51 protein-coding genes and 1 tRNA gene (2 of these 52 running past the window's edge) are annotated in these 57,671 nt (G+C 40.5%); 30 read left to right on the forward strand and 22 right to left on the reverse strand.

Translation table 11 applies throughout. The features are described 5' to 3' along the window. A protein-coding gene (locus tag DN068_RS12065; RefSeq protein ID WP_123985326.1) for a hypothetical protein crosses the window boundary here: on the forward strand, positions 1–638 show its final stretch. It extends 1,351 nt beyond the left edge of the window; the window shows 638 of its 1,989 coding nt (coding positions 1,352–1,989); its start codon lies off the left edge, out of view; the stop codon is at positions 636–638. Positions 639–671: 33 nt separating this feature from the next. Beyond that, positions 672–1,010 carry a hypothetical protein gene (locus tag DN068_RS12070; RefSeq protein WP_110999185.1) on the forward strand — a complete coding sequence of 113 codons (339 nt, stop codon included), beginning with the start codon at positions 672–674 and terminating at the stop codon, positions 1,008–1,010. 700 nt (positions 1,011–1,710) lie between these two features. Here the strand turns inward: DN068_RS12070 and DN068_RS12075 are convergent. Together DN068_RS12075 and DN068_RS12080 are read right to left on the reverse strand one after the other, a co-directional pair. Then, complete coding sequence (locus DN068_RS12075; RefSeq protein WP_110999186.1) at positions 1,711–3,108, reverse strand: recombinase family protein; 1,398 nt, start codon at positions 3,106–3,108, stop codon at positions 1,711–1,713. Positions 3,109–3,111: 3 nt separating this feature from the next. Continuing rightward, on the reverse strand, positions 3,112–4,020 hold the full coding sequence (locus DN068_RS12080) for a ParB/RepB/Spo0J family partition protein (RefSeq protein WP_110999187.1): 909 nt from the start codon (positions 4,018–4,020) through the stop codon (positions 3,112–3,114). Between the two features lie 295 nt (positions 4,021–4,315). On the opposite strand from DN068_RS12080, the gene DN068_RS12085 reads away from it, so the two are divergent. Beyond that, positions 4,316–4,591 (forward strand): hypothetical protein, encoded by a 276-nt coding sequence (locus DN068_RS12085; RefSeq protein WP_110999188.1) that lies wholly within the window; start codon positions 4,316–4,318, stop codon positions 4,589–4,591. Between the two features lie 3 nt (positions 4,592–4,594). Continuing rightward, complete coding sequence (locus DN068_RS12090) at positions 4,595–4,855, forward strand: hypothetical protein (protein WP_110999189.1); 261 nt, start codon at positions 4,595–4,597, stop codon at positions 4,853–4,855. Positions 4,856–4,918: 63 nt separating this feature from the next. Here the strand turns inward: DN068_RS12090 and DN068_RS12095 are convergent, their stop codons facing one another. Further along, the gene (locus DN068_RS12095) at positions 4,919–5,224 is read right to left on the reverse strand and encodes a hypothetical protein (RefSeq protein ID WP_123985327.1); all 306 of its coding nucleotides are present in this window, start codon (positions 5,222–5,224) and stop codon (positions 4,919–4,921) included. Between the two features lie 154 nt (positions 5,225–5,378). On the opposite strand from DN068_RS12095, the gene DN068_RS12100 reads away from it, so the two are divergent. Next, on the forward strand, positions 5,379–5,969 hold the full coding sequence (locus tag DN068_RS12100; protein ID WP_110999191.1) for a hypothetical protein: 591 nt from the start codon (positions 5,379–5,381) through the stop codon (positions 5,967–5,969). A gap of 86 nt (positions 5,970–6,055) precedes the next feature. Here DN068_RS12100 and DN068_RS12105 read toward each other — a convergent pair whose 3' ends face one another. The 3 genes from DN068_RS12105 to DN068_RS12115 form a co-directional block, all read right to left on the reverse strand. After that, complete coding sequence (locus DN068_RS12105) at positions 6,056–7,759, reverse strand: DUF262 domain-containing protein (RefSeq protein WP_110999192.1); 1,704 nt, start codon at positions 7,757–7,759, stop codon at positions 6,056–6,058. 825 nt (positions 7,760–8,584) lie between these two features. Beyond that, entirely contained in the window at positions 8,585–9,727 is a 1,143-nt protein-coding gene (locus DN068_RS12110) for an outer membrane protein assembly factor BamD (RefSeq protein ID WP_110999193.1), read from the reverse strand. Positions 9,728–9,745: 18 nt separating this feature from the next. Beyond that, positions 9,746–11,347, reverse strand: a complete 1,602-nt coding sequence (locus tag DN068_RS12115) for a hypothetical protein (RefSeq protein ID WP_123985328.1) — start codon at positions 11,345–11,347, stop codon at positions 9,746–9,748. Between the two features lie 1,385 nt (positions 11,348–12,732). Here DN068_RS12115 and DN068_RS12120 point away from each other — a divergent pair. Further along, positions 12,733–13,203 carry a hypothetical protein gene (locus DN068_RS12120; RefSeq protein ID WP_110999195.1) on the forward strand — a complete coding sequence of 157 codons (471 nt, stop codon included), beginning with the start codon at positions 12,733–12,735 and terminating at the stop codon, positions 13,201–13,203. A 53-nt stretch (positions 13,204–13,256) separates the two neighbouring features. Next, positions 13,257–13,808: a hypothetical protein gene (locus DN068_RS12125; protein ID WP_110999196.1), complete on the forward strand. Its 552-nt coding sequence runs from the start codon at positions 13,257–13,259 to the stop codon at positions 13,806–13,808. Between the two features lie 1,099 nt (positions 13,809–14,907). Here the strand turns inward: DN068_RS12125 and DN068_RS12130 are convergent. Beyond that, positions 14,908–15,342, reverse strand: a complete 435-nt coding sequence (locus DN068_RS12130) for a DUF4265 domain-containing protein (RefSeq protein ID WP_110999197.1) — start codon at positions 15,340–15,342, stop codon at positions 14,908–14,910. 1,834 nt (positions 15,343–17,176) lie between these two features. Here DN068_RS12130 and DN068_RS12135 point away from each other — a divergent pair. From DN068_RS12135 to DN068_RS12185, 10 genes are all read left to right on the forward strand, one after another. Then, positions 17,177–18,325 (forward strand): hypothetical protein, encoded by a 1,149-nt coding sequence (locus DN068_RS12135; RefSeq protein ID WP_123985329.1) that lies wholly within the window; start codon positions 17,177–17,179, stop codon positions 18,323–18,325. Between the two features lie 168 nt (positions 18,326–18,493). After that, positions 18,494–20,485, forward strand: a complete 1,992-nt coding sequence (locus DN068_RS12140) for a phosphoribosyltransferase (protein ID WP_110999199.1) — start codon at positions 18,494–18,496, stop codon at positions 20,483–20,485. After that, a complete protein-coding gene (locus DN068_RS12145; protein ID WP_110999200.1) occupies positions 20,485–21,453 on the forward strand; it encodes a DNA-processing protein DprA in 969 nt (322 codons plus the stop codon). Before DN068_RS12140 ends, DN068_RS12145 begins: the two co-directional genes overlap by 1 nt. Before the next feature lie 4 nt (positions 21,454–21,457). After that, complete coding sequence (locus tag DN068_RS12150; RefSeq protein WP_110999201.1) at positions 21,458–21,976, forward strand: HAD family hydrolase; 519 nt, start codon at positions 21,458–21,460, stop codon at positions 21,974–21,976. Positions 21,977–22,232: 256 nt separating this feature from the next. Next, positions 22,233–22,592, forward strand: coding sequence for a hypothetical protein (locus tag DN068_RS12155; RefSeq protein WP_110999202.1), 360 nt, complete (start codon positions 22,233–22,235; stop codon positions 22,590–22,592). A gap of 275 nt (positions 22,593–22,867) precedes the next feature. After that, positions 22,868–23,005, forward strand: a complete 138-nt coding sequence (locus tag DN068_RS22140; protein ID WP_165836377.1) for a hypothetical protein — start codon at positions 22,868–22,870, stop codon at positions 23,003–23,005. Positions 23,006–24,068: 1,063 nt separating this feature from the next. After that, a complete protein-coding gene (locus tag DN068_RS12170; protein ID WP_110999205.1) occupies positions 24,069–26,603 on the forward strand; it encodes an ATP-binding protein in 2,535 nt (844 codons plus the stop codon). Next, complete coding sequence (locus tag DN068_RS12175; RefSeq protein WP_110999206.1) at positions 26,596–27,252, forward strand: response regulator; 657 nt, start codon at positions 26,596–26,598, stop codon at positions 27,250–27,252. The genes DN068_RS12170 and DN068_RS12175 overlap by 8 nt, the downstream gene beginning before the upstream one ends. Beyond that, positions 27,239–27,844 carry an HNH endonuclease gene (locus DN068_RS12180; RefSeq protein WP_110999207.1) on the forward strand — a complete coding sequence of 202 codons (606 nt, stop codon included), beginning with the start codon at positions 27,239–27,241 and terminating at the stop codon, positions 27,842–27,844. The genes DN068_RS12175 and DN068_RS12180 overlap by 14 nt, the downstream gene beginning before the upstream one ends. 29 nt (positions 27,845–27,873) lie before the next feature. Continuing rightward, the gene (locus tag DN068_RS12185; RefSeq protein ID WP_110999208.1) at positions 27,874–29,706 is read left to right on the forward strand and encodes an HsdM family class I SAM-dependent methyltransferase; all 1,833 of its coding nucleotides are present in this window, start codon (positions 27,874–27,876) and stop codon (positions 29,704–29,706) included. Between the two features lie 154 nt (positions 29,707–29,860). Here DN068_RS12185 and DN068_RS12190 read toward each other — a convergent pair whose 3' ends face one another. Beyond that, complete coding sequence (locus DN068_RS12190; RefSeq protein ID WP_110999209.1) at positions 29,861–30,127, reverse strand: hypothetical protein; 267 nt, start codon at positions 30,125–30,127, stop codon at positions 29,861–29,863. Between the two features lie 351 nt (positions 30,128–30,478). On the opposite strand from DN068_RS12190, the gene DN068_RS12195 reads away from it, so the two are divergent. After that, a complete protein-coding gene (locus tag DN068_RS12195) occupies positions 30,479–31,225 on the forward strand; it encodes a hypothetical protein (protein ID WP_110999210.1) in 747 nt (248 codons plus the stop codon). Next, the gene (locus DN068_RS12200; protein WP_110999211.1) at positions 31,210–32,625 is read left to right on the forward strand and encodes a S1 family peptidase; all 1,416 of its coding nucleotides are present in this window, start codon (positions 31,210–31,212) and stop codon (positions 32,623–32,625) included. Before DN068_RS12195 ends, DN068_RS12200 begins: the two co-directional genes overlap by 16 nt. A gap of 286 nt (positions 32,626–32,911) precedes the next feature. On the opposite strand, the gene DN068_RS12205 is transcribed toward DN068_RS12200, so the two are convergent. Both DN068_RS12205 and DN068_RS12210 read right to left on the reverse strand, forming a co-directional pair. Continuing rightward, positions 32,912–32,995 (reverse strand) — tRNA-Leu (locus DN068_RS12205). Between the two features lie 61 nt (positions 32,996–33,056). After that, positions 33,057–33,560, reverse strand: a complete 504-nt coding sequence (locus tag DN068_RS12210; protein ID WP_165836378.1) for an iron-sulfur cluster co-chaperone HscB C-terminal domain-containing protein — start codon at positions 33,558–33,560, stop codon at positions 33,057–33,059. Positions 33,561–33,902: 342 nt separating this feature from the next. Between DN068_RS12210 and DN068_RS12215 the strand changes: the two genes are divergently transcribed. Next, the gene (locus DN068_RS12215) at positions 33,903–35,108 is read left to right on the forward strand and encodes an NAD(P)-dependent oxidoreductase (RefSeq protein WP_110999213.1); all 1,206 of its coding nucleotides are present in this window, start codon (positions 33,903–33,905) and stop codon (positions 35,106–35,108) included. Between the two features lie 105 nt (positions 35,109–35,213). Here DN068_RS12215 and DN068_RS12220 read toward each other — a convergent pair whose 3' ends face one another. Next, entirely contained in the window at positions 35,214–36,671 is a 1,458-nt protein-coding gene (locus DN068_RS12220) for a Dyp-type peroxidase (protein WP_110999214.1), read from the reverse strand. 9 nt (positions 36,672–36,680) lie between these two features. After that, on the reverse strand, positions 36,681–38,030 hold the full coding sequence (locus tag DN068_RS12225; protein ID WP_110999215.1) for a hypothetical protein: 1,350 nt from the start codon (positions 38,028–38,030) through the stop codon (positions 36,681–36,683). Positions 38,031–38,188: 158 nt separating this feature from the next. Here DN068_RS12225 and DN068_RS12230 point away from each other — a divergent pair, with 158 nt between their 5' ends. The 3 genes from DN068_RS12230 (at position 38,189) to DN068_RS12240 (ending at position 44,863) form a co-directional block, all read left to right on the forward strand. Then, positions 38,189–43,309 (forward strand): adenylate/guanylate cyclase domain-containing protein, encoded by a 5,121-nt coding sequence (locus DN068_RS12230; RefSeq protein ID WP_110999216.1) that lies wholly within the window; start codon positions 38,189–38,191, stop codon positions 43,307–43,309. 121 nt (positions 43,310–43,430) lie between these two features. Further along, complete coding sequence (locus DN068_RS12235; RefSeq protein WP_165836379.1) at positions 43,431–43,982, forward strand: HD domain-containing protein; 552 nt, start codon at positions 43,431–43,433, stop codon at positions 43,980–43,982. Positions 43,983–43,990: 8 nt separating this feature from the next. Beyond that, the gene (locus DN068_RS12240) at positions 43,991–44,863 is read left to right on the forward strand and encodes a YitT family protein (RefSeq protein ID WP_110999218.1); all 873 of its coding nucleotides are present in this window, start codon (positions 43,991–43,993) and stop codon (positions 44,861–44,863) included. Positions 44,864–44,872: 9 nt separating this feature from the next. Here DN068_RS12240 and DN068_RS12245 read toward each other — a convergent pair whose 3' ends face one another. After that, entirely contained in the window at positions 44,873–45,148 is a 276-nt protein-coding gene (locus tag DN068_RS12245) for a hypothetical protein (protein WP_110999219.1), read from the reverse strand. A 178-nt stretch (positions 45,149–45,326) separates the two neighbouring features. On the opposite strand from DN068_RS12245, the gene DN068_RS12250 reads away from it, so the two are divergent. Next, the gene (locus tag DN068_RS12250) at positions 45,327–45,908 is read left to right on the forward strand and encodes a sugar O-acetyltransferase (protein WP_110999220.1); all 582 of its coding nucleotides are present in this window, start codon (positions 45,327–45,329) and stop codon (positions 45,906–45,908) included. Continuing rightward, on the forward strand, positions 45,909–47,015 hold the full coding sequence (locus DN068_RS12255; RefSeq protein WP_110999221.1) for a serine hydrolase domain-containing protein: 1,107 nt from the start codon (positions 45,909–45,911) through the stop codon (positions 47,013–47,015). Between the two features lie 27 nt (positions 47,016–47,042). On the opposite strand, the gene DN068_RS12260 is transcribed toward DN068_RS12255, so the two are convergent. The 3 genes from DN068_RS12260 to DN068_RS12270 all read right to left on the reverse strand — a co-directional run bounded on the left by DN068_RS12260 (position 47,043) and on the right by DN068_RS12270 (position 49,617). Then, on the reverse strand, positions 47,043–47,534 hold the full coding sequence (locus DN068_RS12260; protein WP_110999222.1) for a DUF4411 family protein: 492 nt from the start codon (positions 47,532–47,534) through the stop codon (positions 47,043–47,045). A 3-nt stretch (positions 47,535–47,537) separates the two neighbouring features. Beyond that, a complete protein-coding gene (locus DN068_RS12265; protein ID WP_110999223.1) occupies positions 47,538–48,671 on the reverse strand; it encodes an ImmA/IrrE family metallo-endopeptidase in 1,134 nt (377 codons plus the stop codon). 514 nt (positions 48,672–49,185) lie between these two features. Continuing rightward, a complete protein-coding gene (locus DN068_RS12270) occupies positions 49,186–49,617 on the reverse strand; it encodes a cupin domain-containing protein (RefSeq protein ID WP_110999224.1) in 432 nt (143 codons plus the stop codon). Between the two features lie 223 nt (positions 49,618–49,840). Between DN068_RS12270 and DN068_RS12275 the strand changes: the two genes are divergently transcribed. The 3 genes from DN068_RS12275 to DN068_RS12285 all read left to right on the forward strand — a co-directional run bounded on the left by DN068_RS12275 (position 49,841) and on the right by DN068_RS12285 (position 52,417). Continuing rightward, complete coding sequence (locus DN068_RS12275; protein WP_110999225.1) at positions 49,841–50,140, forward strand: hypothetical protein; 300 nt, start codon at positions 49,841–49,843, stop codon at positions 50,138–50,140. A gap of 468 nt (positions 50,141–50,608) precedes the next feature. After that, on the forward strand, positions 50,609–51,580 hold the full coding sequence (locus DN068_RS12280) for an aldo/keto reductase (RefSeq protein ID WP_110999226.1): 972 nt from the start codon (positions 50,609–50,611) through the stop codon (positions 51,578–51,580). Between the two features lie 24 nt (positions 51,581–51,604). Further along, positions 51,605–52,417, forward strand: a complete 813-nt coding sequence (locus tag DN068_RS12285; protein WP_110999227.1) for a helix-turn-helix domain-containing protein — start codon at positions 51,605–51,607, stop codon at positions 52,415–52,417. Positions 52,418–52,475: 58 nt separating this feature from the next. Here DN068_RS12285 and DN068_RS12290 read toward each other — a convergent pair whose 3' ends face one another. The 3 genes from DN068_RS12290 to DN068_RS12300 all read right to left on the reverse strand — a co-directional run bounded on the left by DN068_RS12290 (position 52,476) and on the right by DN068_RS12300 (position 54,222). Continuing rightward, entirely contained in the window at positions 52,476–52,928 is a 453-nt protein-coding gene (locus DN068_RS12290) for a DUF1569 domain-containing protein (RefSeq protein ID WP_110999228.1), read from the reverse strand. A gap of 110 nt (positions 52,929–53,038) precedes the next feature. After that, a complete protein-coding gene (locus DN068_RS12295) occupies positions 53,039–53,323 on the reverse strand; it encodes a hypothetical protein (RefSeq protein ID WP_110999229.1) in 285 nt (94 codons plus the stop codon). 395 nt (positions 53,324–53,718) lie between these two features. Further along, positions 53,719–54,222 carry a GNAT family N-acetyltransferase gene (locus DN068_RS12300; protein ID WP_110999230.1) on the reverse strand — a complete coding sequence of 168 codons (504 nt, stop codon included), beginning with the start codon at positions 54,220–54,222 and terminating at the stop codon, positions 53,719–53,721. A gap of 110 nt (positions 54,223–54,332) precedes the next feature. On the opposite strand from DN068_RS12300, the gene DN068_RS12305 reads away from it, so the two are divergent. Further along, entirely contained in the window at positions 54,333–54,767 is a 435-nt protein-coding gene (locus DN068_RS12305) for a DoxX family membrane protein (protein WP_110999231.1), read from the forward strand. Between the two features lie 310 nt (positions 54,768–55,077). Next, complete coding sequence (locus DN068_RS12315; RefSeq protein ID WP_110999233.1) at positions 55,078–55,503, forward strand: DUF1801 domain-containing protein; 426 nt, start codon at positions 55,078–55,080, stop codon at positions 55,501–55,503. Positions 55,504–55,536: 33 nt separating this feature from the next. Here the strand turns inward: DN068_RS12315 and DN068_RS12320 are convergent, their stop codons facing one another. From DN068_RS12320 to DN068_RS12330, 3 genes are all read right to left on the reverse strand, one after another. After that, complete coding sequence (locus DN068_RS12320) at positions 55,537–56,991, reverse strand: hypothetical protein (RefSeq protein WP_110999234.1); 1,455 nt, start codon at positions 56,989–56,991, stop codon at positions 55,537–55,539. A gap of 110 nt (positions 56,992–57,101) precedes the next feature. Next, complete coding sequence (locus DN068_RS12325; protein WP_110999235.1) at positions 57,102–57,572, reverse strand: DUF1772 domain-containing protein; 471 nt, start codon at positions 57,570–57,572, stop codon at positions 57,102–57,104. A 12-nt stretch (positions 57,573–57,584) separates the two neighbouring features. After that, on the reverse strand, positions 57,585–57,671 hold the final stretch of the coding sequence (locus DN068_RS12330; RefSeq protein ID WP_123985332.1) for a hypothetical protein. Its footprint extends 384 nt past the window's final position; only the last 87 of its 471 coding nucleotides appear in the window; its start codon lies beyond the right edge, outside the window; its stop codon occupies positions 57,585–57,587.

Raw genomic sequence — 57,671 nt, forward strand, 5'->3', positions numbered from 1 at the left:
TTCTGATTCGTCATTACTGGAAAGAGAAACAAGGTGAACTTCCTGAAGATGTCAAACGGTATCAATCGCGATGTGAGCAAGGAAAATTTTACGACGATTTTATGGGAGAGATCGAATTGCCAGAAGATATGAGATCGATGTTCAAACAGGATTTCTTTAGAAAGGTGTTCTTTTCAAAAGTCATTGAGAAAGGGAACGTGCTGAAGGATATGTTCATTCAGAAGTATCCGAGTTGTTGGGAAGCAATCACTGACGTGAAAGGTGGACTTTATTGTAAAGACTACGGCGAATTCGCAAGAATGCTGCAGGAAGTGGAGGCGCAAATCATTTATGATGTAGTCAACGTTGGTTTGTTGAATCAAGGGATCAAAGCGTTCAATATTTTCGATTCGATCTATGTCACACTCAAATGGGAATCTGAACGGGCGATTGGGCTGATAAACAAAATATTCCAGGCTTTTGATTTACATCCGACACTTAATGTCGAATATGGAGAGCACTTTGAAGAGAACGAACGAAAAGAAATTGAAAGGCATTCACAAGAGTTTGCGAAATGGGAAGAGCAGCGAAAGAAGGATTTGGCTTTCAAAGATATGATACGTAAATCTAATCCATACGGAGCGCTGACCCGATCGTGAAGCTGAATCCTGCAGTATTTATAAAATAAAACAATGACTACAGAATTAATTAAAGACATACTTGCGCAGTATCAATCAATGAGTCTTTATATCGTTAGTAACACAAGATTTGAAGTTGAGATCTTTAAATTCAAAGATGACGTAAAGTTGATTCCTTCGGGGTTTCTGACGGCAGAAGCAGCATACTTTCAGGTCGAAGCAGAAGGGATTGATGGAAACAGAATGATTTCCCGTGGTAGATTGACAAATTGGTTGCTAAAGAACACGGTTGATGTGACGATGTTGATGACAAAAAATATTGCGACTGTTTCCGCTGTTGTTGAGATCGATAAACAGACTTTCCTAAAACATAGCATTCCTTTCGAAGTTTGATGTTTGACATAAATGCCTTCCAACTCGGGAGGCATTCTTGTTTTATCGAAACGCTGATCAGATATCTGATTTGTGGAGTTTTGGAGTGTCAAATTCTTACCGAAAAAGAAAGATAAAGATAACAACAAGCCGGCGATGTAGTAGTCGATAATGAAGACGTAAATGATGAAATGAATTCTGGGGAATAAAAAAAATGTCTTGCTATTTCAGAACTCTTTGGTTCCATGCCTGCATCTTCGTTCGGACTGCTCAAATATGAGTCCATGATTGCGCTCCTTTTCTTTTAAGGGCGGGTTGAAACGGTGGTGTAGTGATTCCATAACAAAAGTTTAATTATTCTCTTTGTCTAAAATTTTAGACTTTTGTGACAAGCTTAGCGGGAAAGATAAAGAAGGGGAACCGGCCCACATCGTCCCGGATGGAAACGGCCAAAAGTCGGAATAAAATAGAGACGTTTTCAAGATTAACCTGAATAGCTGTAAAAAGTATGATCGTAATAAACGCGGACTTTATTTGCAGACGGAAAAATAAGTCAGATGAAGCAGGGCATCTTCCTTCAGCAGAGGACGAGGAAGTGAAAAACAGATACCTGCAATTACTGGAAAAGAAATTGGAAATAGACGACCACTATTATGCACCAAGGGGAAGTGCATGACCAGACTATCCAAGAGCGTGCCATACCCCACGAAAATAACTTTATCTAAACCTCAACAAACTGCCATTTGAATTTACCTCTTGGTTTAGATTGGATGAATTGCCTGATTAGAAATCTAATAGCCTCCTCAATCTTATCCCGTTCTATTTTAGCATTGCGATAAATAGTGCTGCTTTTAGAAAATATAAGGAAGTCTGTTGGTGTGAAGTCTTCTACAGAAAATAAAAGAAAATCATCAACCACTTTCTTTTTATCCAGGACAACACTTATTCCAAGCGCCTTGTCATATCTACGCGTCTTCTCCGAAATCAAAAAGCACCATTGGGAAAGGTATTCGTTTTCAATTTTAACACTAAAAATTATTGGCAGTTCTGATATTATTTCCTGGGCTTCAAATTCTGTTAATCCTTTACTCCTTAGCCATTTAGAAATGTCATTGCGAATGTTTTTTCTTGCCCTGTTGATGGCATTGATTCCTTTGCGCCAATTACTGGCAAACATCCAATACAGCCTTTCCTGTGCTTCCCCGAACATTTGCTCATCTATTATAGGCTCAAAAGCATTAGGGACAATCACCCATTCGGAACGGGGGTTTTTATGTGATTTCTGTTTCAGCCGTCCCCATGTCCTATTGTATATCCGGGTGCCGATATAGACCTCATCTGTGAGAATTTTTATAATCTTCGATTTGTCCCACTGGTTGCCATTAGCAGAAAGTATTCCACTTTGGTTGAGTAGCAAAGCAATAGTGGATATCGAGTACCTCTCCTGTACGAACAACTGAAATATTTCCTTGACTGTTTTTGTTGTCTCATCATTTTTGGGGGCAAAAGAGACCCGCTCATTCGCAATTTGCTTATGCTCTCCTGGGCTTAGCATACGGATGGGCTTTTTATTTACGTCCAATAATTGACGAGCCATCCCATAAACTGCTATTCCTCCGGCTGAGTAGCCTTGTTTTGACACTTTCACACATCCGTGAAATACTTTATCGCTTAATTGGCGGCTATATTCCGCCGCCATGTAACGCTGGATAGAGGTCTCTAAACTTGAGATAAGCTGATTTGCTACATCAGGAAACCCTTTGGAAACATAGATAACTTCCTTGCCACGCTTTTTACACAAAAAGACGTAGTGTCCGGCCTCGTCCTGGTCTTGAAATCGCCCCCAACGCGAGACGTCGTAAACCAACACATAGTCAAAATGTGGTGCTTCGGGATTTTCAATCCAATACGTGAAGAGGTTTTCAAATCCCGCGCGGGTAGCGAGCAACCCGCTTTTGCCTTCATCAACTTCTTCGTGTATTATTTCGATATTGTGGTCACGAGCAAATTTTTCAGTATGTTGCCGCTGGAGGGCTACGGAATTTTCCTGTTTGTCTTCTGCCGAATGTCGGTAATATGCTACTGCCTTTTTTGATATTTGTTGAGTGGTAATTAGCATCTCTTACATAAAGTTTTCTATAAGTTTATAGAGATCTTCAACCAAATTTTGCTCTTTTTTTGTCAGTTCAATATTTAGGTTTCTTTTCACGCTCAAATCTTTTATCAGGCTCCTAATTTGGAATGAAAATCCTGATAATTGCGTCATTTCACACAGTTCATCTACGGATATTTGAGGTTCAGTAAGGAACTTCAATAATTCCTCTTCATTCAAAGAAGCAATTGAAAAAACTTTAGCGAGGGAAATAAAATCACTCCTTTTATATAACAGATTATCATTGATTTTCTTGAAAAGAATTTTTACAATATCATCAACTTCAAACCGCTTTATTTTTCGCAATTTAGGCAGCAGTTGCATTAGGGAAATACGTTGGTATTCTTTCAGATTATGCTCTGACATTAATTCGAGATATTCCATCCGCATATTCCTCAAAGCCGTAAAATGAAACAAGGTTGTTTGCCTCATCCCAATTAAGTCAGCGACTTCTTTTTCACTCGCATTGTTATACTCTGTTCTTATTCTATGAATGGCATTTGCCTTTTCAATCGGTTTCCATTCCCTTCGGTTATTTTGCATCTCATATCTACGGGCCTCAAACTCACCGTCTTTCATTTTTGGATATATACGGCAGGGTACTTTTTTAAATTTCAGTTCCTTTGCGCAGGCAAACCTCCGATGCCCGTCCATAATCCTGTAACGTCCTTCCTCAATTTCGCATACTTTAATTGGATCCTCAATTCCGTAAGTTGAAATTGATTTCAATAGGCGGTTGTGATCGCCACCGGCTCTTAGCCCAAATGCCTTACGGGGCTGGTTCAAGTCACCTTCGATTGCGTCAAGCGGCAATTCTAAAAACCTAAATGGATGAGGTTTAATTGAATTAATCAGACTATTTTTCTCTTTCTCGCTCATGATGAATCAATTTCAGGGTTAACTCTGAGTATATGCCTGCTTTGAAAGGATGGAATATATATTAAATGTGAGCAATTGATTTAAACTGAATGTAAACTCTTAGTGGAAATACGAAAAAAACACAAACGGCATTCATTTCCAGAATCGCAACTTGTGTAAAAAACTATCTAAAATGCTACAAATTGGCCCTAACTGTTTAATAGTATTTTGTCAATTCAGCATAAGAATGCAAATGGGATAACTTATTCAAAAAGGCCAGTTGATATATCAATACATTTGCTTCCCTTGATTGATTATGGATACAAATGATTTGATAAAAAGCGCATTTCAAAATGCAGGTGGAATACTCGACGGCAGCAATTGGTATGTTCTCGAAGGCCATGTTGTATTAAACGAATTCCGGATTACAAAACTGGATGACTTTTACATCAATAACCTTGTTGCCTTCAAACATGGAGAGGACCACGGTTATGTAATGCTCGGTATATTTAATTCTATCGAAGCTGCCGAAGAGTATCAAATACACATAAGGACGATTGGAAGAGATGAAAAAGGAAATTTTATCAAATAGGATATGAACACAGACGATATCATAAATAATGCATTAAGTAACGGTGGAGGAATATTGAATGGTTCTGGCCTTTGGGTGCTTGAAGGCAATGTAAATAGGAATGAATTCCGAATCATCCCTTTGAAAGAAGCTTATATCGATGGCTTCATGGTCTTTAAATTTGGGATTGAGACCGGCAATATCATCCTTGGAGTTTTTGATAAACCTGAAGCTGCGGAGTATTATCGAGACTGGATCAGATCAGTAGTACGTAGCGAAGATTGATTTTTTTGAATTACCGTATAGTTTATAAAGAGCAGTGATCACTGCTCTTTATTTTTTTGCTGATTATTGTTTCTCTTCGTTTTTTGAAGCGATTAAATACACGTTGTCTGCAATGTTTTGGATGTTGTCGGCTGAGTTGATCACTAACTTGATCAATTGAGAAATTGCAAAGGTTCCTATTATAGACACAATTAAGAGTACCAAATAGCCGAGCATGAGGTATGCACCGGTGGGATTGGAGTCGAACATGTCCATCCAGGTCCTTAAGCCAACGAGCACTACAATCGCAGTAGAAAGCGTTTCAATGATCCCAATAGCAATAAAAATTGCCGATAGCGTTCTTAAGAATGGATAAGATTTGTCGCGCATGTTTGTGATGTTTTTAAAATAGTGTTTAATGGTTGAATTAATCTTAAAGTAGCAAAACGTTTTGAATTTTGCAATTGCAAGCATAATGCTAAACCCTTCCAATTTGTTCCCGTTGTCGTGATTTGCCGGTAAACTCGCTGGAAAGAAATCAGCAATGGAAAACAAATCAGAGATTATTCTCGCTTACCTCAAATCAAATCCAGGAGCGACCAAAGTTCAAATCAGCCAAGCCACAGCAATCAAAGGACTGGAGCTATTCAACCTGCTACGCATGTTGACACGTGAGCGAATCATTCAAGAAGACAGTTCTGGAAACGAGCCAGTTTATACTGTCTTTTCAGAAATGCCGGAACCAAAAGAAGAAACTCCAGAGGAAGTTGAACTGAAAAAGAGAATAAAAGCTGGCAGAGACGTATCTCAATATACTTTTAATGGCAGATCATACGGCAAAGGTCCTTTGGTTAGAGCGGTGGTTGCTCAGTATGTGTTGGATCATCCGGAGATCACTTACAAAGAACTGAAAGAAGTGTTTCCTGATGATCTTCTGAAACGATTCGGCATCTTTCAGGATCAAAAGACGGCGAAAGAAATTGCACCGAAAGGAAATCGGTATTTCACAAAACCTGAACAGGTCATCAAATTGAAGGACAGGGAAGTTGTGGTATGCAGTCAGTTTACTTTGGAAAACCTGCAACCGTTTTTGAAAGTGGCACGAGCATTGGGATATGAGATTGTAGAATCATGATCCCATTAATTTAGTATTGAAAAGAAGACTGCTTAAAATGGCAGTCTTCTTTATTAAGTTCCGTTTTTTGTACCAGTTTTGTATGGTTAGAATGTTTCCACAAGGAATTGGGTTATTTTCATTTTCCGGGCTGCAATCAAATCTTTAGTCCAAATAATATCGTCTTTTGTCATTTCCTGGATTTCTCTTTGCTGAGCTAAATGAGTGTATGAGTTGCGTTTTTCAACAAAAGGTTTATTGCCGACTGAACAGTTATGCGATTTCGAAAGCAGAAGATAATTGCCTAAGCAGTCAATGTATTGATCCTTGAATTCTTCGTCATATTCACAGTAGCCAGCGGCGAGTGGTTTGCCATCCGTAGGTGTTTGTGGTGCGATATGCTCTAATTCAGGCTTGACAATTTTGTCAAAGCGTGTAGCTGTGTAGCCGCGTTTGCCCTGCGACTCCAAATGATTTTCATATTTCCATAAGAGGTACTTTGCGATTCCATGGCTGATTGGACCTTGTATTGCGTTTTTAAATTCGTCGTTATTCCAATAACTCCACCACCATGACTGAGAACTAACATTCCTCATCCAGTTTATGTGCTTGATTATTGATTCCGCATCAGGATTGTTCGCTGTGAATTTTCGGAATGCTTCGTTAAGTCGAGAAGTAATTTCAGCTCTCGTTCCAATAAGCCTATTCCTTATGATAATTGATTCAAATTTGGAGCAAAGGAGGCAGATTTTATCGATTGATAAGCCAAACGTGTAAGCTTTAATGATAAATGGGATCGCGATGCCAATCCCGCCTAATTTAATAAGTGAATGAATTTCGATTCGCTCTTTTTCGTGTTTTGAAAAGAACGTCGTTAAATGCTCAAAGCTTGTTGCCAGGGAGTGTGTAAAGGATTTGATGAAAGATATCGGGTTTCCCGTCGACAACACTTCATTTATACGATCAACGGCGTCGGTTTCCCAAAGGGAATTGAAATGAACGCGTAGCGTATACACAAGGACATCGTCTTCATCTATATCATACTCAATGGATGATATAGACTTGTAAATTTTCTCAAAGCGATTCTTTATTTCCTCTATTAACGCGTCTTTGTCGTCTGTGGCAAAAAGATGCACATTGAACATAAATTGCGCTTTGATAATTTCGAGGTCTGTTGGTTTTTTTCCACGATTATTCTGAAAAATGAACATTTGAATCGCTTCAGATTCGTTCTGTACCGGGTGGGTTGTACAGGTAGCATTCTGTACTGTGTCCAACATCTTGATTAGGTATGCCTCGTCTTTTTCACTCAAATGCTTACTAAAAAAATCAAAAGCATCAGCAATTCTTTTTGCCGATTGGGTTTCGAGTGCGTTTTTATCCTTTTTTACCTGCTCGATCACATAATCTTTAAAGAATTGACGATCGTAATCAACGGTTTCAAAGCGGTATGTCGAATTGCGTTTGATGATATCTTCAAAGGCCTCTTGCTCAAGTTCTGTTAGTTGGCGGAATTGTTTTAAGCGAGTAAACAGCGCGGACAGGAAAATGACTATTGTGGTTAAGCGCTGTTGTCCATCAATTATGCCATACATGTTGCCACTCTGTTCTTCGAAAAGAAAATGTCCGAAATAGTAAGGCGACTTTGTTGCGCTTTTATTATAGGCATCAAGGTCTGATAGGAAAGTATTTACCTGCTTGTTTGAAGTGTCGTCACTTGAATCTGTGTCCCATGTGTACGCCCGCTGATAAGTTGGAACAAAAATCCGGTTGCCGGCCTGCATTTGCTTGATAGTAGTAGAAGCTTCCATTAATAAAAGTCGTTAAAAGTGTTTAAGGTAAATGATGCGACAAATTATGATTATTATTTTATTCTGCGTATTTGTGATAAGACGATTGCCTTGCAGATTCCATATGGTGGCTTATATTTATAGAGAAGTTCAGTGTGGGTCCTCACGCTATCAAGATCCCGAAAACATAAATATGAAAACGGACGTTAAGTTTAGTAGAATAAAAGATGTTATTACAGATAACCTTAAACGCGCCACCAAGGAAATAAAGGCGGCTAACGAAATTCTCTTTTGAATTACTTATTACGACTTGAACCTTTACTCCCTTTTCAGCTTTCTGTGTAAGCGCTCGAATGATATCTTCATCGGTAAGCCAAGCTACTGTAAGGTTGGAAAATTCAAGGACTTCCTGCGTTTCGGAGGACAGCTATTTGTTTCGCCGATGCCATTACCAGGCAAGAAGTAGTGAAGAGAACGTTGTCGTGTTTGGCCTGGATGATGATGATGCGGAAGATGTACGATTCCTAAAGCAATTTGTTGAGAAGCATAAATTCCTCTGTTTAAACGAGGGTTTGCCATCGTAGACATAAATAATTTGAAGGCATTTCAAACGATGGGCAAAGATATGTCCTTATTAATTTCGCAATCTGACGAAAGCGAGATACTTCTACGTGCCGAGTTCGAGGATGCGGTAAGGGACTCATTTGAACAATCGAAAAAGGCGAAAATCAGGTTGATCGAAATCTATAACGATATCGCTACAAGGGCGGTGAGTTTGTTCCAAATGTGTTCTCGTTGTCCGTCTAATTTACTTCTTCCAAAATCTAATCAATTCAAATCTTTTCGTTATCCATGCATTCGAAAAAGAATACTGCTGAATCCCCATACCCAATAATCCTGCAAAGATTTGCCGTGGAGTTTTCCATCTTGTCTAAAACACTTCAAAACGGTTTTACTATTCATATCAACATATACAACCCAAGCAGATGCTACGTCAGCCTCAACGTCTACACCTTCTGCAAAGAAAATAAGACCAAGGCCATTTTTGTTGCCAAAGTTGTATTTCCTAACTAAAGTATTAATTACGGATTCGTCCCATTTCTTTTTCACGGCTGATAAATAGTTTGGATTCTGTTGGTGCGAATTGGCTTTTTGGGTGGGTTCAAGAAAGTATTCAACATTTTTCGAATCTCTATGCAATGCCCAATGGAAGTTATGGTCAGCACCTTTGGCTACAAAAATGTGGTCGATAGTCACTTCTGAATTCCAAATTGGCACATAGGAATTTTGTATCATTTCATTAGTTATTTTAATTGTTTTTGAGCTGAAATCTTCGCCTGAAAATGTAGCTTGGGTAAAATCAATACCCAACATCGTAATTGGGATGTCCGTATTGTTGATATCGCCAATGTTGTATTCTTGTTTTCTCGAAGTGTTCGCATTATTACTGGACTCGCTTGTTCCGATGCCAACGTCCCAAACATATGGATTGCCTGTTAGTTTTGTATAGACTTTCTGAAGTTCACTGCTGTGCGAAGATTGGGGGTACTGATTTAGGAAAGATTCCATTTCGGTCAGATCGTTTGTTTTTTGAATTTGGGCAAAATCGTCATCGTATTTCTCTTGCTTTTCTTTCTCATCTATAGAGATGTTGACGATGTCGATATACTTATCCCGTGGATATGTTTCTTTATCGGTAACCGCAAAAAATTGTTTTAGTGACCCATTTAGGCTATCATGATATTTCCACGTTTTTTGTTCTAACTTATAAAGAGTATTGATTTTTAGATACAGGGTTTTCGAGTTTGGACCGCCAAGTCGACTTTCTGCTCCGGCTATTTTAGCTAATGCTTCTTCGTATTTGGAATCATTGTACATTGTCTCCGCTTTTGTGTAAAGTGCAATAGCTTCCATTTCTGCGTCTTGCCCGATGGAGAAAAGTGATGGCAAAATGAATGCCGTGGTTAAAATAAAAAATCGAGAGAACATAACTTTTGATATTTAGGTTTATTTATTCCAAAAATCCTTGGTAGGATCATCGTTTTGTTTATTTACGGAAAGCGTAAGAATTCTGATGGTCGCCCCAAGCTCCTTTAGTTGGTCAACAATTTCCGCTTGTTGCGCCTCGCAAATCGTTGTCTGTTCGAAATATCCCAGAAATTTAACCGTCTTGAAGTGTAGCTGCTTTCCGTAGTGTTCCGTGAGGTTGGAAACTAATGGCCAGGTGCCGTCTGAAAGTTGCTTTACTGCAAGAGGTTCGCTTACTGCCACTGTAAAGTTGGAAAATGAAATTTCGTCCCACCCTAATGCGTAGATATAGATTGTCGAATCCTTGAAATTTGAGAATGGTGATGGCACTGAAAATCCCGGAATTGCATTCATAAATGCTTTCCGCTCATTTACAGTTCTCTGTTCTAATTCTTGTTGTTCTGTTTGTTGTCTAATTTGTTCCGCAGCTGCCGCTTTCTCTGCCTGCCGCCGCCTAATCATATCTTCAATTCCCGATGCAATTACGGCGGTACCCGCCGCTATATTTAATGTGTTTTGTTCATAGGTTGTTGTGGCAATCGATGCTTGTTGTTGTAATCCAATTGCAATTTGATAGGAAATATTTTGTTCCTTATTTTGCAATAGTTCTCCCATTTCTTGGGAGGATGTCTTTAATTCAGTCGCTAAATTTGTTGAAACAGTTGATTGTGGGTTTGTGCTATTGTTGCGCATCCCAGATGAATTATTCTTGACAGTGGAAGGTTCATCCCAAAATTTTGAATGGGAATTCGAATCGTTGGGTTTTGCGAATGGAGAATGTTTTATTGTTTTCTCGAAGCCATCTGGGTCTATTTGAAGTTCATAATAATTACCAGCGTGTTCTGTACTTCCATGGCCGGTTTTTGATTGATTTTTTGGTGGAACTGGAGTCTTTGATGACTGAGGCGGAATTTGATAGTCACAAATTTGATCTTTTAAAACAAGTAATAAATCGAGACCTTGCTTGAGGCTCGGCGCCGTTTGATCAGAGGCGACGGCTGCAGCAAAGTTTTGATGCAAGCTATTTAGTCGAGTCACAAAATCGTTTAACGCATTTCCTGGTGCATTTTCCGATTTTAAAAATCTCCAGCATGCAACTGCAGCATCGTACTCATTGTTGAATGAATTGATAACGGGTGTTCTTTCGGCATTATGACACTCGTTATATATTTTTTCCAGCTCTGCTTGTCTTGCATATTTTACTCGCCTGCATATTTCTAAGAATTTTTCCCAAGATCCTGTTTCTTGATGCCAGTGTTGAACAGGGCAGCATGGAGGAGGGCCTCCGGCCTGACATTCACCTTCGTTGTTTTCAACCCATCCGCTTTGATATGAACAGGCTACTTTATGTAAGTATTTCCAATTGCTCTTGTCATCGTCTATGTATTCTTGGCGTTTTTTATCAATTCTTTTTCTACATTCATCGCTTATATTGACCCGTGTCCACAAAGGATTTCTTTCATTTCGCACCATTTCCCACGAAATATTACAATTAGGAAAGCAGTCCTTTTCTTGCGCCATCAGGCAAAAAGATTTGACAATTAGCATCGTTAAGAAAATACTTCTGAATGTAAACTTCATTGTAGGGGAAATGGATATACGAATTTAATATATTTTATTCAAATAATGTGTATCGTTAATGTTGACAGTTTTCATATGTTAATATTAATCAGGCTAAACCTCTTTTTTATTTTATTCTGTATGTTGGTGGCTCATCACCCTTCATCTGGCATTTCGTTACGCATCGAACGAGTGATTGGAAATTTCGATAAAATCGAATCTTTTCAATTTTTGCGACCGTCTGGTTTGGATCAAACGGATCTGCTGGTGGCAGCTGCCAACAATTGACTTTTGAATGGTCCTGGTAAAAGTTTCCATACGTGGTCGGGGCCCCCTTTTTAGATATTACTCAGTTTTCCGTACAGAAGGGAATGCAAGAAATAGGCAGGCAGCATTCAAAATTGTGAGTGAAAATTGATGAAAAACCTAAGGCAATCCCGCCACAAGTAGACGATGAGGATTACAGTATTGAATACAGTTATGCAATTTTTACAATATAAATCCATTAATAGAAATGTATCGTCAATTGATGTCATGTGTAGGGGTTCGAATTAGACACCTGGACAGTAAGTTCGTACCGCGGTAGAGCTATTTTCAGAATCAAATTTGATTCAAGCTTGCCGACATGTCCAACAGGATTTCAAAGTCTCAATTTGGATAGATTTGAAAGGACGGTAAGTTTGTACCAGGTTTGTTTATTCTTCAATTTGAATATCGTCGACAAGCCGGTTAGGTTGTTCAGAGTCAATTCTAATCTGTTCAATTCTTCCTTCTGACTCTTTCCGATTCTTTCTTCTGATTGTTCAATTTGTCCTTCTTCTAACCTTTCTAACTAAATTCTCTTAATAATTACCTGTTCATATGTACTAAGGTTTTCAGCTTCTCTTTATTGATTAATTCAAAGAGGTTCTATCGAGTTTATGCATATTAGTACTGAGGTTTTCAAAGATTATTTTGTTGTACTCGTTCTTTGGTAATATGCATATAAGTACTGAGGTTTTTGAAGAGATGAGATATGTCAATTGAACAGGTATCAGGCACTTTCCGAAACAAGTCATAACAGAGTTTTAGATACTCGAATTCTTGATAAAACTGGAAAAGAATATCAATGTCAAGCGGAACAAATCGGGATTGATATCGGAGATATAAACGACAAACGAATAAAACGGCAAAACGACATTGAATTCTTCGCTTGATATGGAATCAGTGTATCAATATTGAATCTCGCAAAGACGGTAAGAATGGTACTATGCTTATCTTCATTTCAAACTCTGCAAAGGACGGTAAGTTCGTAGTGGGCATTTTTTCCTTTCGGTGAATCGGCATTTCTCTCCCATTTTCACGTAAATTAATTTACAAAAAGTGTAAACTTTTATTTAAATTTACCTGTTCTATATAATGAATCGATGAAGATAGAAGATGTAAAATCAGGTAACAGGCATGATGCGGTGATTGTAGAGTTGGAAGCCAAAGACTATGAAATAATTAAAAAAAGCAAACGTTTCTATTTTACATGGAAACAGGAAGACGGCAAAGTTATATACAAATTATGCAGGAAAGGGGACGATACGATATTGGGATTGATGTCTCTGATTGATCATCCCGAAAATTTCGCGTTGGAGATTGGACATTTATGTGCTTCTAAAGAGAATGTCGGCAAGAACAAGCAGTATTCATTAATTACAGGGTGCCTTATTGCATATGCATGCAGGGAAGCTTTTAAGAAAGGATACGGTGGTTATGTTTATTTAAAGCCAAAAGATCAATTGAAGAAACACTATCACGAATTATATGGCATGGATTTTACAGGTATCTATATGGTAACAGAGGAACAGAATTCAGCAAGATTGATAAAGAAATATATTGAAGGTAAGTAGGGAGTCTTTATAATAAACAATTGAAGTAGCATTAGTAAAAAACTGGAAGTAGCATGAAACGTCAAACACAAAAAATAAAAGAACAGTCCGTCAATTCGGATTTAGATAAGTACACCAATAAAGAACTTGCCGAATCTTTTGTTTTCCCATCTAAGAAAAGCGCAAAACAAACGGAGGAGGAAAAGGAATTCTGGGAAAAAAGAAGAACTGCTTTTGAAAATAGAAGTTCTGCAAAAAAAATATATTCAAGGCTCTTGCAATTAAAATATCAGATCGAGGATTATATCAAAAGCGACGACTATGATGAAAGAACAACATTCGGTTATTTTCTAAAAGAGTATATCCATATCCTCGATAAAAAGAATAATCAATTTGCAAGTGAAATAGATATTACGCCGACGGAATTAAGTCAAATAATCAACAGTCATCGAAAGCCAAAAGAAAATATAATAATCCGACTTGAGATACATTCGAATGAGAACATTCCGGCAATTACATGGTACAGACTTTTAGAAAAGGAAAAAGAACACGAAATCATCACTGATAAGATCATGCGGAAAAGTGAAAAGGCGCATGTAAAAAGAATTGCAGAATTTTCGTTGTAACAATTTATCGATAAAGTGCCTTCCAGAGTGAGGGCATTTTTTTATAGGATCCGTCAATCTTTTCCAACTTTTCCGATCAGTGAGCATGGTATGTTTGTACCAGGTATTTCCAACTTACGGCAATTCCGCGGCAAGTTGATACCAGAAAACGGCCTCTTGCATACAGTTTGATTATTTTCGTAATATAAATCCACTATTGTATTTGAATTAAAAATAGTTTTCATGTCTGGGTTCTAATTAGACACCTGATTGAAGCTTGATACATCAAAGTTCTATTTTCAGAAACTATCACTATTGATACACATTGGCGAGTATATGTCGGCAAATTCAACGATCAATGTCTCAAATCTGAGAAATCTGCAAGGACGGTAATTTCGTTCCTTGTATTTTCTTTCTTCATTTCTTTCGTCGAAGATCTACTGAGCTGGTAGTTCATTCTAATCTATTCAATTCGTCTGTTCAATTCTTCCAGATCCTCTGTTATTCTCCATTTCTGATCTTTGAAGATTCAATGGTCAACCTATCTTTTTGCATTGAGATTTCTGTATTCTTTTGCTGATCTATTGGTTGTGATTCCTTTGTCATTTGTTCTTCCTAAAGATAAATCTGATGATCTCTCTATTAGTTTCTTCTGAATAATTACCTGCATATATGTACTAAGGTTTTCAGAGTCTCTTTATCGATATACTCTTCGGATTCTTTCTGATTTCTCTGTTGAGTTAAATCTAATAAGATCTGCTATGCATATTAGTACTGAGGTTTTCTGATTTGTTTCAGTTGATTCATTTAGGAGATTCTTTTCTTTACTTGTTAACGGGATAGTTCTTCGGTTGTATGCATATAAGTACTGAGGTTTTCTGAGAGGATGAAATATATCAATTGAGATAGGGATCAGGGTACTTTCTAAAACGATTCACAACGGAGTTTGGAGTATTCAAATTCTCAATCAAACATGAAAAGAATATCAATGCCAAGGATAAGTCAATCGGGGATGATGTCGGAGACGTAAACGACAAATCTTTCAGGCATTCTCAAAGTTATTTTATACGCACCACAAACCTTATGAATCTGTCGGCGAGAAAGTTAAAGTTGAATCGGATCAATGGGCCAGACAAGCTTCCTGATAATCCCATTTTTCGTTTTCAAAACCTTCGTCCAGGAACGGTTTTATCACTCCAAAATAGTCCACCGTTGCCGGAATATTTACCGCAATCAAGGATGGGATGTTGCTGATCTCCGATTGACACTGTAATTCCTCTAACGTTTTCATCGTTGTCCTAATAATCTCCTTGTCATAAAAAACGATTTGAATTGTACTGTTTCCAGATTCCGTTATCAAATCTTTCACGACTAAATTCCCATCTTCGATTGTTCCGCTTACGACATCTCCCAGTGAATAGTTTTTGACGTAAAAAGGGATATTGTCGATTTCATAATTATTGCCAACCGACTTTACCCACATACGTTCGGTCATAGTTTCACCGTCATTTAAATACGTGAAATGCATTTTTAAATAGCTATCGCTTTTTGACATAGATGCTTCAATTATGGTATCCTTTGACTGGATAGGCAAGTTATCATTTTATCACTATCTATTTATCCTGCTACCTCTTTCTAAATTCCTCGTTCTTGAATCTCTTCTGCCGGTTTTCTCTTTACTTCATTTTAGATCTTGCTTCTGAACGGGTTGGCCAAATGACCGGATGTTTGGTATGACAAGTGGCACTGTTGAATTACACCCGGCGGAGTTTTGGAGTATCGTCATCGTGGTGAAACGGGAAAAGAATATCAATGCCAAGGCACAGTCAACCGAGGACGATATAGGAGATATAAATGACAAATGAATAAAGCGACAAAACGACATCGAAATATTCCTGTGAAACCAATTTGGAAACAGGGGCGGTAAGTTCGTACCAGGCACTCATCTTCAGTTCAAACTTATGGGATCAAATGACCGGCTTGTTCCGATATTGGAAATGAAAACATCAAATCGGAAAGATCTGCAAGGACGGTAAGATCGTTCCTCAATCCAAAAGTCTGTTCTCTTTGAAAGAAATCTCCCGGCAAGTTCTTTACAAAGTTCTTGTTCTTTCGTATTCTCAATCCCGATTCTAAGGTTTCTGATTCTCTAATTTGCTCTTCTTCTGTAAAATTCTATCTAATCCTTGACTCTAAGTGAAGAGTGAATCTCCAATGATTGTAAGCATATAAGTACTGACGTTTTTCCAAGATCTGTTTATGAATATCCTTGAAAGACTTTTCTGATCTGAATTGATTCTTCTTTGATAAATCTTCTAAGATAGATCTTCAAGATTTCAACTGACTCTATGCATATAAGTACTGAGGTTTTCTTAGAAGCTATTTGTGATTCTTGTTTGATAAATCTTGAATGATTCTTCCAATAAATTTTAGAATGAATTTCTCAATAATTATTTGCATATAAGTACTAAGGTTCGGGGAAGAACGTTACTGACTTGTTGGCAAGGAAAGAAAGACGTAAGAACTTGTCGGCAACAAGATGAATGAATATGTCGGTGATAGGGACCTGACAAATGAAAGATATCAACGGCGGAGTTTCGGATATTCAAATTCTCGACGAAACAGAAAAATAGTATAAATGCATTACAAGAAATCAGAGGTTGGTGGTGAGAGAATAAACAGCCTTTAAGCTTGGCTGAAGTGATAACAATTGAATGGAAATATCGGCAGCATTGACCACCATTATTTTGGATTTGAACCTTGAATGAAAACTGATGAGAACTTACATCTATCTTGTCTCAAGTCTTAAGATTTGATCAAATTTCCAGGACGGTGACTTCGTACCATTGAAGATGGCCGGTTTGAAATCGAATTGACAGGAACTTACGTTTCATTTTACCACAAGTTGATTTGCCACAAATATCAATTTCTGCGAACATTTACAGGACGGTGACTTCGTACCTCAAGATTCATTTCTGATATGTAAGAGACAAATGAGATCTAAATGACCTATCACTATTGATATGAGATGGTAAGATGGTACCAAAGTAGGAGACATTCCAGTTTCTTTTCAAGAAGGTTATCAAATCTGTAAAGTCATTCCTGCTCAATTCCTCTTTCTTGATTAAAACTCCAGATCAATTTATTTTCAGATTGTATTTGTTTGTTCTTTCTACTTGCTGATTCTCTTTTGTGATTTATTCTTTTCGGATTCTAACAGCTCATTCAATTATTCTGGAGATTCTAACTTTTCTAAATAACTCTAAAGTTTGACTCTATCAATAATTACCTGCTTATATGTACTAAGGTTTTCCGATTCTCTATTTCTGATCGATTCTTGTCGGTTCTTTCTGTTCATTCAATAGTTCTTAGATAATTCTATCGGCGGTATGCATATTAGTACTGAGGTTTTCGGAGATGTCAATTCTGTAACAGATATCAATATTTCTGAAGAGGAATATCAAGTAGTTTCTTCTAAGATTATTTCAAATTCTGGAACTGGTATAAGTACTGAATCAATTGATGAATATAATTCTGTCGATTCTTCTTTGTACTCTATGCATATTAGTACTGAGGTTTTCGATAAGTCTCTTTTGATTGAAGATTTGAAGATGTTGGTGTATGATGAACTGAGATTGTTGGATGCTGCAAAGAAAAAGATTGACTCGATCCGTTCCACCAGCTTTCAAATAGGAATGGAGATCGAAGAGATATCTTTTGAAGTCAACAACCGTGTCAGCAAAAAGGAAAATTATTACGTGAACAAATCTCGTGCAGTTGCTTATTGTAAAAGACGCGGCCTGACACTGATCAAAGATGGCAGGAATTTTTACATCGATGACCTGGACCGATACGTTGCAATGAAAAAGAAGAGCATGGAAATTTATTACGGCGGAATAATATCAAAGTTGATCAAAGGGATATTCTATGCTGGCCGAAATAGTAGTAATGGAAGGTTAGATCACAATTTGACCGCGATGTCTAAATGCTTGGTGGAAATAATAAGGGAGGATAATGGTCTTGTCGAAATTGATCTGAAGAATTCCCAGTTTGCGATTCACGCATATTGGTTGAAACAGGAAGGTTTGTGTGACCTGGAGGACGTTGGCGTTTACTACGATCTATGTTCAAATGGAAAATTGTACGAGGAACTGGGAAAGATGCTGCAGCTTAAGAGAGAGGATGCCAAACAGCTAATGATGGAACTGGCATTCTCAAGCGAGAAAAACCATACAGCAGCGAAAAAGAAGTTCAAAGAAAGATTTCCCAATGTCGTCGCGCATATTGATGGAGTAAAGAAGGAAGGCGAATCACGTGATTTTTCGATCACTTTACAAAAAAGAGAAGCCGAAATTTTTGTTGATAATTTATACCCTTCAATCAAAGACGCGGGATTGTTTTGTCTCACCAAACATGACTCATTGATCGTAAAGAGAACGGAGGTGAATCAGGTGCTTGAAATTGTAAGAGAATATTTCAACTATCTGGAATTTGAATGTACACTGGATGTTGACGGTGAAATTGTGAAAATTTCATAGGCACTTCGAATCTTTACAATTGGATTCAAGATTTTTTAATCGGAAACTGCAGTCGCAAAAAATAATTAACTAATAATTGTGGTATTCGGGGGTGTGATTTCCTTGCCCGTTTTGTGGTTGTCGGTTTAGGTGGCTTTCGTACATTCGGGAAACAATCATAGTACTGTGATGCCCTTAATATTCTTACTTATCCCTACTGTTTTCCTGCAGCCAGCTTCAAATGATGGGTCTGCTGCGTTATTTATTTTAGTACTGTTTGCTTTGATGTTCTGGTATATCGTTCGCGGTCGCAGGAGGTCAGTTGACGGTTCGAAGAAATCGGACAATTTTCAACAGTCGAGAAAGGCTGAGCCAGATAAATATGGAACAGGCAGCGCATCTACCGCAGCGAATAAAAGTGAGTCAGACATTCAATTACTAAAAGATAATTCTCAAAAGCAAAAGAAGTTAAACAGTGATGATGCGTTTTGGGATAATCCATTGGTGAAACCCGCAGTTAAACGCAATGTTCAATTCAGCTATTTGACAATAGCTGCTTTCAAAGAAAAACTCGGGATTGCCAGTTTCGATGTTGTCAGAAATCCCAACACGGGAAAGCTCTTCGTTAGTACATCCAAAGGTTATTATCGTTGCCAACGGGACATTGACCTTACCAATCCTGCCAACCTCAAGTTCCTCATCGTAAACGGTGATTTCAACGAGTGTTGTCTTGTGAATGTTGACGACACGGGTAAAAATCGGCAGAGCATGCGTTCTGTCGAACTTGAAGAACAGCCGGATTACTTTCAGTTGCTAAAAGACAATCCTCAATGGCAAGACCAATTAAACCTGGAGCATACCCATCTCGATAATATTATTGAGAAATCTTTCGAGGTACCGGCAGCCGAAGTGGCTAAGAATCGAACGGATGAGGTGCCAGTTCCAGCCGATGAACATATTTTCCCTAAGGACCTGACGAAAAAGAAATGGTGTTTAATAACCCCATCAGTTGGCTCAGTTGATGTAGAATTCAAGGAAAATGGAAACTTTTATTTTTTCGCGGAATTGACGGGTAATACATGGAGAATTGTTGACGATAAACTATTTCTTGATTTCGACGGAATTGGGATTGGCATTGGACATGTATTCAATCTCGACAGAATTGGCGGTTTTATTTTTGGAAAAAAAGGACGCCCCGAGCATTTTCAGTTAAAGAAAAAGAGCTGTGATGAGTTAGAACGAACCTCAACCATCCCAGAAAATAGCCAAGGTACTAATTCAACTAATCTGGAATTTGAGTTTGTCGGAACTAAATGGAAAATAAGGAACCATGATGTTGATATTCGGGACGGTATCCTTGAGTTCCTTCCTGACGGCGTATTGAAATATGGGAACATTTTAAAGAGCGGTTGGTCATTTGCTGCCGGTATTCTTGCTCTGACGGTAAATAGCGGGTACTGCGCCTATCTCGGCGTTCTTAAAAACGAATCAGTAATAACAGGGACGGCAAAAAATATAAAAGGAGAAACGTGGAAGTTTGATATCGAGAAAATAATATCAGAAAAAGATCCTTTGCCAACCATTGGGTCAGCCAGTCAAACGAGAGTGGAAACGTCAGTCCTGTCAGCTTTTGCTGTTGAAAGTAATAGCGCACACGGATACAATTGGCGCGCACTTTGGCATTATTATCCTGTAAATAAATTCCATTACGCCAGTTTAGGTAGTAGTGATTTAGAGAATCGGAACCATGTGTTTAAATTTAAAGACGGCGAGGCTCCTGGAATGTATGCAACAAAGATGTCAAAAGCCTTATTGAGTACTTACGGTAAAGATTATTTGAAAACGAAAACTCTGCTTATTGTCCCGGCATCTTCAAAAGATAAAACAGAAAGAAGATTTAAGTTGTTTTGTTCAAAACTATGCGAACTGACTGGTTTGATAAACGGATACGAGATTTTGACAAATAATGACAAGGAGAAAAAGCCTAAACACCTGGGGGGGGATGGTGGGATCATCCCTTACGTTAAATTGACAGAATCGATCTCTGGAAGGAAAATTTTAGTGATCGATGACGTAAGGACATCCGGCCGGAGTTCAAACGATATTTATAATTTACTCAAGAGCAATGGCGCCAGCGAAATTGAATTTATTTATTTTGCAAGAACCGTATCGACACTTTAATGGATAAACAATTCATATTAACGCTTCTTAATACCAAGGATATTGGAAAGGGTACTGTGCGCAAGCTTCTCGATAAGTCAATAAAACCATCGAGTACCAAAGACTTGATCGATTATCTCGAAGATTTGCGCGCGGAAAACAAACGGGTTAAAGTCCCAACATTGGATAACTTGAATATAGGCGAGGAAAAGGCGGAACAGATTTTGAGCCTGTCTGAAAACAACAGTATCAGAATTCTATCAGTGAACGACGCACAATTTCCCGAACGATATAGAAGGATGCCTGACGGTCCGGTAATGATACATGTAAAGGGTAACTTGGAATGCCTGAATGAACAGACGTCTGTAGCAATTATAGGAACGAGAGAACCGAGTGATTATGGCGTGAACATAGGCAAGAGATACGGTCAAGTCTTCGCAGAAAAGAAGATTGCTGTAATTAGTGGGCTGGCTAAGGGGTGCGATACTGCAGGACATGAAGGATGTTTAGCAGGAAATGGCACCACCATTGCAATACTTGCTGGCGGACTCGATAAAATTTATCCTAAAGAAAATACTCAACTGGCGGACCGAATATTGGCTTCTGGCGGTGCACTCATTTCAGAGTATCAAATTGGCACGCCTGCACAGGGTAATTTCTTCGTTGAGCGAGACAGACTACAAAGCGGACTTAGTAAAGCGCTTTTGGTCATCGAAACAGACATTAAAGGAGGTTCAATGCACACAGTAGGATTTGCTCAGAAGCAAGGTGTTCCGGTATATTTCGATTACACCAGAGTCGCAGAAGAAAACCGGATGGACTTTCATAAATTCCAAGGTAACAGGGATATGATCGAAGGGAATAAGGCGAAGGCAATTAAAAATGGAAGCGATTTAAACGAACTGATAGATTTTATTATATCAACACCCTCCAACATTGGAAATGGGGGTATCATTGATAGTCACAATAACCAAATGACGATGTTTTAAGTTTATGGGTGGGTTCATTTTCGATTTGGATCAGACGTTAGTCGATAGTTCTGTCGCCGAGATGCATCGGCAAGCCCGGGACTGGTCAAAAGTATATGAGTTGATTCCTGAATTTCATATTTATGATGGGATGTTGGAGTTGTTGAACAAAATAGTGGCCAAGGGATATGCATTATCGATTGTTACAGCATCTCCATCGACATATTGTCAACGGGTAATCGAACACTTCAGGCTGCCATTTACGGTAGCTGTCTGTTACCACGATACTCAGAAGCGAAAACCTCATCCGGAACCAATACTTCTTGCATGTGAGCGAATGGCGATTAGTCCTTCGAAAGTGATATCTATTGGAGATCGAGATATTGACATTGTTGCTTCTCGCTCTGCCAATGTTTTTTCAATCGGCGCGTTGTGGGGAAGCTCAATATCGGATCGGCAGAAATTAATCGAGTCAAAACCCAATTTGATATTTACCAGTCCTGCAGAATTGATGGATTTCTTGGTACTCAAAGGAAAGATATAAGTGCTTACGAGCGTAAAAGGGCTATTTGAAACGTTATAGGAGTGATTTGACAGATATTGTTTGTATGCATCCTTGAACAATATAAATATGAAAACATTTACCGACCTTATTTCTTCTGTCTTGCATTTTGTGCTTATATGCCCAGGTTAAAAAGGAGGTTGACAATGGTATTTTTGTTTTATTTCCTTCTGCCTCGGAATACAAAACAACGACGTCAACGTCTACTTACTTAGCGAAAACTCAAAACTGCATTTTTATGGTACTAATCCAAAGAAATGCAATCCCGAATTACCCGGAGTATGTAAAAGCGAAACAAAAATGGACGGCCTCAGAGATCGAAAAAGTTGAAAGTTCGTTTTTGGATAATATTGCCAAGGGTAAGCTTGAGTATACCGGAAACCAAGGTGTCGTTACTCCGATAAAAATAGGAGGCTATAGAGGTCGAAACATCGAATATTCAGCAATAAACCCTGCAACCGGCGAGCGAGGAAAGCGGTTTACTAAAGTTTTTTTAGTTAGGGATAAAGCTATAAACTTTGATGTTTGGTTTTTAAATGATAGTCAAACGGCAATTCGAGAAAAGGACAAATTCCTTAATTCAATCCAAGTTCAGTAATTAAAAGTGTCGGTAGAATAGTGAGGAGACAGATCGATGTGGAATAGTGAATTGTTAGAATTTCCGCCACTTGATGCGAATTTCAGTCCTTAAATTTTTTGAGCTGCGACCAGTCGTTATTTTAGTAGCTTGCCAAACAAGTACAGGAAAATGTTGTAAAACAAATCAACAATGAGCGAGACCAATCACTAAACGACAGCAAGAAGGACGACGTCCTAATGAAACTAATGCTGGTAAGTCATGCAGCGGAGGATCTGCCACAGATAATTCGGTCCATGGAGACACTTGCATCGGTCTTCGAGGGCCGCGGCAGAGAACTGTTGCAGCAGGCAGAAAAGATGCGAGAGGACAAGGCAGTGCTCGAAAAACGGCTGCAAACCGAAAAAGGAGACCAACAATCCGATCTGAAATGATTTGACTCTGGGCTTCAAAAATGAAAACGGGACTTTGACTGAATTCCAATACTCTATACAAAAACGACCATCAGATAAACATCCGGCAAGTATTTGTATAATGAAATAAAATATAACTTTCCGGATGTTTATTAATATTTCCATTAGTCACCCACCGGCAATGTTTCCACATTGCCTTTTTTATTGATGTCAAGGCAGAAATGATCTTGTAAAAGTTCTACTGAATGATTTGCAGCAAGATAAAAAAGACGAGGTTGAAACCCCGTCACTACTTTCTTAGTTTAAACGTATAAATAATCTTATGCAAAGATAATGTATAATTATAATATTTAATGTATTTGGTGGAACAAATCACCTTTTCAAATCCACTGATTAAATGACTTGCATCAGGATTGCCGTAAGTGATCTTGATTATAGCTCTTGATTATTTGCAATGTAAATATTGGACTTATATCGTCCAATTGTAACCTGGCATGAAGATTTTAGGTGTCAAAATAGAACCTTGAACAGAATAAATGAATCTTCACTTTTAAATTTTTCTTTGACCTGTACGATGTCATTGACAATATCAAATCCAAAGACCATTCTCAATTTGCAATCAAATGTTAACACCTGGTAGCATCCGTGATGATTGACACTGTACTCAAGAAGTTCATGGAACTTGGCATTTGTGCATTGTCCCTGCATGATTCAATTTTCGTGAATAACGAATCTGATTTGAATCATGCCGAAGAATTGATAACTCAAGCGATGAGTGAAAAGCACGGTGTGAAAGTGTCATTCAAAAGGAATCAATTCATGAGGTCAAAGAAGAAAAATGTATTGAAGAAAGGATTGAGGAAATGGCTGAATTGATGATTGAATGTCATCCTACTTTTGAAGAAGATAAATGGATGAGGAAACAGTTGAAGATCGCCCGGAAGAGAGAACGGAAAGTGATGCAGCGAACTTGTGTCGATGGTGGAATGTGATGGGGGCTTAACATTCCAAATCAGTTGAATAATGGGATAAAGCATAGTATTTGATAGAAATAATTAGTTTTAGGGATTGAATCATCCGCATTATGGCCCAAAAACCATTTAAAGTTTCTGCACGTACGGCCAGGCTAATTGGTCGAGAAAACGTGTCAAATGTTGACGGAGCAATAATAGAATTGGTGAAAAATTGCTTCGATGCAGATTCTCCGATTTGCATTCTATATTTTGACATACAGTTTGAATTTATCCCCGAAACAATAAGCCTCAAAGAATATCAAAGATTTGTTGATGAAAATCCTATATTAAATCAGGGATATTCATTAAATAGAGAATCGAAGTTTTATTTTCTTGACAACGATTGTTCGGATGACGTGCTAAAGGACATAGAGTTTTTTTTCAAAAGTAAAAACCAACTCTTTATAATAGATCAAGGGGACGGAATGACAGAAGAGGTTATCGATAAGCATTGGATGACGATAGGAACAAACAATAAATTATCTGATGTTTTTACCGGTGGCGGGCGGGTAAAAGTTGGTGCAAAAGGTATAGGGCGTTTTGCGCTGGACAGACTTGGAAGTACTTGTCACATGATAACCTTACCCAAGGGGAAAAAGAACGGATTTAATTGGCTCGTCAATTGGGAGGACTTTGAAAAAGATGGCGCCATAATTGGAGATATCAATGCTGATTTTACTGTGGTTCGGAACCTTAATTTGAGAAAAACAGTTGTAGATCTAACTGGTGACGCAAGAATAGCTAAAATTATAACCTCGTCTAAACTTAATTTTGATCAAGGAACGTGTTTGCATATTGGGAATTTAAGAGATTGGTGGACTGAAAAAACTTTAAGTGAACTTTTTGAAAATTTAGAGACGCTATCTCCTCCTGGTAATAAACAAAAGTTTCAAATTGAGCTAATAAGTAGAAATTATCCTGTCAAATTTGGTCGTGTTGCAAATGAAACGTATTCTGATTTTGATTACCGAATTTTTGCAAAGGTTAACTCTGACAAATCGATTGAAATAAAAGTTGATAGAAACGAATTACAGGTAAACAAAATAGATAAAGACCTTTTCAAACGTAAGGCGATGTTGCAGCCGCCATACGATTACCAAACGTTTAAAAAAGGTAGCTTCGAAATAAAAACCTCCATAAACGACCTTCTACCTTGGTTAGCAAATAGCTCTTTTGCTAAGGAGGCAAACAATTTAAAGAATTTCGATTTTCTCTTTTACTTTATAAAGCAGGCAAGTACTCAAAATGATAAAGAACGCTTTGGCTATAGAAGCTTTAATAGAACAGACAGAGCTTCATGGTTTAGGAAATTTGGTGGAATAAAGGTTTTTAGAGACAATTTTAGAGTTCGTCCATATGGAGAATTTGAAAATGCATCTTTTGATTGGTTGTTGCTTGGAGATCGCCAGGCAAAAAGCCCTGCCGGTATAACCAAGCACGGGGGGGGCTGGAGAGTTGCGCCCAATCAAGTTGCCGGGATTGTAAATATTTCCAGGATTTCTAATTTAAATTTTGAGGACAAGTCAAGTCGCGAAGGTTTTCAGGAAAATGACACTTTCTATATTTTCAAACTGTTACTTTTAGAGATAATTCATGTCTTCGAAATTGATAGGCATGACGTGATGCGTGAGATAGATTTATTAAAGCGAGAGAAGAAAGACGCTGATGACGCAAAAAGAAAGGCAGAAGAATTGATAGAAGAAGGGGAAGATCATGAAATTAATGAGGAAAGTAAAACTAAAGATGATTTCAAAGAGGAAAGGGATACATTTAAATCTGCCTTTAGCTCTATAAAAGCTGATCTTGATGACGCGGAAGAACAGATTCGCATTCTTAGTGCTTTGGCTACAACAGGACTTATAATAACCAGTTTTGCACATGAGTTTCCATCTTTTAAAAATAAACTTATTAGAAGTACAAATAATCTTTCCAACTCTTTAGACAAAGAATTAAATAGGAGCAGATTAGAAAAAAAATTGGATGCGAAGCATAATCCATTTAATCATCTCGACAACCTTAAAAAAGCACACGAAGGTATTACACACTGGTTAGATTTGTCTTTGGCAGCAGTCAGAAAAGATAAACGAGCATTAAAAAACATTGATTTGAAATCTTACCTGTCAGATTTTAAAAATGAAACATGGAAGGAGGTTCTGATAGCAAGGAAAACCACTTTGTTAATTGATTCGGATAATGTTGCAGACCTTACAATTAAGGGATTTTTGATAGATGTCGATAGCATTTTCAATAATCTTTTAATTAATTCGTTTGATGCGTTTGATAGAAAAGGCTTTTCGGGAGAGCGAACCGTACGCATTTCAATTGACCTGATTGTACCTTCGGAAGACGAAAAAGAATATATACTGATTCACTATAAAGATTCAGGCCCCGGTCTCTTGAAAAGTATAGAGAATCCATACAATATCCTTAGACGCGGTTATACTACGAAAGTAAATTCTGAAAACGAACAAATTGGTACTGGCTTAGGGATGTGGATAATAAGCGAAGCAGTCTCATTCTATGGCGGAATTATCGAATTATTAAGTTCCAAAACAGGATTCGAGTTGAAAATTTTAATACCATATAAAAAAGCGTCTAATGAGTAGATATTTGATTGCTTATATCGATGAGGATCAGGGAGATCGTGAACAATTTGAAATATATTTTGATGAATATAAGGAAGATTTTCAGGTGACTAATTTATTTCCAGGTAAAAAATCTCTGGAGGAATTGGTTGAGGAAGTAGTGGAAACTGCACCGGATATTGTCGTTCTTGATTTCAATCTTAAGTATTCGGATGATACCGTTCCAGATAATGGGGACGTCGTAATGCAAAGAATTTCAGATAGAAAACCTTTACTTCCCGTTGTTTTAATGACATCGTATAAAAATTTTGCTGAAAAGAGTTTTATTTCTCCTGAAAAGAGAAAAAGTATCCTCGAAAAATCGATGCTAAATGATGCTAAGGATAAAGGTTTCAGGGATGAATTGCTTGTATATATCACTTATTATAAAGACTTGCTTCAGAAATACAAAGATGAGTTTGCCGGGTTACAACATAAAGGACAATTAAGTGATGTTGAGCAAGCACGGCTTTTAGAACTTGATAGTATCTTGGAAGAAGCAGTAGATCGACAATCTGCAATTAAGTCGGAACATAAGACAGACGAGAATTTATCAGATTTACAAAATCTTATAAGCAGTACAAAAGAATTAATTAAGGACCTAAAGAATAAACCCAATGCCTCAGTTTAGAATCCTAACCCCAGGAAATAGTTGTAACGTCATTAGAGCAAATTATCGTGATTACAAGAGACCGTGGTTAGTTAATGATTTTTCGCAAAAATGTGGTTATTGTGGGGACCACGACATGTGGGCTGGCGGTTGGAGAGGAATGCAAATTGATCATTTCGCTCCAAAAAAAAAATTTCCTGACCTCAAGAGTACCTATTCAAATTTGGTTTATTCATGTTTCTATTGTAATAACAATAAATCAGATGACTGGGTTACGAATTCTCCTGATCCCAGCATTTCAGAGGATAACAGCAGAGGATACATACATCCGAGGCTGGAGTTATATAATGAGATTTTTGAAAGGGATGTTTCGGGAAAAATAATAGCACTAACTGATGTCGCAAAATACATGCATAAGCAATTGTGTCTGGGACTTGCGAGACACAGAATGATCTTTGTCCTTGAGGAACTTTATAACCTCTGGCGGGAGTTAAATCAAATTGTTTTATCAGAGGAAATAGACGAGGATAAACGGATGCAATTTGAAGAAAATAAATCCAATATTTCAAAAAAATTTATGGAATATTTTAGTCATTACCGGTCTGTAGTTTAAAGTAACGTGCAAGCTTTATTGAAGTACAAATGAAAATTGAAGTTTTTAAATTTTTAAACAGTTATTCTACAAATACACTTGAAATTGATAGAATAATAGTTTCAACTTTTTTATATGAAAACGGACTTGACAATACGCGTAATAACCTACTGCGTAGTTATTTGATTCAAGCCGGGGATGATGATTATGACGCACTGCTTTCATTTCAAAAAATATGTAGTCTAAGAGATCTTGAGGAATTAATTAAAGTTTTTGAATTTGTTATTTCGCCTTCGGACAAAATTGTTAATGGTGCAGTCTATACTCCCGAATTTATAAGAGAGTATATCGTTAAGAGTTGTTTAGAACAATTTCAAGGGGACATCAATTCAATGTCCATTGCCGATTTGGCGTGTGGATGTGGAGGATTTCTTTTGTCAGTCGCACGCCAGCTTTATAACTTAACAGATTCCTCTTACTACGATATTTTCAAACACAATATTTTTGGTGTAGATATAGCAGACTATAGCATTGAAAGAACCAAAATCTTATTGTCGCTATTTGCTGTAAAAAATGGAGAAGAAAGGGAGATATTTGAATTTAATTTATGTCAAGGTAATTCTCTGGAGCTAAATTGGACTTCAAATTTTCGAAGGTATGATGAACTTGGTGGTTTCGATATCGTTGTTGGAAATCCTCCGTATGTGTGTTCAAGGAATATGTCTGAAGAAACTTTACTTTCGATAAGTAATTGGGAAGTTTCAAAAACTGGGCACCCCGATCTTTATATTCCTTTCTTTCAGTTAGGATATGAATGTCTAACGAAAAATGGAGTGTTAGGATTTATCACAGTAAATACTTTCACTAAGAGTATTAATGGTCGTGCGCTGCGTAAATATTTTAGTGACAAAAATGTTGATTTAAAAATAATCAGCTTTGGTGGAGAACAATTATTCCCTGATAGGAACACATATACGTGTATATGCTTTCTGAGTAATAATGATCCGGCAGTGAAGTATATCAGAATAGCCAGTAAAAATATTATATCTCTTCAATTAGAAACCCTCGTAAGGTTTCCATATAGTGAATTGAATAATTTCGACGGGTGGAACTTGACAAATGATAGGTCTACTTCGGAGTTTCTTAAGACAATCGAATCTGTCGGAAAGCCATTCAAGGATGTTTTTAAAACAAAAAATGGAATCGCAACATTAAAGAATGATGTTTTTAAATTTACTCCTTTGGCTGAAGACGGTCAATTTTACTATTTCGTAGAAGATAGTCAAGAGTACGCTATAGAACGTAACATCTGCCGGGATATAATTAATGCAAATAAAATAAGGAATCCAGAAGACATTAATCTTTTACGGGAAAAGATTATTTTTCCTTATGATCAGGAGATCAAAATTCTCGCTGAAATGGAGATGCGTGAAAGGTTTCCGAATGCTTTTAAATATCTGAAATCAAAAAAGTCCATTTTGTCAACAAGGGATAAAGGGCAAAGAGAGTATGAAAAATGGTACGCATTCGGCAGACGTCAATCAATGGATATTAGGCAATACAAGCTTTTCTTTCCCCACATATGTGACAAACCTGTTTTTACTCTCTGTTCGGATCGAGAATTGCTTTTTTATAACGGACTGGCCATTGTGTCAGATGACATGGAGGAATTAAAGGCTGTTCAAATAATACTTAGTTCTCAACTTTTCCTGAAGTATATAAAAAATAACACAAAGGATTATGCTTCAGGATATATATCTATGAGTAGGAATTATCTCAAAAATTTTGGGGTTCCACACTTTACTCAATCCTTTATTAAACGACTTTTAAACAATGATAACGTCGAGGAGTTTTTAGCTCATACTTATAACATTGAACTGTAAGCGCGGTTTCATATTGAGTGACACTATGACGAGCTTGTAAGAAAATAGAAGATCAGTCAATTGTATTTATCAGACAGTAAGGCAATGATTTTACAAGATTACGTCTGATTTTTTTGAAAAAATGATGGAACAGTGCCTTTGTTTAATCTTAATGTCATAAGAAGTTTATTCGAAGAAGCGGATTCAATTGACTGGTAGAAGTACCATGAGAAATTTCAGAAGGGATTTTGAGTATATCTGTTGAAGACAGGAAACGTTTTTTGGAATTTTTACTTGCTTCTGACGCCAAAGGGATATTCATTTTCTCGCAAATTTTCTTGAACTCTGGATACGGCACCTGATACTTTTTCGACAAACTGGTTAGTGATTCAGACCAGACAAGGTCATAGCGTTCTTCGCGACTAATATTTACTTGTTCCATGGTTGACTTTTACTTGGGGTCAATTTAGACACATTTCAAATGCCCAAGTTGCCAATTAGTCTAAGGTTCAATCGGTTCTTCAAATTTTTCCTTTTCGTTTATTCCGAGTCATTTCAATTTATCAATACTGACACTGGGATTTAATCAATCGCGAGGGCTTAAGAAAAACTGCAGGACAACCTGTGGCGATACGGATGCAAGTGGTTTGTGAAGTTTTTATAAGTGACGCGAGAGAACCGACATCATTTGTGGGTGTAACAATAAATGATTAGGCAAGAAATGTGAGGCGAAACACGTGAAAAATGCCCCCTGTTCAAATGATTTTTTTCTTGCTAAATTCGATCTATTATAATGCGTGATTTTTGTATATATAATGACCCATTAGGCAATAATCGTGTTGATTTCCAAGATATTATCTATTACACCATGAAGAATTATCTTAACCTTTTGTTCGGCGCTTCCATTGGCCTTTCGCTTGGATTAATACTGGGGCTTTCCATATCCCCGGTTGCTCAGGCGTTTTTAGGCGTATTTTCTTCAATCATAGCAGTCATTTTAGGAGTTCAAAAGCCCATTGCCTTGTCGACCGAAAGTGCATCATCTTCATTGGGTAGTGTTGCAAAAACATACACAGTCATTGGTTTTGGGTTTGCTTTATCCATAGGAATCATCTTAGGTATACTGCTGCGAACACATGAAGTGCTCGAAGTGTCTTTGGACAAACGGGTAAATAATTGGGTTAGAGCAGGATATTCCCAAAAAGATGCTTTAGAATATGCAGCTTTTGAAAAATTAGGTTTCAGACCAGACCATGGCCAGCAATGGGATACCTCAAAAAAGGCAAATTTGTTCGGTTCAGACGCGAGGGCAGGCGTTCTCTTCGATGACCAAGTAAAGACCGCACTTTGCAACTTTACTACTTTGCAGAGTAATGTTTCAGACGAGGTGTTTGTAGGTAACCTCAGATCAGTTTATCAAAATTATCCTATGCCTAAATTGAACGCGCTCTCAGATTCTATCCAAAGTTTACATCTTCCCGTTGCAATTGAAAAAAAATTACTAATTGCTTTAAACAGATTTATATGCACAGGAGATTAGCGTACCAAATTCTGCTTATTCTTTTCATTTCCATTACAAGGGTGTGTGCCGCTGACGAGAATTATGCAAGATCAGTTGTAAAGGTTATGGCATTCTACGGTAAGGATAAACAAGGTAAAGATTTATGTGGTCTCTCTACTGGATTCGTTTATAACCAGGCCAATACAGTTGTCACTACATTACATTCCATTGCTGGAGCAAATAGTATTATCGTGCGTAGTGAGATTACAGGAATAATGTTTCGGGCGAAACCTCTTAAAGTTTTAAAAAATGCTGATTTAGTTCTTTTACAGTTAAACACTGATTCTCGATTACCTGCACTCCACTCTGCGAATGTATCGTCCAATTCTCATGAAACGTTCAGGATATGGGGCTATCCTCTTGACGTTGCTACAATGCAAGGTGATAATATCACATTTTTAAGTTCCTTAAATAATGCTCCAGTTTTAAATGAGATAATTGGGACGAGTACTTACCAGAATCTTATCAAAGAAATAAACGCAGAAGGTTATCCTGCGCTAAATACCCAGATAGAACGAGTAAGTGCTATACAACCAGGTCATTCGGGTTCTCCGATATTTAATTCACTTGGACAAGTGATTGGTATTGCCGATGGAGGGATTGCTGGTGGTTATGCCCGGATCAATTGGGCTATCAAAGCGGAACCATACCTAAATGATTTATTAGCATCGAATCAAAATGTAACAGGGATTTCCAAATCTTCCCTAAACGAATTGTATAGCATGGAGTTGACAAATAAACCAGACGATGTTTTTACACCCAATATTGTAATCCGAGATAGGTATAATCAGAAAATGGTGAAGACTTGGGTTAAGAGTTTAGCTGAACTGATCAATTCATTGCCAACGAATGAAGATGATGCTCGCAATGCTTTTAAACATTATCAGAATGACTACAAGTTAGATATAGAAGACATCCAGATCCAGGTTTATGAAAATTTTGAAACAGGTTTTACTCTTGCTGTCCCCGTAGGTAGTAAGTTTTATTTGGATGATAAAAGCGGATATTTTGTTATTGAGTCCGATTATGAGAAAGAATATTACTTGATGAACACGAGTAAAAATTTTGACAGTCTTGTTAACCGAGCGGATGCATTCGATAAATATTTTGAACTGCTGGACGATTGGATACTCCCTGCGGGAGCCTATTCTGAGTATACAAAAAAAGAGGACTATTATCGCATTGGCAGGGATTTACGTTCCTCCGACAACAAGGTGCTTTTGAATGTACGTGCGGATGTCTATCATAATTTTTTAGACGCGAGGGCAACGATCAGGGATTCTAAACTTAGAAATGGTGCAAATCCAAACACAAGCTATGTTCTCGATGTTTTGGATAGGATAAATAAGAGTAATCTGCCTAAACTAATTCAACAATAGCTTTTGTATTTTCGTTTGTCACATCCCGCCAAAAGCAAGACGATGCGATGAGAAGAAAGCTTGGGAACGTGCAAATTCGTATGTCAGCGGAATTGGGAGACGCGATAGACAATATGATCGCTATACGATTTCAATCGTTCAAGTTTTTGTCCAAAGTTGACCAGGATGATTAGAAACTTAGGTCCATTTGACCATCGAAATAGTGCAAATTTTAGTGCAAGCCGATAAAAAGAAGGTAATAAAAAAAGGAGTTACGTTTATCGTAACTCCTTATAGACCAATGGTGTGCCCAGAACAGGAATCGAACCTGCACTACCTTGCGATAACCAGATTTTGAGTCTAGCGCGTCTACCAATTCCGCCATCTGGGCTTTTTAACTCACTTGATCATCTCAGCGTTATAACTAACTCTTTATGAAGACCGTTTGTGTGTTAATGGGCAGCAAAAATAAGTACTCTTTGTTGAATTCGCAAGAGGTATTTTCTCCGAAAGTAAAAATCTTTGATTTTTGGCAGCAAATCGGGTGTTTGTTCACCATTGTCAAATTGGCTTAAAAGCGGTGCCACGACTGTATCCCAGCCACTCATTTGTTCTTCTAAAGCGGCCAACGCATTTTTTTTTGCAGATTCGTTTTCTTCGTCCATTTCATACTCAGTAATGGCTTCATTGAGTTCCATCATCTCCATTAAGAACGCTGGCGGCAGGTTGTATTTCTCATCTTGTTCCAACAGGCCGTTTAATTGAAGGACATAAGCCATCGTTGCGTCAAGATTATTTAATGTCTTGTATGCATCGTTATTAATGGCGGCCATTCTGAGTGCCTCTGCACGGTGCGCATGATCAGCCATGGTAAAACGGTCGGGATGATACTTGCGGCTTAACTCATAAAATTTCGATTTCACTTTCGCGGAATCAGGCTTGAATTGCGGCTTCAAGTCATATAGTTCAAAGTAGTTTATCATCGTTGCTGAATTAGCGCATTCTATTTGCACGCAAAAATAGCGAAGATGGTTATGCCTCCAAGTAAGCGTTAAAAGGAAATGTTCAATTTTTATTGATGATTGCAGCTTTAATCAGTCGTCTGGTGTATTTGCGGTGCATTGCAAATGGATCATTATAGGACGCTGTTGCAGCTTGTATTTGGGCATGGTGATAATAATTTCATATTTAACTTTCTCCGAATCTGGCCAGAGTGGCGGCTTCTACTCATATTGATAAATACGTTTGTCATTAAATCATCGATTGTAGGCGTTATATTTGTTTACAAAATCTAGAACATGATGCGTATCGGATTGATCCGCGAAAGAAAAACACCACCAGATACTCGTGTAGCGCTTACTCCCAAACAATGTGCCAACCTCATGCAGCAGTATCCCGGTATGACAATCGTTGTAGAACCGTCTCCAAACAGATGCTACACCGACGACGAATACAGGGCCGAAGGAATCACGATTCAGGAAGACCTGAGTGATTGCGATGTGTTGCTTGGCATCAAAGAAGTAAAAATTGACTATCTGATTCCTGGAAAAACATATTTCTTCTTCTCGCACACTAAAAAGAAACAACCATACAACCAGAAGCTGATGCAGGCGCTGATCGAAAAAAAGATCCGCATGATCGACTATGAATGCCTGACGCATATCGATGAACAGCGCATTCTGGGTTTTGGCCTGTACGCCGGTATTGTCGGCGCACATAATGGCTTGCTGACTTACGGTAAAAAAACCGGCACTTATCAACTGCCTGCAGCGCATGAAGTGGGCAGCTATGAAGACATGCTCAAAGCTTACGAACAAGCCATCATCCCGAATATCAAAATTGTGGTGACGGGTTCCGGCAAAGTAGCCGCAGGTATTTTGGATGTAATGACGCAACTAGATATTGAATCTGTAGAACCGGAAGATTTCCTCACACACCAATACGACTATCCCGTATATACGCACCTGAAAGGCGCGGCGTTGTATGCAAGAAAGGACAATGATCTTTTTCACCGCGACGATTTTCATGCCAATCCGGAAGCGTACAAATGCTTGTTCTCCCAATATGTGTCACAGACTGATATTTTAATGAACGGTATTTACTGGGATGAAAAAATTGCGCGTCTGTTCGAGAAGCAGGACATCCTGCGCAATGACTGGCGCATCAGCGTCATTTCAGATATTACCTGTGACGTGGATGGTTCCGTGCCGATTAATGTTGGCGCATCTACTATTGCAGATCCTGTGTACGGCATCAATCGCAAAACACAGGAAAAAGAAGTAGCATTCCAACCCAATAAAGAAGTGATCGATGTAATGGCGGTTGATAATCTGCCTAATGAATTACCGCGTGATGCATCTCAATATTTCGGAGTGCATTTCGAGAAATTTGTACTCAGCGAATTACTGAAAGAAGAGAGCGATATTATCCGCAGAGCAACTATCTGCGAAGATGGAAAACTCACTTCGCATTATGAATACCTCAGCGATTACGCATACGCTTAAAAATCTAGCTGAAAACATAAAGCTCAAAGCCTAAAGCCGTGGAGAAATTCACAAGCCCATTTCATGAATGCGGGCAAGCTTTAAGCTTTGAGCTTTTGATTTATTTCATTTGCTACAATAGCCATCATCACCTACAGTAGCTAAATATCGCACTGCCGTAAGTGAAGGGAAAAAGAAATAACCAGCGCCTTTTACGGTAACAAAACGTTCCAGACCTTCTATCTGCGTACCAACGGGTTCGCCGGGTATTGTAAATACACGATCCTTATCTTCATGTTTGACACCAATTATCGGATCTGGATCTGAACACAACTGACCATCGTTCGGATAATTACACCAGGTGTATTGTATGAATTCAAACTGGCGGGAAATGTCTGCATTGAAGCACATGAAATGCAGACCATGTTCTTCTGGATTTTCGATAACATATGGCCGTGCTCTTCTGACTATCCGATGTTTCTTGGTTAACTGAATGGACCGTTCGGGCGTATTGTCCTCAAAATGATCGCGTGGATTTGCACGTCGTACATGTGAGCCGTATGGGCATTTCAAACCATCAGGGTCGCCAGCATAGCTGATTTTGTCATCCAACATTACCTTTTCACTGTAACTATTACCTGGATCGTTATCCGGATATTCAATAAGCGATGCCCCACTCGGCCACCTGCCCATCATCTTTGCCGCAAGTCTGTTGCGTCGCTCTTCATCTGTTCCTTTATCCAGGATGGATTTTTCATCTATAAACTTCCAGAAGCGATCTACATGTTGTTCTAACTGACGGTACACAAGAAAAGTACCATTACGCCCAAGATCCTTGCAACCGCTACCGGCTGCATCTGCGGGCAGTAAATTCATATTGCCCTGTGGCGTCGTAATAATCGGCGTCTCCGGATAAACACCGTATTCATTTTTATACCCAAGAATAAATTCACCCGTTGCAATTGTGTTGGAAGGATCTCCGGGTCTGCCGCTTCCGGCAATTACCGGTTGTGAAATACCGTCTCTGAATCCGAAATGCTCCCGGTTGTGTGGCAAGCTGTAACCATCTAACACAGCAACTTCCTTAAGTTCAAATTGCACCAGATTCCTATTTAATTCTGCAAGATATCCATTTAGTATCTCCTCCGTTTCGCCAAAGACCATCAGCAGCGCATGCCCTACTCTTTCCGATTCCATTGGGTCTTTGTCGTTCGTTTCCGGACTGCCCCACCGCCATTTGCCAGGCGCACTCTCATCTTCGTCACCCAACAAACGTTGCCGGTGCGGTGTAAAAATGCCTTCCCTGAATTCGCGGTTGAAATTTTTCATGTTGTCATCAGAGAGTCCCAGTGATTTTAATCCCCAAGGTGTAAAAGCAATATTAAGACAACGATGGATTCCTCTGTTTTCCAAACCGGCGCTTGTCAGCTGCGGATAAACAGTTTTAAGCCATCCATACGCATATTCCCGAGATGAAGGAAAATTGAGCAATAGCATCCGGGATGCCTTCATGTTTTTGTATGCATAAAGCAGATATCCCTGCACATCGTCCAGCTCCACTGTTATATCATTGTCTGGTATCATAAATAAGAATTAGAATCGTTTCAAAAATGCTTTCGCTTTGTTTTCGTCCAGATCGCGCATCAGCTCTGCGTAGATGTGCCCGTTATTGTTGATATTCTTGATGGAGAGATTAGGGTAAGCGCTGTACCAGACTTGTGTATCTATTTCGGTAAGACGGCTCCAGGCTAAAAAATGTTCTTCATCATAAGCACCTTCAAAAATCAACATCCAGGTTTTGGGAAACAGTTGTGTGTTGCTAAATACGGCCGACAATCCTTTACCGCATTTATCGATAAAGTCACAGAGATACTGTTGCCAGCTACCATCAAAATTGCTGGAGAAAAACACTCTTTTATTATCGTCGATAAAAATCCATTTCGCAAAATGTATAGTAGGAATACCCATCAGCTTGCCTTTTACAAAATGAATCCTGGAGAGGAAATTGGTTACAAAAAGCAAAAACTTGAGTGTTACAAGCCGCATCCAGCCTGGCTTTACGGCGAGCACCTGTGAAAACTGATTTTGAAAATAGTAGTCTTCATATGTTTCCAGGGTGGCCATGTGTGCTTCATCCAGCTGACTCCGCATCAGCGTAATCGGCCGATCACGGCGCTCATGAAACAACTGCAACCATATAGCCCACATCAACATCGCGACGGCAAGAATAATTGCAGGTCCAATCAAAATGGGCAAAAGCGGGATGACGATGTAAGGCCATTTGCGGGTAGGCATACTTGTTTTTTTCAACCAGGGAAACAACGGCTGCTTGTCCTCACCAGTGGCTGACTGAGCTGCGTTACGCAATGATTGATGCACCTCGCGCGCGGACCGGCCTTTGAAATCATGACTATTCAGGTGCTTTCGCAAAAAATCCCGTAAGCCTTCTTGTTGTTTGATATCAACGACTGTTCGGCCCGGCGACCCGATATAGTAAGCCGCGCTTTTTACAGCATTTTGTTTTAGGTAATCAAAGATTTTATGAACGTGCAGGTCTGTGTTTACTGTCTCATCACTACTGCTGCTTGCTCTCTGCGGAAAATCAATACAGTAATCATAAATCGCGACCAATGGTTCATACAGATCGGCAATCAACCGCAGCAATAAAGAATCCGGCGATTCATCAAAATTGGAAGTAAAAACTAATTGCGGCGGGGTCAAATCTCCATTCACCGAGCTTTCATCAAGAATAGTCCACCGAAAATAATGCACGGTGTCTGCAAGTTGCTGAAACGCTTCAATTGCCTTCAAAGATGTGGCATCGGGTTGCGTTCCATTTGCTGATCGCGTATCGTTTCTTAATCTCAGAAGGTGCTTTCGCAGGTCATCTACTTTCGACGGTTTGATAGGAACGATGACCGTAACCGATTTCTGTGTCGACATTGGATAATTTATTTATAAACTATATCAAAATCAATACCAATAATCTATTTATATATATTTTTCGTAAATTCAAAGTACGAATAATTTCGCCGACGAGCAAAAAACAGTAGCGAAGCCTATCCTGAAAATGCCATGAGACTAATTTTTAAAGCAAGTTTATGTTCAGGATATTTAACGCCGAGCGACTCGTTCACAGTGGAGCGCAGACCACCATCATCAAAAACGACGAACAGCCATCATCGGCTGCAACCTGTGTAAAGATTACCAATTCTGAATTTCCATCGAAGGAAGTATTAAGCTATCTTGAAAATGAACTGACATTATCTGCAGTCGGATGTACATCGGTACGGAATGCATTACAGCTCACTACTGTTGAAAATCACCCCGCGCTTTCACTGGAATATATAGCGGGAAGTAGCCTGAGAGAATACATGGAGCCCGCATCGGCAAGCATTACTGACAAGATATCCGTAAGCTTAAACATCTGCAATGCGTTGGTCGATTTACATCGGCATAAAATTTTACACAACAACATTTGCCCCGAACACATCATCCTCAACGAACAATCCGGAAATGCTGTTTTTATTGATCTCGGCATTGCTCATGTTCTGGAAAAAAAAGCGGGCAGACACTTTGATATTCACCTGGCCGAAAAAATGTCCCCGTATTATATATCACCCGAAAATACCGGACGCATTAACCGGAATATCGATTTACGAAGTGATATTTATTGCACCGGATTAGTGCTCTACGAACTGTTTACGGGTGAAAAGCCGTTTGAACTCAAAGACAAATCCGAACTTATTTACGCGCACATCGCTAAAAAGCCGGTTCCACCTGCATTAATACGCACAAAAATTCCGCTGATCATTTCAGACATCATTATGAAGATGCTGGAAAAAAATCCCGAAGACCGCTATCAGTCCGCATCTGGCGTGCTGTACGATCTTGAAGAATATCATACGAGGCAGGCAGAAGGCAATGAAACAAACTTCCCGCTTGGCAGTCGTGATTTTTCCAGCCGGTTTATCCTTCCATCAAAAATTTATGGTAAAGAAAGAGAACGGGAAACCTTGCTCGAAAAATTTGAGACATGTGCAAACGGCGCGAAGGATTTCTTATTGTTATCTGGTGTGCCCGGCGCGGGGAAAAGCACCCTTGTGGCTGGCATCCAAAAATCTGTGATTGCTGCGAATGGATTTTTTGTAACGGGCAAATTTGACCAGCTGCAGCACAGCGGCCCCTACTCTGGTTTTATACAAGCCTTTCGCGAAGTCATCGATTTAATATTGACCAAAAATGACCAGACAAAAACAGAGTGGCGCCATCGCATTCTGCAATATGCCGGGGAATCGGGCCGCGTACTGACCGATCTCATTCCAGATATGGAAAACCTGATTGGCAGCCAGCCGCAACTTCCTGAGCTCTCTGCTGTCGAATTGCAAAACCGGTTTAATTACATCCTCGCCGGCTTTATTAAAGCTATTGCTTACGAAGGCCATCCACTGGTGTTGTTTATCGACGATATACAATGGGCCGATACCTCGTCAGCCTATCTTTTCGATCTAATTTTTAATGATAAAGACATCCGTTACTTGTTGGTGATCTGCGCTTACCGGAACAATGAAATCGATGAGGCTAATTCCGTAAAACAACTGCTGGCACGGCTGGAAGATGAAAATGCGCCATGCACTGAAATAGAAATGAGTCCGCTGACATTGGCACACACGGAAGAATTGGTTAAAGACTTGTTCCGTACCGGACAAGATGACAACGCAGCATTTGCACAACTGGTTTACGATAAAACTAAAGGCAATCCTTTTTATACCAGAAGATTTCTGCAGTCGGTCTACGATGAAGGTTTTCTTTTTTTTGATGATGAATCCTGTAAATGGCAATGGAATAAGGCAGACATCGAGCAGATGAATGTATCGGGTAACGTGGCTGACCTTATGATTCTTGCGCTCAAAAAATACCCGGCGACAACATTGCGGATTCTGCAGATCGCTTCTTGCATTGGAAACAGGTTTGACCTGAATCTCGCTGCAACCGTTTTAGCTACCGGTACGCTGTCACTGCAAGAACAATTGCGTGGGCCACTCGCCGATGAAATCATTATAGACATTGGTGGTGTGTTTATGTTTGCGCACGACCGGATTCAACAAACAGTCAACTCGTTGATACCAGAAAATGAAAGGCAGGAAATTCATCTCCGCATTGGCAAGGCCTTATCAGATCAGTCGAATGAATCAAAAAGCGTAGCTGATATTTTCACCATTACCAATCAATGGAATGCTGGCATTGATTTAGTAATCGACGAACAGGACAAGCTGCTCGCTGCCGGTTTAAATACAGAAGCAGGAAAAAAAGCAAAATCATCAGCAGCCTACAATCAGGCGCTCGGTTATTTCGATACTGCAATCACTTTGCTTGGCAATAATTGGACGCAGCAATACGACCGGCTCTTGCAGACCTATGAACAAGCCGCAGAATCTGCATTTCTCGCTGCCGAAATGGAACGCGCCAACGAATTGGTACAGATTATTGAAACCAATGCAAGAACACCCATCGAGGCACTCAAAGCCTATGAAGTCAAAATACAAAAACTGATCGCGGGCCATGAATACAAAGAAGCCGTAGAATTTGCCATCAGCATACTCAGCCGTTTTGATGTCAGGATTCCGTTACATCCGCACAAACTGGCAGTAGTAATGCGTTTGCTCTTTACCACTTTTATTACGGGACGCAAATCACCTGCTTTTTTTGAAAAGCTACCGCAGATGACCGATCGCAATAAGCTGGCAGCGGTGCGGCTTTTATCTGTTGTTACCTCTGCTATCGTACTCACCTATCCGGATCTGTTGCCGCTCGTTGTTTTCAAAAACATCGAGCTGTCGATGAAGTATGGCTTATCGCCCAAATCGCCTTTTTCATTTATGGGCATCGGCTACATTATGAGCGTTTACATGCAGCAGATAGAAAAAGGTATCGCATATGGAAAAATTGCGCTGAGCCTGAGCAGAAAGCTGCGCACCAAAGAGCTGGACGCATCGCTGCTAATGACTTATTACGTATACCTTGCCCATTGGACAATGCCTTTGGCAGATACAATTCCTGAACTGGAAAAAGCATTTATAACCGGCGCAGAAACGGGTGATTTTGAATTCACCTCCTACCTCGCACACAACATCACATACCATTCATTTTTCGCAGGATTGCCTTTAGATAAACTCGCCGACCGCAGCGAAGAGCTCAACAATCAGATCGAAAAATACAAGCAGGAGTTTACCATTACCCGACTAAAAGTTTTCCGGCAGGCAATTGCGCAATTCATTGTAAAAACGCCACAGCCGCATATCCTGGCGGGTGAAATATTGGATGAAAATCTTATCCGGTTACCAGAAAGCGAACAAAACTTCGGATACTTTCAAAACCTGTATCTCGTAAAAACGGTGCTGGCACTGTATTTCAATAAAAGCGAAGAGGCATTTGATTATGCGGTCAAATGCGAAAAATATCAGGAAGTTGTAAAAGGCTCTGTGGTGTACCTTGGTTTTTATTACTACGAAGCGCTGGCAATCACCGCTGGCATTGCAGGAAAAGAAGAAACCGAACAAAAGAGATTACAGAAGAAGCTACATAAAAACCTCAGTCTTATCCGGCAATATGAACGGTATTGTCCGCAGAATTATGCACACAGACGACTACTCATTGAAGCAGAAATAGCACGTCTCGAAGACAGGAAAGAAGACGCCCGGCTTTTGTACGACAAATCAATCAGACAGGCCGTTGAAAACAAAATGTTGCATGATGAAGCGCTGGCCTGGGAACTTGCCGGGAAATTCCATATCCAGACAGCCATCGAACAGATTGGCGTCTTTTACATCAACAATGCCCTGCTCGCCTACAGACGCTGGGGCGCCTCCGCAAAAATAGAAGACCTCGCAGCCAGATATAGCCATTTGGACATTCGACTACCGGAAGAACCGGGGCAGACAGCAATAGCACGCGACACAGACATTGATCTGGGAACGCTACTGAAAGCATCTACTGCGCTATCGGGAGAGCTGGTACTTTCCAGTCTGCTGGAACAACTGATGCATTTACTGGCCGAAAACGCAGGCGCACAAAGCGGTTTTATTATGGTTGAAAAAGCCGGGCATCTTAACGTAGAAGCCGAACTGGTGCCAGCAACCGGACAGATCAGCACATTACAATCCAGGTCGCTCGATGAAATAAAAACCGCACCATTATCGGTCATCAACTATGTGATTGCGAAGCGGGAAACCGTGCTGCTCGACAACGCCGCGGAAAGTGCGCTATTCAGAGACGATCCGTTTATAGTAAATCATGCACCGAAATCAATTCTTTGCATGCCGCTGATCAGGCAGGGTAAGCTGCAAGGCGTCATCTACCTGGCGAATGAAATTACCATCGGCGCATTTACAGAAAGCCGAGTCAGCTTCCTGAAATTACTTAGCACACAAATTGCCATTTCCCTTGAAAATGCACTTTTCTACAGTGATATGGAACACAGGGTCAGCGAACGCACCCACGAACTGAATCTGGAAAAACAAAAATCAGAAAATCTGCTGCTGAATATATTACCCGGAGAAATTGCCAAAGAGCTGAAAGAAACGGGAGAAGCCAGAGCGCGCCGTTTCGACAACGTCAGCATTCTGTTTACAGACTTTAAAGATTTCACGAAAAAAAGCGAGCTGCTTACACCGGAAGAACTGGTATCCATACTCGATATATACTTCCGGCATTTTGACAGCATCATATCCAAATATGGAATTGAAAAAATAAAGACGATCGGTGATGCGTATTTATGTGTGGGCGGCATGCTTTATTCCGATGCCGAAAGCGCACTCAATATTGTAAAAGCTGCGCTGGAAATACTGGTATTCGTAGAACAATTGCAACAAGCACGGGAAGCTGCAGGTTTGGTCTCATTCAGCATCAGAATGGGCATTCATGTTGGACCGGTCGTAGCAGGAATCGTCGGCGAGAAAAAATTTGCCTACGACATTTGGGGCGATGCAGTCAATACAGCAGCGCGTATGGAGCAAGCCAGCGAACCCGGCAGATTGAATATTTCGCACGATACCTGGCTGCTGGTTAAAGACCACGTGATTTGCACGCACCGCGGTAAGATCGAAGCCAAAAACAAAGGCATGATCGATATGTATTTCGTAGACGGACTGAAAGAAAACGATACACAACAATGGACTGTAGCAAGCGATGAGATTGCTCTTTTAAAATCGCCGGTGCGCTAGAAAATCAGTCCCAACCAAAAGATTCGCATCAAGCAGACATTAAATTATTAAAATATTATTTATTATATTGTATTAACATATTCAGCCTACCATGCAATTTGAGAAGGTTAAGAAATTTGTTTTGGAAAGACTTCTTGAAGTGTTGCCACCGAACCTCACATATCACTCACTGGAACACACGAAGGATGTTTACCATTCGGCCGAGCGGCTGGCCGGCCTTGAAAACATATCAGGTGAAGATTTGCAGATACTGCTTACGGCAGTATTGTTTCATGACGCGGGCTTTTTGCAGCAGCAAAAAAATCATGAACTGATCGGATGCGATCTGGCGCGAAAATATTTACCCGACTATGATTACAACCAGGATCAGATTGAACGGATTTGCGGGATGATTATGGCGACAAAGATTCCGCAGACGCCGGCCAACAAACTGGAGATGATTATCTGCGATGCAGACCTCGATTACTTTGGCAGAGATGATTTTTTTACAGTCGGTAACCGGTTGTTTGACGAACTGCGCACATTGGGCACCATTCACAGCGAGAACGAATGGAACCTCTTGCAGGAAGATTTTCTGGAACATCACAGATATTTTACAGAATCAGCGAAAGCACTCAGAGGAGACCGTAAAGCAGAACACCTCGCCGTCATAAAATCCAAAATAATAAAATAACTATTGAGATGAAACTGGCCAACAACTTCCCTTCCCTGATACAGGACACCGTACACACAGTTGCCGGAGTGGTGATTGCGGGATTTGCATTGAAAAGCTTTCTGGTACCCAATCAATTTCTGGATGGCGGTGTTACCGGCGTTTCACTGCTGCTGCATGAAATGTTTCACTGGAACCTGGCCATGCTGATTATTCTCGTAAATCTTCCGTTCATTATCATTGGCTCATTTCTGGTAAATAGAAAATTTGCCCTCAAAACATTGGCCTGCGTAGTGCTGCTCTCCCTCTGTCTTGAGTTTTTACCATATCCTGTGGTGACATCAGAAAAAATACTCGTATCCATGTTCGGCGGTTTGTTCCTCGGCATCGGTATCGGTCTGGCAATGCGCGGCGGTTGCGCGATTGACGGCCTGGAGATTCTGGCATTGTACACCATGCGCCGTAGCAGCTTTACCATCAGCGAAATTATACTGGGACTAAACGTCATTATCTTTTTACTCGCAGCGATGCACTTCGGACTGGAACGGGCACTATTTGCAATGCTCACCTATTTTGTTGCCAGTCGTACGATACATTATGTAATTGAAGGTCTGGAAGAATATACCGGCGTTACTATTATCTCCGGAAGAAGTCAGGAAATAAAAGAAGCATTGGTATTACAAACCGGCAGAGGCATTACCGTATATAAAGGCGAAAGAGGATTTCTGAAAGATAGCTTTGAAATAAGCACAGATTGTGATATTGTATTTACAGTCGTTACCCGGCTTGAAGTGAGAAGACTAAAAAATCTCGTGCACAGCATCGATCCGAACTCCTTTATTTTTACCCACCGGATTAAAGAAGCAGCCGGCGGTGTTTTAAAACGCCGTGCCAGCCATTGATGCGGCCGGCTACAATTCACAACTCGCCTTCTTATCAACTTTCCGCGATTGCTGAAAAAGCACCGCAACATCGCCCGAAACGATCATCGCGTCGGTCACTGCGCTGGACAAACGCGACAACTGCTGATAAATGCGAAACAGATCATGAATATCCATGCTATCATCAAACGCAAAACCAGAAGCGAGCATATGCTCCAGTGCTGCTGAAATAGCATCAAGATTGCGCTCAACGCCGCTTTTACGTTCATTTGAAATAGCTAAAAAAGTACGAGCTGACTGTATCATATCTAATAAACTTTAAAGATGCAAAGGTCTTGTAAGCCAACTTATTCAAAATGCCCAAAGAGACACAGTTTCTGCCCAAAAGGACTTTTCGGTTATACAATACCATTTTAGTGGCTTCTCGTCAATTGCTGATATATTTACCGTCCGTTTCCCAAAGCACCCAAACGGAATAACAGCTATGAATGAAGACCAAGCGACAATAATCCACCGGAGAACACCAGAATCTGCAGCGATGGTTGAAAATACCAGACGCGCCATGGCGATCACCACCAAACTAAATCATCTGACGTTTAACGACCCTGCGGAAGTTCGCGTTTTGTTTAGCGAACTCATTGGAAAACCAGTAGATGAAAATTTTATCCTGATCCCTCCGTTCTACACCGCAGGCGGTACTGAAATCACCGTAGGCAAGAATGTGTTCATCAATCAAAACTGCACACTCTATGATCTTGGCGGACTTACGATTGAAGACGATGTAATGATCGGACCTAATGTAAATATCATTACCACCGGTCATTCGCTTGATCCCGTACAACGCCGCACAGTGACTATTGGAAAGCCAATCATAATCAAACGTAATGTCTGGATCGCAGCAGGTGTAACCGTTATCGGTGGTGTAACGATTGGAGAAAACGCTGTCGTCGCAGCAGGATCTGTAGTAACAAAAAATGTGCCCGCTAATACTTTAGTCGGCGGTAATCCGGCGAAGGTGATTCGAATGATAGAAACAGCATTGAATGAAACAATCAAAGAAAGTTAGATGAAACAAGGAATGATCTGGTTATTGTTGCTCGCAGCCGCAGTGCAAACAAATGCACAAACATTTGAACAGCGCATCCAACATTTTGTAGATTCTGTTTACAACAAAAATCCCGAAGCCGTTGGTTTTCTGTTGCACGTAGAAGCGCCAGACAAACACATCTCCTGGGATTATGCCGTTGGGTATGCCAATCGTACAACCAAACAAAAACTCAGTGCCAACCAGCCGGTTTTGATAGCCAGCAATACCAAACCTTATGTTGCAGCTACGATCTTAAAACTGATGGAAGCGGGCGAGCTTGATATCAATCAGCCGATTCATTCTTTGCTTAAAACGCACACCGATAGTTTACTGCGAAGCGCGGGCTACCAAACAGAAAGCATCACGGTAAAACATCTGATGTCTCACACTTCGGGTATTAGAGATTATGTGGATGAAGATTATTTTGCTTTCGAAAACGCGCACAAAAAACACACATGGACCAGAAACGAACAGATACAACGTGCCGTGAAAGCAGGTCCGCCGTTAAAAGCTGCTGGTGATACTTTTCGCTACGCGGATATCAATTATATTTTATTAACGGAAATCATCGAACAAAAAACAAAGCAGCCTTATTACCGCGCCATGCGGTCCCTACTCGACTACAAGCAACTGCATTTGAACAATACCTGGTTTGCCAAATTCGAGAAAGCTCCGGCTAGCGCAAAGCCACAAGCGCATCAATACTGGGATGAATTCGGCTGGGACACTTATGATCTCGATCCATCCTGGGATCTGTACGGTGGCGGCGGTATGATCGCCACAGTAAGTGACATGGCGAAATTCTTTCAATACCTCTTCAACGGCAAAGTCATCCACAACCAAAATATCCTTGCCTTAATGACGACCGACGTACCGCCCAATCTCCAAATCAACTATTGCCTCGGCATACGCAAGGTCACCTACGCCAACCAAAAAGGCTATAACCACGGCGGCGGGTTGGGCACTGATGTCATTTATATCCCTGCACTAAACGCCACGATTGCAGTGGCCGCATTGGAGACTTCACACAGACCGGTGGCATTAGAGATTAGTAAGGGAGTGGTGAGGGAGCTGGGGAGGAAATGAAGAACTGCAAATGTTTCGCGTTCGCCTTTAAAAGCGAACACCCAGCTGACGAAACATCTGTATCGGATTGCAAAATTGAATCGAAAAATGATCGCAGGGTTCCGGAATAGCGATTCTTGATTTCATTCGGGGATTGCTGATTTCGTGCGTTACAATAGTATTGCCAAGCTCTGATGCGGCCGCAATAAGCCATGCATCAGCTTCATCAGCATCCAAAAATTCATTAATAGCTCCGGGAGAATAATGAAATGCCCGTTCAGCAGCCCATTGCGCGATTCGACTATAAGCGACTATGTGTCTGGAACTATCCTCAAAAAAATCAGCAGGTAATTCGGCATCAGCCCAATCTTTGAGATGGTCGTTGCCTTTTCTGATTTCCGCCCCTACCTTGTCAAGACTTCTTATAATGCCCTGCCCTGCTAATTCTTTAACCTTATTCCAAAACGAGGGAACGACGTCAAACGGATAATGTGCCCGATGTGCTGTTATAAAAAAGTTTGCATCTAACAAATAAGCCATTCTCTATTTCAACTTAGCGTTTATAAAATGATGATAGGTATCTCCACTAAGCCCCGTCAGCTTATAAGCTTCACGATGAGAAAGTTTACCCTGCTGAACAGCCTGATCAATAAATGCAGCGAAACGAAGACTAACACGATTTATTTGATTATTATAGTAATCTCCGCCACCGTTTGATTCTTCTTTTTTCTGCTGAGCCTGAAATTGCCATTGGCTATACCAGCTAAAAAATTGCCCTTTTGTAATAAACCCCAGATCCAGTGCACGCCTTGCTATTACAATACGACTTACCTTAAAATAACGGGCGACATAGCCAAGATCAGAACGTTGCTGCCATACATTTTTGAATATAGTTCCCGGCACTAAAAATTCTGCGGCAACCTTATCACAAAGCTGCTCGACCGGATCATTCGCCGGCATAAACTGATTAGTATCAAAACCTGCGCTTTTACCTAGCCAAACATGCGCCAATTCGTGAATCAACGTAAATAATTTAGCTGATTCTGCATCGCTGTTGTTGATGAATAAAAATGGACAATACTCGTTGACTAATATAAATCCCCGGCATTCAGCGGCATCAATTTTTCGCTTTGTATTATTCCCAACAATCCCGTTCACAACGACAATAATTCCAATTTCCTCAATTTGGTTGACGAGAAAACGGAAAGCGCTGGGCGCATCCTTAACATCAGAAGCCCAGTCCAATGCTAACCCCAGCGTATTGCGAATATCCTCAACAATATCTTCAATTCCATTCTTTGTAGAAAATCTTCCAATAAAAGACAACGGTTGATGTCCGTCCTCCTGCAAATACTCGCTCAGCCACTGCTGACGTTGCTGTAAGCTTCTTACCGTATCCGCAATATTTAAACTTATATCACTGTTTACAATTTTACTACCATGTCGAAAATAAGGGAATGGCAATGTTTCTTTAGGTGGCTCAGGCAAAAATAAATAGCCGAACGGCAAATGAACACGCTTTGAAAAAACCTCCAGCTGCTTGACGGTTGGTTCTGCTTCTTGCTTGAGCCATTCAGGCAATCTGGGCAACGCCTTTACTAAATCATCCACCGTTTTCCCAGACCTCTTTAAAGCCCAGAAAAGCATTTCAGGATTTATTTTTACCGTGGTACTCATATTTTCACGAAAATAATTAATTAGCACATTCAGAAATCAGAGACCCAAAAAATCCTCACCCCTACTTTACATTCACTCCAAACTGCATCATCACACTCAATATTCTTTGCATCGCCAACAGACCACGTTCAAGATCTCGGCGATCCGTGTCGTTGTGCCATCGTGAGTGCGTTCTTTTTCGTCAGACTTTTTCCAGTGCGAAATCAGATTCATACTTCCTCATACCTCGTCATCGGGAAGACCCGCGTGGTGTGTTTTTCCCCATGTCACGTCGACCCTAAGGAGACGTCCCGCTAAACATGCAAACCCACAACACGCGGGATCCCTCTTTCATCGGGACAAACACGAGTAAATCATTCGATGGCAAACATAGGATACCCCATCACGAGCACCATCGACTTCCGACATAATTCAATGGAATTACCAAAGACAAGCGCGAATACAAATTATCTCCTCCGCGCAATTGCGTGGGCAGCATATTCCGCAGATTTCCCACATTCACCACATTCCCGCCCTACTTCACTTCCAAACCAAACTGCTTCATCACTCCCAATATTCTTTGCATATCCGGTGGACCACCAGCATTGATGATCTCGGCGATTGCTCTGAAATATTCCGGGCCGATGCTTGCTTGCGATAAAGAACAAAGTACGCGTGTCGGCACCGTTCCGGTATTATTAAAGCCGTGCACAATGCCGCGTTTAATAAACAATGTATCACCGGGATTCAACACTCGGATTTCATCGCCATAAATCTGGTGCAGCGTGCCTTCCATCACATGAAGCGTTTCATCAACGTCGACATGGTAATGCGGTGCAGGCACTTTTATATTCGGTGGCACCAGCATTTCAAATACCACCAATGTGCCGTCGGTATCCTGGCCATCGAACAGGAACTTGAGCTTTAGCTCGCCAATAGAGATCTCTTCTTTAAATACGGGGAACATGTGTGTGAATTTTCATATAAGATAAAATAAATCGCTGATATCTGATTTCCCTGATCACTGATTTTTGCGAATGGTCAGTTGTCAGTTGTGAGCTAACCAAGATGTCCACTTTTTAAGGTTTTAACCATTTAACTTTTTAGCTATTTAACTTTTCCCCCAGAAATGATGGCACAAATCTTTTATAGTTAAACTGATATCAATAAAGTAACCAAAAACATTAATTATGAAACCAATAATCAGCTTGCTAGTCTTGGCACTCATGACCGGGTCTGCATCAGTTAATGCGCAGAGTACCACTAAAAAAGCGGAAAAAGAAGTGTCAAAAGATGCTACAAAAGCCGCAGATAAAACTGCGGAAGTTGCGTCTAAGGGCAAATCCTCCGTTGTCGATAAAGTTTACAAAGACAAAGAAGGGCCAAACGGTGAAACGATCTACATCGACGCCCACTCAAAATACTATTGGGTCGACAAGAAAGGACATAAGGAATACATCGCCAAGGATAAGCTCAAGAATAAGAAATAATACCAGCAATCCGGCAAGACGCTCTTCTTGCCGGATTTTTTTTGCCCTAAAAGATTGTGACACAGAGCAATCTGCATTTCTTGTCGTCGACCTATTGATTTACCAGGCAGACCTACTTTAAAACGAGGTGGACCTTGTTCAGGTACAAGGTCCACCTACTTTTTTACTAGGTCCACTTACTTCACCTACCAGCTCGACCTAATTCAGAACGAGGTCTACCTGCTGCTGCAAAAGGTCGACCTCGTTTACCTACAAGCCCGACCTAGTTTCAAACAAGGTCCACCTACTTTTTTACTAGGTCCACTTACTTCACCTACAAGGTCGACCTACTTCCGAACGAGGTCTACTTACCTCCATACAAGGTCAACCTTATAATTGAGCCATCCAGACAACTAAATTGAGCCCGTCAGACATCCTGTCGTCTATCCAAAACAAGGAGCTTTGTGTCTTCAAAATCTATTATCAGTCATGACAGGAATAACAAAAATAAAACTGGGCAATAACGGTCCTGAAGTATCAAAACTGGGACTCGGCTGTATGCGCATGTCGCCGGTATGGGGATCTGCAAAACCGGATGAAGCGGAAAGCGTTGCTACGATTCAGCAGGCACTGGACAACGGCATTAATTTTTTAAACACAGGTGATTTCTATGGCGCCGGTCATAATGAAATGCTTGTCGGCAAAGCGATCAAAGGCAGACGCGACGATGCATTTATCAGCGTAAAATTTGGCGCCATTTTTTATGGCAAACAAATGCTGGGCCTCGACCTTCGTCCAATAGCCATCAAGAACTTTATCAATTATTCACTGGTTCGTCTGGGCGTTGATGTGATCGATCTTTATCAACCCTGCCGTTTAGACAACAGCGTGCCTATAGCGGATGTAATTGGCACCGTCGCAGATCTGATTACAGAAGGAAAAGTCCGTCACCTCGGCGTATCGGAAATAACCGCAGAACAACTTCGTCAGGTACACGCGATCCATCCCGTAGCAGCGCTGGAAATTGGCTATTCGCTGGCGGATCGTCAGATAGAAAACGAGTTGCTGCCTGCTGCAAAAGAACTGGGTATTGGCGTGGTTGCTTTTGCAAATACAGCAGAAGGCTTACTGACCGGCGACCTTAAAGCGCCATTAGCTGAAAATGATCATCGTCTGCACTTCTCTCGTTTTCAGGGCGACAACCTCAAACAAAATCTGGAGAAAGTAGAAATTCTGAAGCAACTGGCAAAAGACAAAGGCACTACCACAACACAGCTTGCAATTGCATGGGTCAATCAGCAGGGCGAGCACATCATGCCTTTGGTGAGTATGAGCAAAAGATCGAGACTGCCGGAGAATATGGCAGCTATGGAGATCCATTTTACGCCGGAAGAAACCGCATTACTAAATACAAATTTTGCACCGGGCGCAATGCTGGGTGGTACCTACCTGCAGCGTTAGGCTGCAATTAAATAACTTTGCGCTGTGACGAATCCAAGCGAAATCATTCCGGGCCTTATTTTTTATGCCTATCTCTCTGCACAACGGAAAGACAAAGTAAGCTTCCTCGAGCACAACACCCTGGTGTTGGTGGCCTCGGGGCAGTTTACTTTAGAGACATCCGGCCAGAAAGTAACCATGCGAAAAGGCGAAATGCTGCTGATCGGCAAAAATCAACTCGCTACAATTACAAAGACGCCATTACCCGGCGAAGATTACGAGACTATTGTGATCTCACTACAGGAGGAAATGCTGCGCCAGATTGTGCTGGAAGAACAATTGACGATGCAGGAGAAATATAGTGGTCCGCGTAATGTGCTCATACCGCCAACGGATTTTTTACGTGGTTATTTTCAGTCAGTGCTACCCTATGTCCGCAATCCGGAAGCGACCTTAACTGATGCGATGGGCATGCTCAAAGTAAAGGAAGGCGTAAAACTAATACTCCATGCAATGCCCGGACTTCGTTCTTTGTTGTTCGATTTTTCGGAGCCGCATAAGATCGATCTGGAAAAATTTATGCTGGGTAATTTTCATTTCAATATTCCCCTTGAAAAATTTGCACAGCTGACTGGTAGAAGTCTCGCGGGATTTAAGCGTGATTTCAAGAAGGTATTTGACGCGGCACCTAAGCAATGGCTAATGGAACGACGCTTAACGGAGGCACGTTATCTGATTGAGAAAAGTCGCAAGCCATCTGATATTTATCTGGATCTTGGCTTTGAAAGTTTGTCACATTTCTCTCGTTCCTTTAGCAGAAAATACGGTAAGGCACCTTCGGAATGGAAAGCTGCGTAAGCGAAGGCAAACGTGAAATGTCAAACGTGAAATGATTGTGCCAGCTTTTCTTTGGTTTTTAAACACCAAATTGCCTCAAATGGTGGTCTGTATGATTATAGAATAGTTTGCCCCAGTCTTGTCTGTTGAATTTACCCGCCAGTTTATTTTCCGGCACCAGATCTGTTGCGTTGTAAAACTTTTCGATGTTGTGCTTGAGCTGCTGCCGTTCGGCTTCAAAATCCGGGGGATTGATGCCCTGCTTCACCATATTCATTTCCACGAAAGTCTGAACTTTTTCCTTGGGCGGTTTCGTGTTCAGAAAGAAGAATTTAATTAGCCACTTTGGCATCGGCAATCTCTGAGCAACGGTTGGATCCAGTTCGCCGGTTGCAGTATCGAAAGCCATTGCCATGTGCCGGAGTCCCTGATTCACATTCATTTTGCCCCATAAAGCCTTTGATTCAGGCGAGAGGTTGTCGATCCGGGCGAGCACCTCATTCTTTACATCGGGCGTTAGCAAATTTTTCATATACCTGGTATTTAAAAAATTTCGACCGTGGTATAAAGTTACGAAAAACCGCACAGGATAAGGGATCTCACGCTAACACCAAGGTTATTGCTCTGAGCCGTGCCAGCCAATCAGATAGCGCCGGCAAACTTCCTTTTGACAACGATTGTCTCGTCTCCGGACTCCGCCCATGACTGTATAATCGGGCTTTCAATGGATTCATACACTTCAATTAATCCGGGTCCTTCGGGAAGCTGATAAAAAGGTGTAAGCACAATGTAATTGCCAATAATATGGTCTACATAACCAGTGCTGGTAATGCCTTCTACCTGTATAAACTGATAACCTTTGGCCTTCAGATTTTGCAATACAGAAACGGTAAACGCAGGCATCCCTACCTCCTTTTTCTCCTTCATAAACAGCGCAAAGCTACCTACTACGATGGCTCGCGGCGGTGAGCATTGTTACTGAAAACAGTGATTTAATTTACTTTTTGAGGGAATTCACAAGCAATGCAGACTTATATTTTCGTGGATCACCTCGACTACCAGCAAGCTGCAATGCTTCAAATTTGGCTTCGAACCAACCTAATCTTACTTTTTTTATGCCAAAAAAAGTAAGCAAAAAAGGGCAGTCTTCACCCGACCATGTCAGGGTTCAGACGATCGCTCGATTAAACTTCGTTACTACTGTGCTGCCGAGTCTGAGCGCCTTGAATTTAAACTCACTTTTTAAAATGCGTGATAGACACATAGAATCATTTCATTGACTACGCACTCATATCCGGATTGATCATTGCATCAGTCTGTCATTATGGTACCAGACGTTTTCCCATAATGATGAGGCCGCGTTCTTCCCCATCGAGAATCGCAATGTTCGGGAAATTACCCCATTCCTCAAATCCAAAATGCTTAAACAATTTCAGGCTTGGCTCGTTGTGCGCAAAAATAAAACCGAGCAATGTTTTTATCTGAAAATCGGGCGCAATGTTTAAACAGTATTCAAGAATCCTTTTGCCGAAACCCTGGCCTCTATATTGCTCGTCCATATAAATACTCACCTCTACGGTTGCATTATACGCCGGCCGGCCGTAAAACGGTTGAAAACTCACCCATCCCACAATCTCATTATCTTCATTTTCCACCATCCACAACGGCCTGTTGCCTTGATGTTCGTCAAACCAGCGCTCGCGGCTTTCTACCGACACAGGCTCCGTATCTGCGGTTACCATGCGTGATGGTATCGTTGAATTGTATATCTCTACAATTTTCGGAAGATCTGCTTTGGTAGCGTCTCTGTATTTAAGTGTGCTCATTCGTGTTCTTTTAAAATTCCCGGGCTGACGGCTACAAAAGTACATCTTAAACCAGTTTAAGTTTTATACCATTACCAGAGAATACATTTGTCGTAAAATCTTTTACAGCGATGAATACAAACAGAGCGACATTGGTTCAGCTTTTTCTAAGACTGGCGCTTTCCGTTTCCTTTCTATCAGCCGTTGCCGACCGGCTGGGCTTTTGGGGCACGGAACATGTAAGCTGGGGCAACTGGGAAAATTTTGTCGCTTATTCGCAGCGTGTCAATTCTTTTGCGAATGCACAAATAAACATCGTACTCGCCATTGTTGCCACAACGCTCGAAATTTTACTGCCGGTATTATTCCTGATTGGTTACAAAATAAAAATTGCGGCCACCGTTTCCGCCGTGTTATTACTCTGTTTTGCGCTTGCAATGACTTATAGTTTTGGCCTCAAACCCAGTCTCGATTACTCTGTCTGGACCGCAGCAGCAGCAAGCTTTGCACTTGCAGCGCTTGGAGATTACCGCTATAGCATTGATCAGCTACTTGCAGAAAAGTAGCGCTGCCGGACTATTTGACGGGCGTATAAAAAATATTATTTTTAAAAATCACCCTAAAAATAGAACCATGAAACAACTTACCCTTCTACTATCTATTGCACTACTGGCCATTGCAGACACACCGACCTATGCCGGAAAATGCAGCGGAGATAAATATTGCACAGCGTGTAAAAATTGTAAGTATTGCAAAAACTGTTCTCAGAACGGTGGTACCTGTGGTGTTTGCCGGCCGTCGAAAAGTAAAAGGGTTGTAAAAAATAAACCGGTGAAATCAGCGTCTGTATACAGGGCGAGCTAAAATGAATTTTATATGGACGTACAGAAACAAATCAAAGCCTTAATTGCGAGTCAGCCGGAGCCGAAACGCAACGACATGCAGACGTTGCACGAACGTATACTTGAGATGAAGCCAGAAATTAAACTATGGTTTGACGAAGGCAAAAACGAGGAAGGTAAAGTTGTCGCTAACCCTACGATTGGGTACGGCTTTCAGGTTATAAAATACGCCAACGGCAAAACCAGGGACTTCTTTCAAATCGGGATGAGTGCCAATACAACCGGAATCTCCGTTTATATTCTCGGCATCGAAGACAAAAAATACTTACAGGAAACCTTCGGCAAACAACTGGACAAAGCGAGCGTAACGGGCTATTGCATCAAGTTCAAAGCGCTGAAAGATATTAACCTGGATGTACTTGCAGCAGCAATCGGGTTTGGGTTTGAAGCTACGAAATGAAAATAAGCAGCAAAATACCTCTCACACAATTCTCTAAAAACTGATCTTCATATACCGCTCGCCATCCAGTACAATCGCCGCACCTTTGGGCTCCTTAATTTCCGAAACATGCCGCATGGCACTATCCGCAGCCGGGATAGGATATATCTCCAACGGGATATTCACTTTATACCCGGGAAGCGTACGTATGATCCAGTCGCCCTGCCAGCGATCATCAAACGGATAAGCAGCGGCCGGCGTAACAAACACGGGCAAATGCTCCTTTTGCGCAGCAGTCAATGCGTTATTGCAACTGTTATAAATTCTTATCTTTTTTGCGTGATCTTCGGTTGCCAGTTCACCGACAGTGGTATATACAGTAGCGGTCGCACCCAGAAAAACCAAGAGATAAACCGCTGTTACCACCACCTTTTGCTTTTTCAGGAGACTCCATCCGTTCAGCAGATTAATGATCATCAATCCCAGTACTGGCACCAGGAAGCAATTAAGCCTGAACGTACCCAGCGGTAATTTACCGGCAACAAACAATGCCAGCGTCACCCAGAGGAGCACGCAACTATAAACAGCGAGCATACTGGTTTCATCTTCTCTGCGGAAGAAATTTTTTATTGCGACAACATTGCAATAGATAAATGCCGCGTATCCCAACACACCGAAAACATTTGCCAGCAAATCGCCCGAACCGAGAACGCCGAACATGGCATAAGTATTGACGAAAAATGTCTTGACACTAAATTTCTTCATCAACAGATCTTGCCAGAAATCCTGCATTCCCTGGTCAGCAAGTACATGCCGGACATCAAGCAAATAGAATACAGCCACAGCGACCATGCCGATGCACAGCGGCAACCAGACAGCAGGACGCCACTGTCTGAATTTCACCGCGCGGAGTCCGGCTATGATATAAACCGGCGCCATAACGATCGGATAAGTATAACTGAAAAACGGACAGATGACAAAGCTGGCACAGAGCAGCAAGTAGCGGGAAGTCTTCAGCTGTTTCGTCTCCAGCCCGATTATCTCCAAAAACTGCCAGATAGCAACCAGACTGAGCGCCATTTCCATCGTGTATTGTTTTACCTGCGCAAAATAATGGATGGATGTATTGAACGAGATGTACAGCATGATCCACAGAAAGCGCGACAGAACATCCTTCTTGAATATCCTGCCGGAGAGCTTGTACAGAAACGCGACACCTGCGCAATGCATCAGAAAAGATGGCAGGCGCAGTGAAGTATAACTGTAATCGTTTGCTGAAGCAAACGCTTTTATAAGCTCGAGATAAACCCTCGGAAACTGCTGCAGCCTGTCAAGGTTATGCCACAACTGTGCTGCTGATTTGAATTTTATATTTTCCAGCAAGAACCATTCATCAACCCAAAAGGGAAGAATAGGAAAAATGGTAATTGCCAGTCCATATGCAATGAATATAATGAGCGTAATGATGCTAATGATCCTTACGGGCTTATTAAACAAGGGCTGTTGCATTATGTCTACAGGTAAAAGGCCGCAAGATACGGCAAGATAGCCGATTGATCAACCAGCTTAGTCGTACTATCAATGAAGGAGATTTTTACTTTGCCGCAACGGATTACAATTTATCTGCCAACACGGTTTACAATGGTTGCAGCGATAAACGATACAAAACAGCCCAACGCAGCCATTGATCGCAGGAGGTTAAAATGATCCCAGGCACGCAGGATATCAGCCCAATTCGCAGGTATATCGCCTGACGACCAGCGCCTTATCAACTGATTGATCGGTACATTTCCAAAACGCGTTACCAACAGACTTGTGAGCGCCAATAACCCGGAAATTACGGCAAACACTGTGGCCGGCACTGACAAACGAACAACAATTGCATACCAGAAAGGAGTTATAACAGAAGCGATCATCACCGATTGCATCGTAATGCTATTGTGCTTCATCAACTGCGTGCGGTAAGCGAGATGTACGTTTAGCGGTACTTCGTAAAACGTTGGCACCACATTCAGCAGGCCATAAATAAACGCGCCTGCCAACAAGCCTGTGGCCACCAGCGCAACAAACTGAGGGATCATAATTCTCATGGTGTTTTAGTATTATTTTTTACCGGGTCGGACTATACTCACAAAGATAATCAAGATAAAAAGGGTCAGCTGAGCCAGATAAAAACGGTTTAGCTGCAT

This window comes from Taibaiella soli, from assembly GCF_003236175.1.
Lineage (GTDB): Bacteria > Bacteroidota > Bacteroidia > Chitinophagales > Chitinophagaceae > QKTW01.

Excerpts from the sequence above, each read along its gene's own strand:
- DN068_RS12070 (WP_110999185.1), top strand. The coding sequence starts at position 672 with ATGACTACAGAATTAATTAAAGACATACTTGCGCAGTATCAATCAATG.
- DN068_RS12075 (WP_110999186.1), bottom strand. The coding sequence starts at position 3,108 with ATGCTAATTACCACTCAACAAATATCAAAAAAGGCAGTAGCATATTAC.
- DN068_RS12080 (WP_110999187.1), bottom strand. The coding sequence starts at position 4,020 with ATGAGCGAGAAAGAGAAAAATAGTCTGATTAATTCAATTAAACCTCAT.
- DN068_RS12085 (WP_110999188.1), top strand. The coding sequence starts at position 4,316 with ATGGATACAAATGATTTGATAAAAAGCGCATTTCAAAATGCAGGTGGA.
- DN068_RS12090 (WP_110999189.1), top strand. The coding sequence starts at position 4,595 with ATGAACACAGACGATATCATAAATAATGCATTAAGTAACGGTGGAGGA.
- DN068_RS12095 (WP_123985327.1), bottom strand. The coding sequence starts at position 5,224 with ATGCGCGACAAATCTTATCCATTCTTAAGAACGCTATCGGCAATTTTT.
- DN068_RS12100 (WP_110999191.1), top strand. The coding sequence starts at position 5,379 with ATGGAAAACAAATCAGAGATTATTCTCGCTTACCTCAAATCAAATCCA.
- DN068_RS12105 (WP_110999192.1), bottom strand. The coding sequence starts at position 7,759 with ATGGAAGCTTCTACTACTATCAAGCAAATGCAGGCCGGCAACCGGATT.
- DN068_RS12110 (WP_110999193.1), bottom strand. The coding sequence starts at position 9,727 with ATGTTCTCTCGATTTTTTATTTTAACCACGGCATTCATTTTGCCATCA.
- DN068_RS12115 (WP_123985328.1), bottom strand. The coding sequence starts at position 11,347 with ATGAAGTTTACATTCAGAAGTATTTTCTTAACGATGCTAATTGTCAAA.
- DN068_RS12120 (WP_110999195.1), top strand. The coding sequence starts at position 12,733 with ATGAAGATAGAAGATGTAAAATCAGGTAACAGGCATGATGCGGTGATT.
- DN068_RS12125 (WP_110999196.1), top strand. The coding sequence starts at position 13,257 with ATGAAACGTCAAACACAAAAAATAAAAGAACAGTCCGTCAATTCGGAT.
- DN068_RS12130 (WP_110999197.1), bottom strand. The coding sequence starts at position 15,342 with ATGTCAAAAAGCGATAGCTATTTAAAAATGCATTTCACGTATTTAAAT.
- DN068_RS12135 (WP_123985329.1), top strand. The coding sequence starts at position 17,177 with ATGCATATTAGTACTGAGGTTTTCGGAGATGTCAATTCTGTAACAGAT.
- DN068_RS12140 (WP_110999199.1), top strand. The coding sequence starts at position 18,494 with ATGCCCTTAATATTCTTACTTATCCCTACTGTTTTCCTGCAGCCAGCT.
- DN068_RS12145 (WP_110999200.1), top strand. The coding sequence starts at position 20,485 with ATGGATAAACAATTCATATTAACGCTTCTTAATACCAAGGATATTGGA.
- DN068_RS12150 (WP_110999201.1), top strand. The coding sequence starts at position 21,458 with ATGGGTGGGTTCATTTTCGATTTGGATCAGACGTTAGTCGATAGTTCT.
- DN068_RS12155 (WP_110999202.1), top strand. The coding sequence starts at position 22,233 with ATGGTACTAATCCAAAGAAATGCAATCCCGAATTACCCGGAGTATGTA.
- DN068_RS22140 (WP_165836377.1), top strand. The coding sequence starts at position 22,868 with ATGGAGACACTTGCATCGGTCTTCGAGGGCCGCGGCAGAGAACTGTTG.
- DN068_RS12170 (WP_110999205.1), top strand. The coding sequence starts at position 24,069 with ATGGCCCAAAAACCATTTAAAGTTTCTGCACGTACGGCCAGGCTAATT.
- DN068_RS12175 (WP_110999206.1), top strand. The coding sequence starts at position 26,596 with ATGAGTAGATATTTGATTGCTTATATCGATGAGGATCAGGGAGATCGT.
- DN068_RS12180 (WP_110999207.1), top strand. The coding sequence starts at position 27,239 with ATGCCTCAGTTTAGAATCCTAACCCCAGGAAATAGTTGTAACGTCATT.
- DN068_RS12185 (WP_110999208.1), top strand. The coding sequence starts at position 27,874 with ATGAAAATTGAAGTTTTTAAATTTTTAAACAGTTATTCTACAAATACA.
- DN068_RS12190 (WP_110999209.1), bottom strand. The coding sequence starts at position 30,127 with ATGGAACAAGTAAATATTAGTCGCGAAGAACGCTATGACCTTGTCTGG.
- DN068_RS12195 (WP_110999210.1), top strand. The coding sequence starts at position 30,479 with ATGCGTGATTTTTGTATATATAATGACCCATTAGGCAATAATCGTGTT.
- DN068_RS12200 (WP_110999211.1), top strand. The coding sequence starts at position 31,210 with ATGCACAGGAGATTAGCGTACCAAATTCTGCTTATTCTTTTCATTTCC.
- DN068_RS12215 (WP_110999213.1), top strand. The coding sequence starts at position 33,903 with ATGATGCGTATCGGATTGATCCGCGAAAGAAAAACACCACCAGATACT.
- DN068_RS12220 (WP_110999214.1), bottom strand. The coding sequence starts at position 36,671 with ATGATACCAGACAATGATATAACAGTGGAGCTGGACGATGTGCAGGGA.
- DN068_RS12225 (WP_110999215.1), bottom strand. The coding sequence starts at position 38,030 with ATGTCGACACAGAAATCGGTTACGGTCATCGTTCCTATCAAACCGTCG.
- DN068_RS12230 (WP_110999216.1), top strand. The coding sequence starts at position 38,189 with ATGTTCAGGATATTTAACGCCGAGCGACTCGTTCACAGTGGAGCGCAG.
- DN068_RS12240 (WP_110999218.1), top strand. The coding sequence starts at position 43,991 with ATGAAACTGGCCAACAACTTCCCTTCCCTGATACAGGACACCGTACAC.
- DN068_RS12245 (WP_110999219.1), bottom strand. The coding sequence starts at position 45,148 with ATGATACAGTCAGCTCGTACTTTTTTAGCTATTTCAAATGAACGTAAA.
- DN068_RS12250 (WP_110999220.1), top strand. The coding sequence starts at position 45,327 with ATGAATGAAGACCAAGCGACAATAATCCACCGGAGAACACCAGAATCT.
- DN068_RS12255 (WP_110999221.1), top strand. The coding sequence starts at position 45,909 with ATGAAACAAGGAATGATCTGGTTATTGTTGCTCGCAGCCGCAGTGCAA.
- DN068_RS12260 (WP_110999222.1), bottom strand. The coding sequence starts at position 47,534 with ATGGCTTATTTGTTAGATGCAAACTTTTTTATAACAGCACATCGGGCA.
- DN068_RS12265 (WP_110999223.1), bottom strand. The coding sequence starts at position 48,671 with ATGAGTACCACGGTAAAAATAAATCCTGAAATGCTTTTCTGGGCTTTA.
- DN068_RS12270 (WP_110999224.1), bottom strand. The coding sequence starts at position 49,617 with ATGTTCCCCGTATTTAAAGAAGAGATCTCTATTGGCGAGCTAAAGCTC.
- DN068_RS12275 (WP_110999225.1), top strand. The coding sequence starts at position 49,841 with ATGAAACCAATAATCAGCTTGCTAGTCTTGGCACTCATGACCGGGTCT.
- DN068_RS12280 (WP_110999226.1), top strand. The coding sequence starts at position 50,609 with ATGACAGGAATAACAAAAATAAAACTGGGCAATAACGGTCCTGAAGTA.
- DN068_RS12290 (WP_110999228.1), bottom strand. The coding sequence starts at position 52,928 with ATGAAAAATTTGCTAACGCCCGATGTAAAGAATGAGGTGCTCGCCCGG.
- DN068_RS12295 (WP_110999229.1), bottom strand. The coding sequence starts at position 53,323 with ATGAAGGAGAAAAAGGAGGTAGGGATGCCTGCGTTTACCGTTTCTGTA.
- DN068_RS12300 (WP_110999230.1), bottom strand. The coding sequence starts at position 54,222 with ATGAGCACACTTAAATACAGAGACGCTACCAAAGCAGATCTTCCGAAA.
- DN068_RS12305 (WP_110999231.1), top strand. The coding sequence starts at position 54,333 with ATGAATACAAACAGAGCGACATTGGTTCAGCTTTTTCTAAGACTGGCG.
- DN068_RS12315 (WP_110999233.1), top strand. The coding sequence starts at position 55,078 with ATGGACGTACAGAAACAAATCAAAGCCTTAATTGCGAGTCAGCCGGAG.
- DN068_RS12320 (WP_110999234.1), bottom strand. The coding sequence starts at position 56,991 with ATGCAACAGCCCTTGTTTAATAAGCCCGTAAGGATCATTAGCATCATT.
- DN068_RS12325 (WP_110999235.1), bottom strand. The coding sequence starts at position 57,572 with ATGAGAATTATGATCCCTCAGTTTGTTGCGCTGGTGGCCACAGGCTTG.